The organism is Sanguibacter antarcticus (assembly GCF_002564005.1).
GTDB lineage: Bacteria > Actinomycetota > Actinomycetes > Actinomycetales > Cellulomonadaceae > Sanguibacter > Sanguibacter antarcticus.
In genome coordinates, this window is sequence record NZ_PDJG01000001.1 from 3,374,370 (window position 1) to 3,432,040 (window position 57,671).

A 57,671-nucleotide genomic window follows, 5' to 3' on the forward strand; every position below is an offset into this window, starting at 1 on the left:
GCCGACACGAACCTCGGCGAGGATGCGGCCGGCGTGCGCATCCACGCGACCTATGAGGCGCTCGTCGCCGACCCGGAGATCGACGCGGTCTACGTCGCGACGCCGCACTCGCACCACCACGAGCACGCGCTCCTCGCTATCCGTGCGGGTAAGAACGTCCTCGTCGAGAAGGCGTTCACCCGCAACGAGGCGGAGGCCGAGGAGGTCTTCGCGGCGGCCCGCGAGCAGGGCGTCTTCGTCATGGAAGCGATGTGGACGCGGTTCTTGCCGCACGTGGCTGCGCTGCGCGCCGTGATCGCCCGCGGTGACATCGGTGACGTCGTCTCGCTCGCTGCCGACCACGGTCAGTTCTTCGACGTCCCGGTCGAGCACCGGCTCGTCAACCGTGACCTCGCGGGCGGGGCGCTCCTGGACCTCGGCGTCTACCCGGTCTCGTTCGCTCACGACATCCTCGGTGTGCCGGCGTCGATCACGGCTGTCGGCCAGCTGACGGAGACCGGCGTCGACGGCCAGATCTCGATGATCTTCGACTACCCGGGCAACGTCCAGGCGCTCTTGCACACCACGCTGTGGGCCAAGACTCCGACGACAGCGACGATCTCCGGCACGCGCGGGCGCATCGAGGTCGACGGGAACTTCTACGTACCGACCTCCTTCCGGGTCATCGGGCTCGACGGCTCGACGCTCACGTACGAGCGTCCCTCGATCACGGGGCTCGAGTTCGAAGCCGCGGAGGTCGCCCGCCGGATCACGGCAGGTCAGACGGAGTCGGAGCGCATGTCGTGGCAGGGCACGCTCGAGGTGCTGCGGTCGATGGACGAGATCCGCCGGCAGATCGGTCTGGTCTACCCGGGGGAGAGCACGCCGCGATGACCGCACAGGCTGGCGCGACGACGATGCTCACCGGCGCGGTCGCTGACCCGATGGAGGCGCCCGCGCTGCGGTGGGGTGTGCTCGGAGCCGGATACATCGGCGGCTCGTTCGCCGACGCCGTCACGCGCTACACGGCGGGGACCGTCATCGCGGCAGGCTCGCGCGACGTCGCGAAGGCCGTGCGGTTCGCCGCCGAGCACGGTATCGAGCGGGCGTACGGCTCGTACGAGGAGCTCGTGACGGACCCGGACGTCGACGTCGTCTACGTCGCGACCCCGCACTCGCACCACCGCCAGCACGCACGGCTCGCCATCGGTGCAGGCAAGCACGTCCTCGTCGAGAAGGCGTTCACGCGCAACGCGAGCGAAGCGCGCCAGGTCGTCGACGCGGCGCGCGGTGCCGGGGTCTTCTGCATGGAGGCGATGATGACGCGGCACCTGCCGCACGTCGCGGCGCTGCGCGACGTCGTCGCCCGCGGTGACATCGGCGAGGTGCGCGAGCTGCGTGCGGGCTTCGACATCTCCGGACCGTTCGACGCCGAGCACCGGATGTACCGTCCGGAGCTTGCCGGCGGCGTGCTGCTCGACCTGGGGATCTATCCGCTGTCGTTCGCGGTGGATCTGCTCGGGCTCCCGGACGAGGTGCGCGCGACGGGCCTCCTCGCCCCGACGGGCGTCGACGTCCACGACGCGATCGTCCTGCGGTACGGCAACGAGGCGCTCGCCTCGCTGTCGACGACGGTCCGGGCAGCGTCCCCCTCCGTGGCCACGATCATCGGCTCCGAAGGACGGATCGACGTCGTGGAGAGGTACTTCGAGCCGACGACCTTCACCGTGACGAGCGCGTCCGGCACGGTCGAAGAGTACGACGGTCGTCCTCGTGACGCCGACGGGCAGCTCGTCGGCGAGGGCAAGCAGTTCGAGGCAGCCGAGGTCGCTCGGTGCATCGCGGAAGGGCTCACCGAGAGCCCGCGGATGACGCTCGACGAGACGGTCGCGCTCATGGAGATCATGGACGACGTCCGCGCGCAGATCGGTGTCGTCTACCCCGACGAGTGACGCCCGGGACGGTGGTTCAGGCGCTGGCCGGCGGCACCGCGGGGGTGTCGTCTGTGGTGCTGACTGTGCTGTCGTCGACGGGCACCGCGACGACGTAGCTGTGCCCGTCGGGTCCGACGACGCGGGTGAGCTCGGTCCGCAGGGTGCTGTCACGCTGCTGCTCGGCCGCGTTCGCGGGGCGCACGGGTGTCGTCGAGTCGCCGATCTGGGCTGGTCCGAAGATCGGCAGGAGGCCTTCGGTCAGACGCATCCCGCGGGACGTGCGGCTCGTGCTCTTGGGCTTGCGACCGAGCATGGGGGCCTCCTACGTAGGTTGTGTGCGGCTCGCGGCGGTGCGAGGAGCATGGTCCACCCAGCATACGGAGCCTTGCGTGCGTCAGGACGGGACGACCAGCCTGCCAAGTGACCGGCCGCCTGCGCAGGATCCGCTAGACGTCGAGGATCGTCAGCGTGCCGTCGTCGGCGACGCGGACCGTGAAGGACGCGACGCTCGAGGCGTGCGCGTCGGCGTCCAGCGTCTCGAGCGTGTGCGTCCCGCTGACGGCGAGCGTCGCGCAGCCTGCGGCGCGACCAGAGGCGAGGCCGGCGGGCGCGTCCTCGACGACGAGGCAGCGAGAAGGATCGAGACCGAGCCGGGCTGCACCGAGCGCGAAGGGCTCGGGGTCGGGCTTGCCGTTCTGGACGTCGTCGGCGGTGACGACGACGTCGGGGACAGCGAGACCGGTGGCCGTGATGCGGGCGTGGGCCAGGTCGCGTGTGCAGGACGTGACGATCGCGACGCCGGCGGCAGGGAGCAGGTCGAGCAGCTCGGCGGCGCCCGGCAGGAGGAGCACGCCGTCGACGTCGCTGACCTCGATCTCGGTGATCCGGGCGAGCGCAGCGTCGACGGCGTCGGCGGGCAGGAGCCGCTCGATGAGCGTGCGTGCTGGTGTGCCGTGGGAGATGCGGAACGTCATCGCGTCGAACCCGTGCTCGCCGGCCCACCGCGACCAGCTCCGGTCGACGGCTGCGATGGAGCTGATGAGCGTCCCGTCCATGTCGAAGAGGATCGCGTCGAAGGTGCGTCCGGCGAACGCGGTTCCTGGGGTGAGCATGAGGCAACCCTATGTCGCCGCCCGCACGTAGGCTGAGCGCGTGAACCCACTCGATCCCGCCGGCATCTTCATCTCCTTCGAGGGCGGCGACGGTGTCGGCAAGTCGACCCAGTCCCGGCTGCTCGGCGAGTGGCTCCGCGAGGTGACAGGGCGCGTGGTGGTGTGGACCCGTGAGCCGGGGGGCACCGACCTCGGTCGCGTCCTGCGCCAGGAGGTCCTGCACGGTGACGACATGGACCCGCGCACCGAGGCGCTCCTCTACGCGGCCGACCGTGCGCACCATGTCGCGACGGTCGTCCGCCCGGCGCTGGAGCGTGGCGACGTGGTCATCACGGACCGCTATCTCGACTCGTCCGTGGCGTACCAGGCGGGTGGTCGCTCCCTGGCCGCCGACGAGGTCGAGCGGCTCTCGCTCTGGGCGGTCGAGGACCTGCTGCCCCACCTGACGATCTTGCTCGACCTCGATCCGACGGTCGGGGCCGCACGGCTGACGGACGCACCGGACCGTCTCGAGCGTGCGGGGGACGAGTTCCACCTGCGCACCCGCCAGGCGTTCCTCGACCGGTCGGCGCAGGACCCGGCGCGATGGCTCGTCCTCGATGCCTCGGGCACCCAGGAGGACATCCACGACGCGATCCGGGCAGCGGTCGTCACACGGCTCGGAGACGCCCTGGGTGTCGCCGACGGCGCGTCGCTCGGCGAGCGAGAGGTGGGCTGAGTGAGCGTCTGGGACGACGTCGTCGGGCAAGATGCTGCGATCGCGACGCTGCGCGGCGCGATCGACGACCCGGGTGCGATGACCCACGCGTGGCTGCTCACGGGGCCGCCCGGGTCTGGGCGGTCGAACGCCGCACGAGCCTTCGCGGCGGCGCTCCAGTGCGAGCGTGGCGGCTGCGGCGAGTGCCACGCGTGCACGACGACGCTCTCCGGGACGCACGCTGACCTCACGGTGGTCGCGACGGAGAAGGTGACCATCACGATCGACGAGGTGCGTTCGCTCATCGGTCTTGCGTCCCGGACGCCGTCGCAGGGCCGGTGGCGTGTGATCCTGATCGAGGACGCCGACCGCATGGCGGAGCGCACGTCGAACGTGCTCCTCAAGGCGATCGAGGAGCCGCCGCCCCGAACCGTGTGGCTGTTGTGCGCCCCGAGCCCGCAGGACGTCATGGTGACCATCCGGTCCCGGTGCCGTGGCGTGTCGCTGCGGGTGCCGCCGGTCGAGGCGGTCGCGGCGCTGCTCGAGTCTCGTGACGGCATCGCGCCCGAGGTGGCCGTCGCGGCGGCGCGTGCCGCACAGTCGCACATCGGTCTTGCCCGGCGTCTCGCCCGCGACGCAGGCGCGCGCGAACGCCGCACGTCGGTTCTCGCGATCGCCCGGAGCATCCGTGGTGTGCCCGACGCGGTGATCGCCGCGGGCGAGCTCGTCGAGGTGGCGCAGGCGGAGGCGAAGGCCGCGACCGAGGAGCGGGACGGGGACGAGAAGGCGGCGCTCTTGCGTGCGCTCGGCGCGGAGCCGGGCAAGAGCCTGGCGCCGGCGCTCCGGTCGCAGGTGAAGCAGCTCGAAGACGACCAGAAGCGCCGGGCGACCCGACGGCAGCGTGACGTGCTCGACCGCGCGATGATCGACCTGCTCTCGCTCTACCGGGACGTCCTCGTCGTCCAGCTCGGCGCGACGGTCGACCTCGTCAACGTCGAGCTGACCGAGACGGTGCAGACGCTCGCGGAGGAGTCGAGCCCCGAGGTGACGGTCCGGCGCATGGACGCGATCGGCGTCGCACGCACCCGACTCGCGGGCAACGTCTCGCCGGTCTTGGCGCTCGAGGCGATGGCGATCGCGCTCCGTCCGCAGGGGTGATCCCCGGGCTGAGGACACCATGGATCGAGGTATCCATGGTGTCGGGTGTCGATCACCAGGTTCATTGACTAGTTTTAGTCCCGTGATCTCCGCCTCGAACGACCTGCCTGTGCGCGCTGCACTCTTTTCTCGTCGCCGGACGGCCGGCCCGCAGGGCTGGGTACGGTTCGCGACGGTGCTCGCGGGGGCCTCGCTCGTGCTCGCCGGGTGCTCGTCTCCTGGTTCCAAGACGCAGTCGACCGTGGACGGCCCGTCGGCGTCCGGCTCGACGAGCGCTCCGGAGGAGGACGTGGCTGCGGACCTCGTCGAGTTCTACGACCAGGACGTGGACTGGGCGGAGTGCGGCTCGACCTTCGAGTGCGCGGACGTCTCCGTGCCGCTCGACTGGGACGCCCCGAGCGACGGCGCGATCACCGTGGGGGTGCGGCGTCACCTCGCGGACGGCGTGAAGATGGGCACGGTCCTCATCAACCCGGGCGGACCGGGAGGGTCGGGTGTCAACTTCGTCGGGTACGCGCCGTTCATCTTCGGTGACGCGCTCTTGGAGAGCTACGACATCCTCGGTTTCGACCCGCGCGGTGTCGGCGAGTCGAGCCCGGTCACGTGCCTGACGGACGAGGAGAAGGACGTCTACAACGCGAAGTCCTACGTTCCGGACGACGCGGGGCTCGCTGCCATGGAGGCGGACTCGACCTACATCGCCGGGCGGTGCGCTGAGGAGACCGGGGACGTGCTCGGCGAGGTCGACACCCAGAGCTCGGCTCGTGACATGGACGTCATCCGTGCTGTCGTCGGTGACGCCCAGCTCAACTACCTGGGCTTCTCGTACGGGACCCAGCTCGGTGCGACGTACGCGGGGATCTATCCGGCGAAGGTGGGTCGCATGGTGCTCGACGGTGCGATCGACCTGCGGCTGAGCGTCCAGGAGCAGAGCCTCCAGCAGGCTGTCGGTTTCGAGAACGCGCTGACGGCGTACGTGGAGGACTGCCAGGCGGGGAGCGGCTGCCCTCTGACGGGGACGGCGACGGACGGCAAGGCGCAGGTGAAGACGCTGCTCGACGGGTTGCTGGCGAACCCGATGCCGACTGACGACTCGGAGCGCCCGCTGACCCAGACGCTCGCTTTCTACGGCATCGCGCAGCCGTTGTACGCGCAGTCGATGTGGCCGCTGCTGACGACCGCGCTCGAGGCGGCGATCGTGGCCGGTGACGGTTCGGAGCTCCTCGAGAGCGCGGACTCCTACAACTCTCGTGAGCCTGACGGGACGTACTCCGACAACCAGGGCGAGGCGTTCCGGGCGATCGGGTGTCTTGATGCGCGGGGCGAGACGGACCGCGCGACGATGGACGCGGAGTATGCGGCGATCGTCGCTGCGGCGCCCACGATGGGCACGTTCTTCGGCTATGGCGGTCTCGGGTGCAAGAACTGGCCCTACCCCGAGGTGGCACAGGACTTCGATCTCGCGGCGACGGGCGCGGCCCCGATCGTCGTCATCGGCACGACGAACGATCCGGCCACGCCGTACGTCTGGGCTCAGGGCCTCGCGGAGCAGCTGGAGTCCGGTGTCCTCGTGACGTACGAGGGTGAGGGGCACACGGCCTACGGCCGCTCGAACAGCTGCATCATCGATGCTGTGGACGGGTACTTCGTCGACGGGGCGGTGCCGGACGACGGCCTCATGTGCTGATCTTCCGTGCACGGAGAGCCCGGCGGTGAGCGCCTGACGTGGGCCGACCACGTCGGCGTGACGTGGTTCACGTGCTCTTCTGTCCCTTCGTTTTGCTGTGGAGGCCATCCGGTCGGTACAGTAGGCGCGGTTCTTCACTTGGGTCTGTGACTCGCTCCGCGCCCAGGAGAAGCCGGCCGCCTTAGCTCAGTCGGTAGAGCGTCTCACTCGTAATGAGAAGGTCAACAGTTCGATTCTGTTAGGCGGCTCAGCAGAACGCAGGCTCGTCCCCAGCACCACGTGGGGGACGGGCCTTCGTCGTTCGTGGACCGGGCCATCGCGCGGAGCCTTCGTGTCCTGTCCGTTGCCGTACCTCGACGACTCGTCGCGCGAAGATCAGGGGCGCCATCGGGGACATCCCCGATGTCATGGTCTGCCACGATCCGTAGCGTGGTCGGTATGGAAACGACGAAGCGAACCCTGTCCCGTCCCCGCCGCGGCGCGATGATCGCCGGTGTGTGCGCCGGTCTCGGCCGGCACTTCGACATGAGCCCGACGACGGTCCGGCTCCTCGCTGTCGCGTCGTGCCTGCTCCCGGGGCCTCAGGTCGTGGCCTATGTGATCTTGTGGATCGCGATCCCGCGCGACCGGACCTGAGCTCGCTGGCGCACCTGACCAGGTCGTGGCGGGATGCGGTTACCCGCCGGCCCTCGCTCGAACAGAGCGCGAGGTCGTCGGAGTGCATACCTGATCGGCCTGGATCTTGGCACATACATCACAAAATACCTGCTCGTCGGCGTGTCGTTGTGGAAAATTCCTGTGCTCTGGCGGTTCAGCAGTGTGATCCACGGTAAGTTTGACACCATGCAATCGACAGTGAGCCTCCATATTCCAACCACCGAGGACGATGCGCAACGCGTCCTCAACCGCCTCAAGCTCAAGGCCAACACGGGCCTCGGCCCGGACATCCGCTACGTCGACGCCAACCGCAAGGGGACGAACGACGAGACCGCCGTCGTCGTCCGCATGAACGTCGAGGCGCTGGATCCGAGCAAGGACGAGCTCGAAGGGTTCGTCAGCGCCCTCGAGGCCGTCATGAAGAACGGCAGCGGCGTGAAGTTCGGGAAGATCACCGTCCTGGGCGTCAACCCGCTCTGAGCAGTACCGACCGACCGACCGGTCGCGAGCCTCTGAACGGCTCGTGAGGCGCGCGGCGCCGCTGACGGCCGTGGCTCAAGAAGCCGGGCCACCGTCGACAGTCCTGGCAGCGCTGCCAGGCGAGCGTGCGTCGCGCTGAGAGGCCTCGCTGAGGGCTACCGCACAGAGCGGATCGATGCGGAGAGCAGCCCGGCGACCGTCATCACGCCCAGGGCTCCGAGCACCATGAAGAGCGGCACCGTCCAGCCTCCCACGGCGGAGTGGACGGCACCGAGGGCAAAAGGTCCTACGGCCGCGGCGGCGTAGCCGACGGCCTGCACCATCGCTGACATCCGGCGGGCGTCGCCCTGGTTCGCGGAGTGGTGGACCACGAGCGTGAAGATCACGGTGAAGTTCCCGCCTTGCGCGACCCCGGCGCACAGCGCCCACAGCGGCCACAGCGTCGGGGCGAGGAGCAGGCCGGCCGGGAGCGCCAGCCACAGGACGCTCATCCCGGCGAACACGGTGCGCAGAGACGCCTTTCGCGCAACGAGGAGGGGGACGCCGATGCCTCCGACGATCCCTGCGAGCTGGAAGAGCGACGCGCCGCCGCCTGCTCCTTCGATGCTCAGGCCCTTGAGGTCTCCCAGGATGGTGGGCAGCCAGGTCGTCACGGCGTAGTACGAGAACGCCTGGCCGGCGAACGTGAGGGTGAGGAACCAGGCGATCGGGCGCCGCCAGACCTTCCCGCCGGTGGACTCGGACACGAGGACGACGGGTGCGGACGTCTGCCCGGCGGTCGCCCTGCGCCACAGCACCCCGGCCGCGACCATGAGCAGCGACCACGCGACGAGCGCCCAGCGCCACCCGAACGCTGAGGCCAGCGGGGCCGTGAGCAGGGTGGTGAGCACGGATCCGAGGTTGAGCGCGGCCGTGTACATCCCGGTGACGGCGCCTGCGCGGTGGGCGAAGTCGCGGGCGATGATGACGGGCACCGCGACGTTGCCCACGGTGATGCCCAGCCCGATGAGGACCGTGCCGGCGACGGCGGTCTCGATCCCGCCCGCCGAGCGGAGCGCCGTCCCGGAGAACACGACGAGCAGCGAGAGCGCCACCGCCCTCTCGAGCCCTGCGCGAGCGATGAGGAGCGATGCGAACGGTGCCGCGAGCGCGAAGCACAGGACCGGTATCCCGGTGAGCAGCCCGACGGTCTCGGGGCGGACGCCGAGCGCGGCGGCGACCGTGTCGACGACGGGGGCGAGCGCCACGATCGGGCCGCGGAGGTTGAGCGCGTAGAGGAGGACTGCTGCGAGCAGGAGGCCTGCGGCGCTGGCCGAGCGTGCGTGGGTGGTGATGTGGTGGCCTTCCTTGGGAACGGACTCCCTGAGGCTAGCCAACCCATAGCGGTCCGTCGTCGTGGACGCGCACACCGAGACGACGCGTCGTGATCAGATCGTCACCTGGCTCGCTGCAAGGCGGCGCGGGTCCGCGACACAGTGGGGGTAGGACGAACAGGCCCACGACCTCTGGAGATCGACGTGACACAGCCCGCCGCGACAGGGCCGGACCGGGGAGAGCCGTGGTTCGAGGACCTCTTCCGTGCGCACGCGACGACCGTCTTTCGATATGTCTCTCGTCGTGCTGGACGCGACGAGGCGGAGGATCTCGCTGCTGAGACGTTCGCGGTCGCGTGGCGCAGGCGTGCGGACGTCCCGGAGGGGCACGAGCTGCCGTGGCTGTACCGGACGGCGGGCTTTCTCGTGGCCAACCATCACCGCAAGGGCCGTCCGACACCGGTCGAGACGCTCCCGGACGAGGCCGACCGGAGCTCCGTCGAGCATGTCGTCGTCTCGGACCTCGAGGTCAGAGCGGTGTTCGCGACCCTGAGCCTCCGGGACCGGCAGGTGCTGCTCCTGGCAGCATGGGAGGGGTTGCGGGGTGACGGTCTCGCCGAGGCGCTCGGGATCTCTCGGGGCGGTGCCGATGCCGCGCTCTCTCGGGCGCGTGCACGCTTGCGCGACGCCTGGCAGGACGCTGACCGTGACCCGGGCTCTGGCACCGTCCCGGGGACGGGGGCCTTGCCGGACGCAAGGTCGCAGGGGTCCGCGACACAGACGGGGTAGCGGGTCCGGACGAGGATCCCTCACTCTGACCCTCAGCAGGAGGACATGATGAAGACCACCGATGGCGCAGACGCCCGTGACGAGCACCTCTCTGACGCGGCGTTCGAGCGCTTGCGTGCGGCGGACCCGGGTCTGGGGGCGGAGCCTGACCTCGTCGGGCTCCGGGCGAAGGTCGCGGCAGCGGTCGACGCGCAGCCGTCTGGTGAGGTCGCGCCGGACCCGCAGGCTCTCCCTGTCGTGGACCGTCCTGCTGTGGTCGACCTGGCTGCTGTGCGCCGCCGGCGCAGCGCGCGCTGGTTCCAGCTCGCGGCCGTCTCGGCTGGTGTGCTCGCTGTCGGCCTCGCGGGCTATGCGATCGGAGATCGCGGCGGCGCGGCGGTGCCGCTCGCCGAGGCGACCGTGGAGGCGACGCCCGCCCCCGGCCAGGCGCTCGGCGCGACCGGTTCGGCGCAGGAGCGTGCCGCGGGGCCCGAGGGCGCGTCGGTCGCGGCCGACAGGATGATCGCGCCCGGGTGGGGCACGCGGACGACCTTCGACTCGGTCGGTCTCGACGACGTCCCGACGACGCGTCACGCCTGGGCCTTCGACCCGGCGGCGGTCTTCTCGGACGCGACCCTCGCCCGGCTCGCGGCTGCGCTGGGCGTCTCGGGGGATCCCGAGCTGAGCTACGGGTCGTGGCGTGCGGGCCCGGCAGACTGGACGGCGCCTGTCGTCGAGCTGTCGTCGGACAGCCAGTCGTCCTTCTACTACTCCGACCCTGCGCTGGACCCGTGGTCCGAGGACAGGGCTGCGGCGGACGCGCCGACGACCGAGGCTGCGACGACGCTCCTCACCGACCTCATGACGAGCCTGGACGTGGACGTCGCCGGTTTCGAGATCGAGTCGCTCGACGAGATGCAGGCGTCCGGTACGCGGTCGGTGACCGCTCACCAGATGCTCGACGGCGAGCGGACGGGTGTGCGCTGGGACCTGACGGCGACGACCGAGGGCATCTACTCGGTCAGCGGTCAGCTCGCACCGCTCGTCGACCTGGGGGCGTATGACGTCGTGGGGGCGCAGACGGGGGTCGCACGCCTCGAGGATCCTCGCTTCGGTGCGTCGGGCGGCGACGTCATCGCCTATGCGCGTGGAGGCGAGGAGCTGCTGCTCGACGACCCTGCGGCCAGCGACCCTGCGGCCAGCGTGGAGATCGGTCCTGCGGACCCGGACGACCCTGCTGCGGTCCCTGCTCTCCCGGTGGCTCCGCAGCCGGGCGCCGCGCTCGCGTGGCCCGTGACGCACGTGACGATCACCGGGGCGTCGTTGGCGACGAGCGTCTTCTACCAGCCGGACGGGTCTGCGGTGCTCGTGCCGTCGTACACGTTCACGGACGGCAGCGGCGCTCAGTGGTCCACGGTCGGGATCGCTGACGCAGAGCTCGACTTCAGCCCGCTGGGCTGACCAGCCGGTCAGGTGTCGCGCTGCACTCCGCGGGAGAGGGCCTCGTGGAGTGCGACGCGGGTGGCGTCGATGAACGCTGACATCCAGCCGAGCTCGCACGCGATCCAGCGTCGGGCGACCGCGTCGACCGGGAAGATGGTCCCGCGGTAGAGGTCGTTGCGGACCGCGACGCTCGTGATCCGCGGGTCGACGGCGAGCATCCAGTGCGAGCCGGGAGACTGCGCGACGAGGATGTCGCCGAGGCAGATGCCCAGCGCGGTGATGACGTGGTTGGGGTTCCAGCGTGCGCCCTCGGGGGCGTCGTGCCAGGACTGGCAGTACGTGTCGAACAGGGTGGAGACGGACTCCAGGGAGGTGACGTCGGTGCCTGGTGACCGGAGGTGGAGCCGCAGCTCCTCCATCCAGACGAGGTCGACGGGCGTCGGTTCGCGGAGCTCCACACGGCCCTCCTGGGACGCTGCGATGCGGGCCTTCGTGGCGGCGCGATCAAGCTGATCGGCCTCTGGATCCCTCACCGGTTGCTTCATGTGGTGCTTATCGACCGCTGCGGCGCGTCCTATGAGGGGTCGTGGGCGAGTTCACCCTGTGAGGAGTCTGGGAGGTCGCCTGAGACAAGCGGGCGCGGCGCGGCTACGGTCGAGGGTGTCATCTCCGATCGACGAAGCGAGGATTCACATGGCTATCCGCACTGCGCGCACTGCATGGAACGGCACTCTCACCGAGGGGGGCGGTCAGGTCGAGCTCACGAGCTCGAAGGTCGGCACGTACGACGTCTCGTTCCCCAAGCGTGCAGCAGACGACGCCGGTGGCACGACGAGCCCTGAAGAGCTCATCGCCGCCGCGCACTCGTCCTGCTACGCGATGCAGCTGTCGGCGCTCGTGGGCGAGGCGGGCGGCACGCCGGTCGCGCTCGACGTCACAGCAGACGTGACGCTGGCACCGGACCCTGCGGGCGGGTTCCAGATCTCGGGCATCGCGCTGAGGGTCCGTGGTGAGGTCGAGGGTCTCGACGAGGCAGGCTTCCTCAAGGCGGCGCAGGACGCGAAGGCGACCTGCCCGGTGTCGAAGGCTCTGACGGGCACGACGATCACTCTGGACGCCGCGCTCGAGAGCTGAGGACTGCGCCGCCGCCGACGGCGCCGCCGACCGCACCGACAGGTGCGGGACGGACCGTCGGCGCACGAGAGGCCGGGCCGCAGGACGGGCCCGGCCTCTCGTGCGCCGGGGCGAGGTCAGGCCGTCGTGGTCGTCCGGGGGGCGGCGCTCGTGGCGGGGTCCGAGCCGAGGATCGCGGTGAGAGAGCCGATGAGGAGGTCGAGGAGCTCGTCTTGGGTGAGGGTGCCGCCGGCGAGCCAGGCCGCGGTGATGTTCTCGGCGAGGGCGACCCATCCGAGGGACAGCAGGGCGATGTGTCCGGACGTGTCGCCGAGCGATCGGCGGGCGACGCCGCTCGCCATCCGGTCGACGAGCACCGCCCGGGCGCGGGCGAGGATCACCTGGGTCTCGGGGTCGGCGCGCAGCGCTCCGCCCCAGATGTCGGTCCAGACCTCGCGCCGGGCGGTGACGGCGGTGATGAAGGCGTCGAGGATCGCGCGGGTCCGGTCGGCGGGCGGGAGGTCGTCGTGGGGCTGGGTCGCGGTGAGCAGGTCGTGGACGGCTGACGCGGCGACGGCTCGTTGGAGACCGACGACGGACCCGAAGTAGTGGAAGATCAGCGCCTTGGAGGCCCGTGCGTGGTGGGCGACGCCGCGTGCTGTCAGACCGTCGATCCCGTCGGCGTGCGCGAGGGTCTCGGCGACCTCGAGCAGGTCGCGACGGCGGTCGGCTGGCTCGAGCCTGGTGCGGGGTGTGTCGTGGCTCATGCCCTTAGTTGTACCAACCGTGTTGACCATCGGTCAACAGAGTCGTAGGTTACGTATTGACCCACAGTCAACACGAGGACCGATGACACCTACAGAACACGCGACCCCGGCTCGTCCGGACAGGATCGACCTGCGCGGGGTCCACGCCCGCGGACGACGAGACCAGATGCTCGACGACGTCAGCCTCCGCCTCGAAGCAGGCACCCGGATGCTCGCCGTCGGAGAACCGGGCCACGGACACACAGCGCTCGCCCTCGTCGTCGGTGGACGCCTCGTCCCCGACTCGGGCGACGTCCTCGTCAACGGGATGCCGGACCCCGCGCGCCTGCGTGCGTGCAGCGCCGTCGTCGACGTGCCCGGCGTCACCGAGCCCGACGAAGCGCTGACCGTCGCAGGCACCGCCGCGGAGACGCTCGCGCTCGCAGGCTGCCGCGCCACGCCACGGGCCGTCACCACCTGGCTCGCCGTGCACGGGCTCGCTCACGTCCGGACCGCACGCATCGACCAGATCGACGCGATCACCCGCACGTCCCTGCTCACCGCGCTCGCTGTGCAAGACCCGGCCGTGCGCTTCCTCGTCATCACGCTCCCCGAACGGCACGGAGGTGCTCCGAGCGAGTGGTGGGCTCTCGCCGCCGAGTACGCAGCGCTCGGCTACGGCGTGCTCGTCCAGTGCACCTCCGCCTCCGCGCACGTCCTGCGCGCAGCAGGCCTCCTCGACGACGCAACGGAGATCTTCTTGTGACCGCCCTCCGCCTCAGCCTCTCCGAGCTCCGACGCCTGAGCGCAGGCTTCCTGCCGCGCCTCGCGATCGTCGCGCTCGCGTTCATCCCCACGCTCTACGCGGGGCTCTACCTCTATGTCAACGCCGATCCCTACTCACGGCTCGGCGAGGTGCCGGCCGCACTCGTCGTCCAGGACGAGGGAGACAAGGGGGACGCCGTCGCGCAGACTCTCCTCGACGACGGCGGGTTCGGCTGGATCGAGACCGACGAGGCGGATGCCGAGGCAGGGGTACGGTCTGGCGCCTACGATGCCGCGCTCGTCATCGGGCCGACGTTCAGCTCCGACCTCGAGTCGTCGGGGGAGTTCACCCCGAGGCAGGCCAGCCTCACGCTCATCACCGACGACGCGAACAACTACCTGGCCCGCACCATCGCCGACCAGATCGTCGGCAAGGTGCGCGACTCGATCGCGAGCGAGGTCGGCACCGAGGCCGCAGCGCAGTTCCTCGACGGCTTCGGGGAGATCCGCTCGAACCTCTCGGACGCCGCCTCGGGTGCGACGACGCTCGCCACCGGGGCGTCCGACGCAGCGACGGGAGCCAGCACCCTCGCGACCGGTGCGACGAGCCTTGCGACGGGTGCGGGGACTGCAGCGACGGGTGCCTCCAGCCTCGCGACGGGTGCGGGGACTGCAGCGACGGGTGCCTCCAGCCTCGCGACGGGTGCGGGGACCGCAGCGACGGGTGCCTCCAGCCTCGCGACGGGTGCGGGGACCGCAGCGACCGGCGCTACCAGCCTCGCGACCGGGGCCAGCACCCTCGAGACAGGCGCGACAGCGCTCGCCACAGGCGCGACGACGCTCGAGACCGGGGCGACGAGCCTGAGCACAGGACTCGCGACCCTCACGACGTCCACCACCACGCTCCCCGCACAGGCGCAGACCCTCGCCGACGGTGCCTCGCAGGTGGCCGACGGCGTCGCGACGATCGCGACCTACGGGACGACCGCCGCCACGGAGGCCCAGACCGTCGTGGACAACCTCGACACGATCCGTGCAGACATCGCCGGCCGGCTCACCGCAGCAGGCCTCACCGAGGACCAGGTCACGACGGTCCTCACCGAGCTCGACACCGCCCGGCAGCCCGTCACCGACGCGGCGACCGCGCTGGACACCGCGTCGGACTCTCTCACCACGCTCTCCGCCGGTGCCGCACAGGTGAGCGACGGCGCCGCCTCCTTGGCCCTCGCCGCACCGCTTCTCGCACAAGGGATCGCCGACGCCTCGACGGGGGCCAGCCAGGTGGCCACGGGGGCGACCTCGCTCTCCGACGGTGCCGACTCGCTCGCGGCGGGGGCGACCTCGCTCTCCGACGGTGCCGACAGCCTCGCGACCGGGACGACCTCGCTCTCTGACGGTGCGGACTCGCTCGCGACCGGGACGCAGTCGCTCTCCGACGGTGCCGACTCCCTCGCGACCGGGACGCAGTCGCTCTCCGACGGCGCGGACTCCCTCGCGACCGGCACCCAGTCGCTCTCCGACGGCGCAACAGTGCTCGACGCCGGGGCCGCCAGCCTCGCCACCGGGACCTCGGAGCTGAGCGACGGCAGCGCAGACCTCCGCGACGCGCTCGCGAGCGGGGTCGAGGCGATCCCGCTGCTCGACTCGGCGACCCAGGCAGCGACAGCCAGCACCCTCGGCAACCCCGTCGTCGTCGAGAGCGAGGCGCTCTCTGCTGCTGGCACGTACGGTGCGGGGCTCGCTCCGTTCTTCCTGTCGCTCGCATCGTGGATCGGTGCGTACGTCGTGTTCCTCCTCGTACGGCCGCTGTCCCGCCGGGCGCTCGCGGCGAGCCGGCGGTCGTGGTGGACGAGCTGGGCGACGGCCCTCGGCGGATGGCTCACACCAGCCGTCATCGGGGTCGTGCAGATGGCGCTCATGTTCACGGTGGCGAAGTTCGCGCTCGACATCGACCCGGCCTACCCGTGGCTCACGGCGCTGTACCTGGTGCTCGTCTCGGCGACGTTCGTCGCGATCCTCCAGATGCTCAACGTCTGGCTCGGCGCGGTAGGGCAGTTCCTCGGGCTGGTCCTCATGCTCACCCAGCTCGTGACCGCCGGCGGCACGTTCCCGTGGCAGACGATCCCGGAGCCGTTGCGCTCGCTCCACCGGTTCTTGCCGATGAGCTACGGCGTCGACGGGCTGCGGCACCTTCTCTACGGAGGCGACCTCGGCCAGGTCGTCGGGGACGCGACGGTGCTGGCGGTCGTGCTCGTCGCGGCGCTGGCGCTGACGTCCGCGGCGGCCCGTCGCCAGCAGGTCTTCACCGCACGCGGCCTCCAGCCAGAGCTCGTGCTCTAGCGGGAGGCCGCGGGGTCGGGCTCGGTCCGGCTGGCGGGCGAGGCGTCAGTCGACGGTCACCGCCTCGAGCACGGGCAGCCGTGCGGCGCGGATCGCCGGCCACACCGCGGCGAAGATACCGACCACGACGGCGATGACGAGCATCGTCAGGAGCTCGCGCCACGGGATGGCGAGCTCGGTGAGGCCGGAGCCGGCGAACACGGTCGGCAGGCCGGCAGCGAGCGCGACGCCGACCGCAAGACCGACGACCGTCCCGAACAGCGCGGTGAGGATCGACTCGATCGTGATCGTCCCCGCGAGCTGGGCCCGGCCGAGACCGACGGCACGCATGAGGCCGATCTCCCGGGTCCGCTCGATGACGGACAGCGCGAGCGTGTTGACGATCCCGAGGATCGCGATGATGATCGACAGCCCCAGCAGCGCATAGAGGATGTTGAGGATCATCGTCACCTGGCCCGCGAGCTGGGTGATGAACTGCTCGTCGTCGAGGACGGACAGCACCACGTAGGGCTTGGCGGTCGCGGTGACCGCCGCCCGCAGGTCCGCTTCGTCGACCCCGTCGGCGCGCTTGAGGAGCAGGGTCTGGACCTGCTCTGCCACCTGCGGCTGGATCGTCTCGAAGAGGTCGAGCGGGACGACGACCGGTGCGTCCAGGGCCGTCGAGTCGATGATTGCACCGACGGGTGCCGTGAGCGTCCCGGACGAGGTGGTGAGCGTGAGCTCGTCGCCGACGGTCCACCCGGCGTCGGTGGCCGAGTCCTTGTTCACCGCGAGGGCACCGTCGAGCATCGAGCCGATGTCGCCCGAGACCTCCTCGGTGGTCCAGGACCGGCCGAAGGTGTCGGCAGGCATGCCGATGAGCGAGACGGTCTCGCCGCCGCCGCCGCCGTCGGGCGTCGTGCCGTCAGAGACGGCGGCCGTGCCGATCGCGAGCGCGTCCGCGGACGCGACCTCGGGGAGCGCGCTGATCTCGTCGACGGCGGCTGCGGGGAGGAAGAACGTCGCGGACTGGACCATGAGGTCGGCCTTCCACTCGTTCTCGACGACCGTTCGCACGGATGCTTGCGTCGAGGTGGCGAGCACCGACGCGGCACCGACGAGCGCCATCCCGATCATGAGCGCGCTCGCTGTGCTGGCGGTGCGTCGCGGGTTGCGCGTGACGTTGCCGCGGGCAAGCTTGCCGAGCGGGCGGACCAGCACGACGAACGGTGCTGCGAGGACTCCGAGCACGGCACGAGCCATGACGGGGGCGAGGAGCAGGACTCCGATGACGACCCCGACGGCGCCGATGCCGAGGAGCCTCCCGGTCCCGGCGTCTTCGTCGGCAGCAGCCTGGACGACTGCCATGACGACAGCGGCCGCACCGGCGACAGCGATGACGAGGCCGACGAGCCCGCGGACGACAAGCGACTTGCCCTGGCCGGGCGACTCGTCCCGCATGGCCTCGACGGGTGGCACGAGAGCCGCACGACGGGCGGGCAGCGCCGCCGAGGCGACGCTGACCACGAGCCCGACGAGGAGCGAGAGCACCACCATGGTGGTCGTCAGGGGGATCTCGCCGGAGAGGTCCATCCCCATGCGGGCGAAGAGCGCCTTGATGCCGGTGACGAGCCCGAGCCCACCGGCGATCCCGAGCACCCCTCCGAGGAGACCGACGACGGCGGCCTGGATGAGGATCGACGCGAAGACCTGGAACGGCGACGCTCCCACCGCGCGCAGGAGCGCGAACTCGCGCTGCCGCTGCCTCACGGTCATCGCAAAGGTGTTCGCGATGATGAACCCGCCGACGAACAGCGAGATCCCGGCGAAGATGAGGAGGAACGTCTCGACGAACCCGAGGATCCCGTCGATGTCGTCACGGGCTTCGTCGCGGACGACGTCTCCGGTGACGGTCTGGACCGAGCCTGCTGTCGCGACGCCGCTGATCGCGGTGTCGATGTCGGTGACGAGGTCGTCGGGGTCTACCCCGTCGGCGGCGAACACCGAGATGGTCGCTACGCGGCCGTCCGGGGCGTAGACGGACTCGGCGGTGCCTGCGTCGAGGAAGACGACGGTCGCACCGGCGAGCGACGTCTCGAGGTCGACGACCCCGGTGAGCGTCGCCTGGGTGAGCTCGCCTCCGACGATGAGCGTCGTGGTGTCACCGATAGACAGCCCGGACGCCTCGGCGCTCGTCACCTCGAGAGCGAACTCGGTCGCGTCGGTCGGCCCGGAGCCTTCGGCGAGGGTGATCGAGGGATCGTCGCTGTGGAATCCGACGGCGAAGCTCGGTGCGCCGGCCCCGGACGTGACGGCCGTTCCGTCCGCGCCGACGAGCGTGATCGGACCGGTGAAGTCGGCGAAGGCCTGCGCGACCCCGTCGACGCCGGTCACCGTGCTCACGAGGTCTGCGGGGACGAGGTTGCGGACCGTCCGGGTCCCGGCGCTGCTCTGGCTCGCCTGGTCAGGGTCGTCGGGGCCACGGAGGTAGACGTCGGCGCTGTAGCCGGCTTCGACGATCCCGTTGAACGTCGACGAGAGCATGTCCCGCAGCGCGAAGGTCCCGGCGACGAACGAGACGCCGAGCACGACCGCGAGGATGGAGAGACCGAGCCGGACGAGGTGCGCGCGGACGTTGCGGAGTGCGACGCGCAGCATCAGGCGGCCGCCTTGCGGTTGAGCGAGCCGAGGACCTCGAGGATCGCGTCAGGGGTGGGGTCGGTGATCTCGGCGACGATGGCACCGTCGGCGAGGAACAGCACCCGGTGGGCGTACGAGGCCGAGACGGGGTCGTGCGTGACCATGACGACGCTCTGGCCGAGGTCGTCGACCGAGGCGCGCAAGAACGAGAGGACCTCGCGCGACGAGACTGAGTCGAGGTTCCCGGTGGGTTCGTCGGCGAAGACGATGGACGGCTTGGACACGAGAGCCCGTGCGCACGCGACGCGCTGCTGCTGCCCGCCGGAGAGCTCGGACGGCCGGTGCTTGAGCCGGTCGGCGAGCCCGACGGCCGCGACGACAGCATCGAAGTGCGCCGTGTCGACTGGTTTGCGAGCGATGTCGAGCGGCAGGGTGATGTTCTCCGCTGCGGTGAGCGTCGGCACGAGGTTGAACGACTGGAAGATGAAGCCGAGCTGGGTGCGGCGCAGCTTGGTGAGGTTGCGCTGATTCATGCTGCTCACCGTCAGCCCGTCGACGACGACGGTGCCGGCGGTCGGGGTGTCGAGCCCCGCCATGCAGTGCATGAGGGTCGACTTCCCGGAACCGGAGGGGCCCATGATCGCTGTGAACTCGCCACGCGCGAAGTCGACGTCGACGCCCGCGAGGGCATGGACGGCGGTGGTGCCCTTGCCGTAGGTCTTGACGAGCCCGCGCGCGGTGGCGATGGCCCCGCCGACGTCGGGCTGGGAAGGGCTGGGGGCTGTAGGCACGGAGGCTCCGGTGGTGTGAGGACGGTGACGGGTGCTGGGCGCGACGTCGTCGTGCCCAGTCCATCATGACTACCGTGACCTCCGCCGGTCGATCGGGGACAACCCTGACATTCCCCTGATCCTTCGGGTGCGGTGCATCCTGCCGTGGGAGGATCGCGGCGTGAACGAGAGCACCGAGGTCCCGCCGCAGGTGAGCAGCTCGCCCCTGGGGCACGTGTCGGACGCACCGACGCTGGCGCACCCTCGTGGCGGGGCACCGGAGCCCGGGAGCCACGGCAGACCACAGGATGGGACGGGATCACCCGGTGCCTTCGACCTCGACGTCGCGGACCTGTTCGGCGGCCCGGGCACGGGGACCGAGGGCGAGGGCCAGGCCGAGGACCTCTCGGAGAAGCTCCGGCAGGCGTACTTCTGGGTGGTCAACCACGCGATCATCTCGCCGCACTACGACGTGGAGTTCTCTGCCGGCCCGGCGACGCCAGAGACGAGCTACGTCCTCGGCGACTCGCGAGCGAGGCTGACCCTGCCGTCCGACCAGTCGTACTCGAGCTTCGTGCTGCTGCCGTTGCTGACGTTCGCGGTGCGCGGCCGCTGCCTGCTCGTCGGCGGTCCGGGCCGGGGCAAGACGGCGAGCGCGCTCCTCATGGGTGTGCTCGCGGGCTATCCGGTGCGAGACGTCCGCCGGGCGATGCAGCACGGCCACCCGCAGCTGACGGTCTCGGACCTCTTCGGCACCCCGCTGCCGAAGGACCTCGTGCAGGCGGACTCCCTCGCGGACGTCGGTGTCGCATGGCGGTCGTGGCTGGGCATGCGCGTGAAGATCATCGACGAGTACAACCGCATCCCGACGAGGACCCAGTCGGCACTGCTCACGGTGCTGGCCGACGGCTACGTCGAGGTGTTCGACCAGTTCTTCGAGACGGGCGAGTCGGCGTGGTACCTCACGGCGAACGACGACGCGGGCGGCGGGACGTACCAGGTGGTGGAGGCGCTGCGGGACCGTATCGACGTCGTGGTGCACGCTCTGCCCTTCAACAACCGCTTCCTCGGCGATCTCATCACCCGGGCCGAGCAGGGCATCCGTCCGGAGCAGGCGGTCCCTGAGCGGATCGTGTTCGACGACGCCGAGCACGGGCGCCTGCACCGGGAGGTGCTCGAGGTACGCATCGAGACCCCGGTGCGCCGACGCCTGGAGTTCTTCGCGAGCCAGCTCGAGCTCCTCGAGGGCTCGGCGTGGCAGTTCGAGTACCGGACGAAGGACACGGCGCGCCTGGCGGGGATCGACCCGCACGCGCTCGCGGCGGCGGACTCGGGCCGTGACCGGCTGAGCGACATCGGGTCGCAGACGCTCAACGGCTTGTCGGTGCGTGCCCTGCAGTCGCTCGTCGCGTACGCGAAGGCGATGGCGTACTTCCGTGGTCGTCCGACGGTGGGACTTGACGACCTGCGCGCGGTCCTGCCTTTCGTCTTGCACGACAAGCTGGTCCCGGACCAGCAGTCGCCGGTGTTCGACGACCCGGCCCGTGAGCCGTTGCGCTCCGACCGCGTCTCGTGGATCCGAGACATGTTCGACCAGGCGTGCCAGCAGTACGACGCGTACGGGCTCGACGCCTCGGACCCGGTCGGGGCGGTCCTCGATCAGGTCTCTGCGGGCCTGGACGGCCTGAGCGAGCCGGAGGTTCTCGCACGGATGGCGGAGATCGAACGGATCCTCAGCGGCTGGGCGGACGGTCGCAAGCTCCACGGCCACGTGTACGACGACGCGCTCGTGCTCAAGTACGCGCACCAGCGGTACACGAACTATCTCTCGTGGTTGCGATGGCAGCGGTGACGGCGTCTGCCCCGCCTGCTCTTCCGGCGTGGGAGGAGCGGCTCGCTGCCCAGCGGGGCACGCTCAACGGCATCGTGTCGGCTGCGCGCTCCGCGGGGGCACCGGTCGACGTGCTGTGGACAGCGATGCGCGAGGTGGGCTCGGCCCTGGAGCCGCTCCTTCGTGTCGTCTCGCCGGCGCAGGGCGATGTCGTGTGCCGGGTCGTGACCGAGCTCGTCGGCGACCTCGTGGTGCGCAGAGCGTGGCACGGACGTTCGGCGGAGAGGTGGGCGGTGCTGTCTCTGCTCCCGCATCTGCCGTGCGCGATGGGTCGCTCCCCGCGGACGGCGATCGAGGTCGTCGTGCAGGGCGCGGGCCGGATCAGCCGGGAGACGGATCTCGTGGCGTGGGGCGCACGCCTGGCTGCCGCTGACGCGTTCTTGGCCGACGACGACGCGCTGCGTGCGGGTGCTGCCGTCGCGGCGTGGCGCTCGGGGCTCGTGCGGGTCCGCAGCTCCGCGCTGACTGCGGCCCGGGGTCTCGACCCGGCACCTGGTGGCCTACCGGACGGCCGTGCCACGAGCGCGCTGCGTGCGCTGCTCGACCTTCCCACGGACGTCGACCCACGTGCCGTGCTCGCGGCGAACGTCGCGGCCCCGTTCGCGTGGCCTGGCGTCCCTCGGCAGGGGGCGTTCGCCACGTACGGCGGCTACCGTGCGTTCGGTGGACCGTGGACGGGACTCCCGGTCGTGGTCGGCGCGCTCGGCTCGCCGACACCGACATGGCGCGTGCTCGCCGACGGGATCGCCTGGGTGGTGATCGCTGACGTGCACGGGCACGTCGTTCTCCGCGAGCACACGGGGCCGGGGGAGCCGCCGCCGGTTCCCGCGGACAGCAGTGGCGTCGTCGGCGACACCGTTCGAGACATCGCCGGCGAGATCGCGCAGGCTGTCGCGTGGGAGGACGTGGTCACGGGTGCGGTCCCCGCAGCGCACCAGCCGGGACCTGCTGCCCCCACGACGAGCGCTGCACGGCAGCACGCTGCACGCCCGGTCCTCGTCTCGCGGGCGACGTCCTGCCGGCTCGACCTCGTCCTCGTCCCGTCTGTCGGCGAGCGGACGGGGCACGAGCTCTCGTGAACCGTCGCTGGGGTAAGAGTGCGCAGGCCAGAGCCGCCACGAGCGAAGAGATCGTCGAGCTCCGCGCCCGGTGGCAGGCGCGGTGGCCGGACGCCCTGCACGCGTGGGGCGCCTCCACCCGGCTGCACGCCCCGTCCTTGCGCGGACCGGAGAGCGGACCGTCCGACGTCGGCAGCTTTGCGTGGTTCAGCCTCGGTGACGTCGAGGTGAGCATCGACCTCGGCCAGGTGCTCGAGCGCGGTCTCGGGGAGCACGCGGTCGCGGTCCTCGCTCACGAGATCGGGCACCACGTCTGCTCGCCCGGGGACCTCCTCACCGCGGGCAGGCTCGCAGCGCAGGTCCGACTGGGGCTCGTCGACCTCGACGAGCACGTCGCTCTCGTCTCGAACCTCTGGAGCGACCTGCTCGTCAACGACCGGCTCCAGGTCCGGGCAGGCGTCGACCTGGCAGCTGTGTGGCGCACCCTCGGCCCTCCGCTCCCGACCGACCACGTGATGCGGCTCGTGCTGCGGACCGACGAGATCCTCTGGGCGCTCCCGGCCGGCTCGCTCGCGGGACCAGGCCCGCACCACGAGGCCGAGGCTGGCCTGCTCGCGCGCGTCGCGCGGGCGTACGCGGATGATCCCGTGGGCGGGGCCGGTGGCTTCGCCATGGTGCTCCGCCCTCTTCTCGTGCGCGACGAGCCGACGGGCGGCGGCAGCCGCTGGTGCGACCAGCACGAGCAGCCGGGAACCGCGGTCCCGGGGCTGGCCGACGACCAGAGCGCGGTCGAGGCGCCGGTCCACCCCGCGCTCGACCGCCGCGTGGTCGGCGCGATGGCCGACCTGCCACCGACCGCAGACGACGCGACGCCCGACAGCTCGCTGGACAGCTCGGACGCCGACGCGTCCACCTCCTCCCGCCCGTCCGCGGGCAGCACGCTCTCGCCAGCCGACTACGCGGCAGTCCTGCGCTCCCTCGGCACGACGACAGACCCGCGCGAAGCCGCCGCACAGTGGTACCGCGAGCACGCGCGCAAGCACCTCGTGCCGTTTCCTGTCCGTACCGTGCGGCGCTCGCAGGAGCCGCTCCTGGCGGGCTACGACGTGTGGGACGTGGGGGACGACCTCGCGGACCTCGACTGGACCGCGACGATGCTCGCCTCTCCGATCGTGCTCCCGGGCCTCACGACGGTCCAGCGCCGCTACGACACCGACGACGGCGGCGATCCTCAGCGCGTTCCCGTCGACCTCGACCTCTATCTGGACTCCTCGGGGTCAATGCCGGACCCCGCGGCGTCGGGCGCCCCGATCGCGCTCGCGGGCGCGATCCTCGCGCTCTCTGCGCTGCGCTCGGGGGCGCGGGTGCAGGCGACGACGTGGAGCGGCCCGCAGCAGGTCGCAGGCACGGGCGGCTTCACGCGGGACGCCGATGCTGTCTTGCGGGCGATCGTGGCGCACTTCGGCGGCGGGACGTCGTTCCCTGTCCAGGTCCTCGCCCAGACCCATCTGGGCGACGGGCGGCGCCCGGTCGGTGGCGGGCTGGGTGCCGCCCGTCGTGCGCGGCACATCGCGGTGATCTCGGACGACGGGGTGACGACGATGTTCACGGACGGGCAGTGGTTCCTTCCGGAGGGCTTCGACCCGCGCACGACGGTAGCGGCACGCGCTGTCGAGGCGGCGGGTGGTGGCGGGACGCTCGTCCTCAACACGAGCTCCGTCGAGCGCTACGTCGCGATGGCGCCCGGCTACGACGTCCACGGGGTGACGGACGCGCAGAGCCTGGTGACTTTCGCGCGGGACTTCGCCCGTCGGCTCTGGGGCCAGGACCGTCGCTCAGGACAGGAGACGCACGGATGAGCGCCCCCGCACCGGACGGCCTGCTGGACCGAGGCCGCGCGACGGTCGTGGGCCCGACGCTCGCGTCCGTCATGCAGCGCATCGCGCAGGCGCCACCAGACTGCGTCCTCGTTCCCGGGAGCACGGTGCCGTCCCGTGCGGCGCCTGTCCCCGCAGCCTCGGCCGACGCTGCGACAGGCGGCCGAGCACCTGAGCGCGGGAGGGTCGACGCGGCTGCGGTCGTGGCGGACGCGCTCGCTGTCGTCGCGCCGTCGACCCGGCAGAGCGCCTCCTTCCTCGCGGCGGTCCGCTCGCTGGTGACGGGAGCCGACCTGGTGTCTGCCGATCAGCGGGCACGGGCCGCGGTGCTCACCGTCTGGGTGCTGCTGGATCCTGGCGTGCACGCCACCGCGAACCTTGCGCACCTCGATGCGACCCTGGACGGACGCGCGGGCTGGGCCCTGTCGACGCTGTACACCGTCGGGGTCGCTCTCGCCCCGGCGCTCGACCCCGTCCAGTGGCCGACGACGAGCGCGACGCGCGAGGAGTCGGCGCGCGCGATCCTCCGGGCGAGCGGCCTCCATCCGGCGTACGAGACCGCGCAGAGCGCGGACGCACGCTGGCAGACGGTGAGCACGGCCATCCAGCGGCACGTGCTGGCGGAGCTCGCGGAAGAGGCCCGACGCGCTGAGGTCTTGGCACGCGAGCTGGCGCGCAAGCGTGCGCGCGAGGCAGCCGCACAGGTGAGCAATGTCTGAGCCCACGCCGGCCGGGGTCGCTTCCTCTGTCACGTCGGACGTGCTCCCGCAGGGCACCCTCGACGCTGCGCTGGGGGACTACGCCGCGGGTCAGGCGCTCGCGCTCACCGACGCCGAGCGCTGGCCCACGCTCTCGCACGAGGGCTTCGCGCGGCTCGCATCGGTGCGGGGGCACGGCGCAGCCCCGCTCTGGGTCCACGAGTGCGGCGACCGCCTCGACGGTGCAGACCACGAGCACCTGAGGCTCGTCGCAGGGGATCTCACCTCGAGAGCGTCCTTGCCTCAAGCCCCTGCGACGAGCGCGCCGCCCTGGCTCGCGTCGTTCCTCGCGCGCGTCCAGCGCACGGTCCCGCGCTACCGAGCGATCGCCAGGCACGACGGCCACCGAGAGAGGTCTCTCGCGGACTTCGCACCGGTGTCGCGCGAGGACCTCCGGCGCTCGATCGCGGACTTCGTCCCGGTGGACGTCCCGCTGGACCGCGTCCTCGAGGGCTCGAGCTCGGGGAGCACGGGGGCGGCGGTGGTCGTCCCGCTCCACCCGGTCTCGACCGCTGCCGAGGTCGTGATGTTCAGGCATCTCGCGGCGCGGGTCGGCGTCGAGTGGCGACCGGCCCCGGGGCGCCTGGCTCTCGCGAACGTCGTGGACCAACGGGCTGCGTTCACCTACGCCTCGATGCTCACGGCCCTGACTGCGGTCACAGGTCAGGCCGGCGCAGCGATGGCGAGGGTCAACCTGCACCCGTCTGCGTGGCGGGACGTCGCTGATCGGGCGGCGTTCTTGTCTGCGATGGACCCGCAGGTCATCAGCTCGTCACCGCTGGCGCTCCTCGCGCTGGTCGACCTCGGCCTGGACCTCTCGCCGATCGTGGTGTTCTCGGGTGCCACGCATCTGACGCCCGCGGCTCGCCTGCGCGTGGAGCGCGCGTGGGGCGCCCCGGTCGTGGACGTCTACGGAGCGCGGGAGGCGGGGCTCGTCGCGGTGGATCTCCGAGGCGGACGCGCTGTGTCTGAGCACGTCGTCCTCCCTCGTCGGGTCTACGTCGAGATCCTCGACGCGGCGGGCTGTCCCGTCCCGGACGGCGACCGCGGAGAGGTGACGGTCACGGTCGACGACAACCCGTACCTCCCGCTCGTCCGCTACCGGACAGGCGACATGGCTGCCGTGCGCCGAGCACCCGAGCCAGACGGGACCGTCAGCACGACGCTCCTCGGGCTCGAGGGGCGAGAGCCGCTCAGGCTCCTCACCGCAGCAGGGACGTGGGTGCCGTCGGTCGACGCGACGCAGGTGATCCAGGCCTATGGGGTCGCAGCCTGGCACCTCCACCAGACCTCGGACGGGTCGGTGCTCTTCGCTGCTCTCGTTCCCAGAGACGACGTGGGCAGAGAGTCGGCCCGAGACGCGGGACTGGCTGTGGAACGTCTCCTCGGAAGGCCCGTGGAGACGACGCCGGTGTACTGCGCGGAGGACCTCGAAGGAGGCGCGAAGCGACGGTTCTCCACGGATCTCGACACCGGTGGGGGAACGTGACCGCGGTCACGGGATGGTGGTTTGTGTTGTGGGTTGGTGGGGGGTAATGTTCTCGAAGTCAGCCCGGCAGGGAGGCACAGACACCACGGCGAAGTTCTTCGGAACTGGCGCGAAGTGGCTGGTCCCGGGGCTGAATCCTTTGTTCGAAGCGTGGTTCGGGTTCTGCTCGGGTTCGTGTAGGCTGGGAATCAATCCTCGTAAGTTGTTTGTTTCGCTCGATGAGAGCGGGGTTGACATCGTGTGGGGGTTGGGATAAGTTAGACAGGTTGCCCCGAGTACAGGCTGGAAGGTCTGGAATGGTGAGCGTCCGTTCTTTGAGAACTCAACAGTGTGCTTAATAGTCAATGCCAAGACCCTTCGCTTGGGTGTGGTTGGCTGCCTCGTTGTGGGGTGGTTGGTCATGTCTGGCGGAGTAAATTTGGTATGAATTGAAAACGCAAGTTTTCGGTTTGTAGCCTTGATTAATGGAGTGCCTCTTTGCAGGGGTGTTCCGCTTCGTATGGTTGTTGACCGGTCCTTTGGGGTTGGTTGATGTTAATACATTTACGGAGAGTTTGATCCTGGCTCAGGACGAACGCTGGCGGCGTGCTTAACACATGCAAGTCGAACGGTGATAGGGGAGCTTGCTTCTCTTGATCAGTGGCGAACGGGTGAGTAACACGTGAGTAACCTGCCCTTGACTCTGGGATAACTCCGGGAAACCGGGGCTAATACTGGATATGAAGCGCCCCGGCATCGGGTGTGCTTGGAAAGTTTTTCGGTCAAGGATGGACTCGCGGCCTATCAGCTTGTTGGCGGGGTAACGGCCCACCAAGGCGTCGACGGGTAGCCGGCCTGAGAGGGCGACCGGCCACACTGGGACTGAGACACGGCCCAGACTCCTACGGGAGGCAGCAGTGGGGAATATTGCACAATGGGCGAAAGCCTGATGCAGCGACGCCGCGTGAGGGATGAAGGCCTTCGGGTTGTAAACCTCTTTCAGTAGGGAAGAAGCGAAAGTGACGGTACCTGCAGAAGAAGCGCCGGCTAACTACGTGCCAGCAGCCGCGGTAATACGTAGGGCGCAAGCGTTGTCCGGAATTATTGGGCGTAAAGAGCTCGTAGGCGGTTTGTCGCGTCTGGTGTGAAAACTCAAGGCTCAACCTTGAGCTTGCATCGGGTACGGGCAGACTAGAGTGCGGTAGGGGTGACTGGAATTCCTGGTGTAGCGGTGGAATGCGCAGATATCAGGAGGAACACCGATGGCGAAGGCAGGTCACTGGGCCGCAACTGACGCTGAGGAGCGAAAGCATGGGGAGCGAACAGGATTAGATACCCTGGTAGTCCATGCCGTAAACGTTGGGCACTAGGTGTGGGGCTCATTCCACGAGTTCCGTGCCGCAGCAAACGCATTAAGTGCCCCGCCTGGGGAGTACGGCCGCAAGGCTAAAACTCAAAGGAATTGACGGGGGCCCGCACAAGCGGCGGAGCATGCGGATTAATTCGATGCAACGCGAAGAACCTTACCAAGGCTTGACATACACCGGAATCGGCCAGAGATGGTCGCGTCTTCGGACTGGTGTACAGGTGGTGCATGGTTGTCGTCAGCTCGTGTCGTGAGATGTTGGGTTAAGTCCCGCAACGAGCGCAACCCTCGTCCTATGTTGCCAGCACGTTATGGTGGGGACTCATAGGAGACTGCCGGGGTCAACTCGGAGGAAGGTGGGGATGACGTCAAATCATCATGCCCCTTATGTCTTGGGCTTCACGCATGCTACAATGGCCGGTACAAAGGGCTGCGATACCGCGAGGTGGAGCGAATCCCAAAAAGCCGGTCTCAGTTCGGATTGGGGTCTGCAACTCGACCCCATGAAGTCGGAGTCGCTAGTAATCGCAGATCAGCAACGCTGCGGTGAATACGTTCCCGGGCCTTGTACACACCGCCCGTCAAGTCACGAAAGTCGGTAACACCCGAAGCCGGTGGCCTAACCCCTTGTGGGACGGAGCCGTCGAAGGTGGGATTGGCGATTGGGACTAAGTCGTAACAAGGTAGCCGTACCGGAAGGTGCGGCTGGATCACCTCCTTTCTAAGGAGCTACACACTGGCATGCCCTGTATGCGTACCGGGTGTGTTCAGGTGGCCGCTTCCACACTCCGAATGAGGGTGTGGGCGGTTGCTCACGGGTGGAACATTGACTATGGATGCCGGCTTCGTTGCGGGTGGGAGTACGTTCGGGCCTTTGGGTTCGGATCGGAAACTGCTGGTGGTGGGGTGGGTGGACGCAAGCACACTGTTGGGTCCTGAGGGCACGGGCGCCGTATGGCGCTGGTGATCTTCGGGCCGTCGGACCTGCTGGTCGGTTTCCTGGTAACGGGGGATCGGGTGGTGATGAGGTCTGGTAGCTGACACGGGTCACCCTGAACCGGTCGAACCACGTGCATGCCTTCGGGTGTGTGGGTAGGCGTCGGTGTTGGGTGGGATCGTCCGTAGCTTGAGAACTGCACAGTGGACGCGAGCATCTTTGTAAGATCAAAGATTTATCTTTGTTCTCTGCAATTTTATTGTTGTCAAGTTTTTAAGGGCACAGGGTGGATGCCTTGGCACTAGGAGCCGATGAAGGACGTAGTAGCCTGCGATAAGCCTCGGGGAGTTGGCAAACGAACCGTGATCCGAGGATTTCCGAATGGGGAAACCCAGCTGGAGTCATGTCCAGTTACCCACACTTGAATATATAGGGTGTGTGGAGGGAACGTCGGGAAGTGAAACATCTCAGTACCGACAGGAAGAGATATTCCGTGAGTAGTGGCGAGCGAAAGCGGATGAGGCCAAACCGTTCATGTGTGATACCCGGCAGGGGTTGCATGGGCGGGGTTGTGGGACCTTTCAGATTGTTCTGCCGAACTTTCAGGGAGTCAGAAAGCCGCGTTATAGTCGAAGGGCATTGAAAGGCCCGGCGTAGAGGGTGTGACCCCCGTAGACGAAATGACGCGGCCTCCCGAAGGGGATCCCAAGTAGCACGGGGCCCGAGAAATCCCGTGTGAATCCGTGAAGACCACTTCATAAGCCTAAATACTACCTAGTGACCGATAGCGGACAAGTACCGTGAGGGAAAGGTGAAAAGTACCCCGGGAGGGGAGTGAAATAGTACCTGAAACCGTGTGCCTACAATCCGTTGGAGCCTCCCTAGCAGGGGTGACAGCGTGCCTTTTGAAGAATGAGCCTGCGAGTTAGTGCTCAGTGGCGAGGTTAACCCGTGTGGGGAAGCCGTAGCGAAAGCGAGTCTTAATAGGGCGAACATAGTCGCTGGGTCTAGACCCGAAGCGAAGTGATCTACCCATGGGCAGGTTGAAGCGCGGGTAAGACCGCGTGGAGGACCGAACCCACCAGGGTTGAAAACCTGGGGGATGACCTGTGGGTAGGGGTGAAAGGCCAATCAAACTTCGTGATAGCTGGTTCTCCCCGAAATGCATTTAGGTGCAGCGTCACGTGTTTCTTACCGGAGGTAGAGCTACTGGATGGCTAATGGGCCCTACAAGGTTACTGACGTCAGCCAAACTCCGAATGCCGGTAAGTGAGAGCGTGGCAGTGAGACCGTGGGGGATAAGCTCCATGGTCGAGAGGGAAACAGCCCAGACCACCAGCTAAGGCCCCTAAGCGTGTGCTAAGTGGGAAAGGATGTGGAGTTGCACAGACAACCAGGAGGTTGGCTTAGAAGCAGCCACCCTTGAAAGAGTGCGTAATAGCTCACTGGTCAAGTGATTCCGCGCCGACAATGTAGCGGGGCTCAAGTACACCGCCGAAGCTGTGGCATTCACATAATAACCAGGCCTTCGTGGTCCAGGTGTGTGGATGGGTAGGGGAGCGTCGTGTGGGCAGTGAAGTCGCGGAGTGATCCAGCGGTGGAGCCTACACGAGTGAGAATGCAGGCATGAGTAGCGAATGACGGGTGAGAAACCCGTCCGCCGAATGATCAAGGGTTCCAGGGCCAGGCTAATCCGCCCTGGGTAAGTCGGGACCTAAGGCGAGGCCGACAGGCGTAGTCGATGGACAAGGAGTTGATATTCTCCTACCGGCGAAGAACCGCCAATACCGACCCCGGTGATGCTAACCGCCCAAGCCTGGTCCACAGGCCCTTCGGGGCTGAGGACTCAGGGGAGCGCGGGACCCGAACCGGCATTAGGTAAGCGTATTAACAGGGGTGACGCAGGAAGGTAGCCCAGCGTGGCGATGGTTGTCCACGTCCAAGGTTGTAGGGAGAACAGTAGGCAAATCCGCTGTTCACATATCCTGAGAACTGATGGTGAGTCCGTATGGACGATGATTGGGTGATCCTATGCTGCCAAGAAAAGCCTCGGCGCGAGGTTCTAGCCGCCCGTACCCTAAACCGACTCAGGTGATCAGGTAGAGAATACTAAGGCGATCGAGAGAATCATGGTTAAGGAACTCGGCAAAATGCCCCCGTAACTTCGGGAGAAGGGGGGCCCGGAGCGTGAACCCACTAGCTGGGGGAGCGTGCAAGGGTCGCAGAGACCAGGGAGAAGCGACTGTTTACTAAAAACACAGGTCCGTGCGAAGTCGCAAGACGATGTATACGGACTGACGCCTGCCCGGTGCTGGAAGGTTAAGAGGACGGGTCAGCCGCAAGGCGAAGCTCAGAATTTAAGCCCCAGTAAACGGCGGTGGTAACTATAACCATCCTAAGGTAGCGAAATTCCTTGTCGGGTAAGTTCCGACCTGCACGAATGGCGTAACGACTTCTCCGCTGTCTCAACCGTGAACTCGGCGAAATTGCACTACGAGTAAAGATGCTCGTTACGCGCAGCAGGACGGAAAGACCCCGGGACCTTTACTATAGTTTGGTATTGGTGTTCGGTGCGGCTTGTGTAGGATAGGTGGGAGACTGTGAAGCATGCACGCCAGTGTGTGTGGAGTCAACGTTGAAATACCACTCTGGTCGCTCTGGATATCTAACCTCGGTCCGTAATCCGGATCAGGGACAGTGCCTGATGGGTAGTTTAACTGGGGCGGTTGCCTCCTAAAATGTAACGGAGGCGCTCAAAGGTTCCCTCAGCCTGGTTGGCAATCAGGTGTCGAGTGCAAGTGCACAAGGGAGCTTGACTGTGAGACTGACAAGTCGAGCAGGGACGAAAGTCGGAACTAGTGATCCGGCGGTGGCTTGTGGAAGCGCCGTCGCTCAACGGATAAAAGGTACCCCGGGGATAACAGGCTGATCTTGCCCAAGAGTCCATATCGACGGCATGGTTTGGCACCTCGATGTCGGCTCGTCGCATCCTGGGGCTGGAGTAGGTCCCAAGGGTTGGGCTGTTCGCCCATTAAAGCGGTACGCGAGCTGGGTTTAGAACGTCGTGAGACAGTTCGGTCCCTATCCGCTGCGCGCGCAGGAAACTTGAGAAGGGCTGTCCCTAGTACGAGAGGACCGGGACGGACGAACCTCTGGTGTGCCAGTTGTTCCGCCAGGAGCACGGCTGGTTGGCTACGTTCGGAAGGGATAACCGCTGAAAGCATCTAAGCGGGAAGCCTGCTTCGAGATGAGGTTTCCACGGGATTCGTCCCGAGAGGCTCCCAGTAGACCACTGGGTAGATAGGCCGGATGTGGAAGAGGGGACGAAAGACCCTCGGAGCTGACCGGTACTAATAAGCCGATAACTTGATAACACACAATAAAACTTGTGCTACGCGTCCACTGTGCGGTTCTCGGGAGACGGCCGAGAACCCGGCTTGAAAACCCAAAAGAGTTACGGCGGTCATAGCGTAGGGGAAACGCCCGGTCCCATTCCGAACCCGGAAGCTAAGCCCTCCAGCGCCGATGGTACTGCACGGGAGACTGTGTGGGAGAGTAGGACGCCGCCGGAACACCATTCACAAAGACCCACCCCCCCGGGGGTGGGTCTTTGTCGTACCCCCAGACAACACCACGGATATTCCGCGATCAAGGGACGACGACTCAAACAACGTGTCGTCCGTTCTCAGAGTGCGCGAGCCGAGACCGTCGGCTGGGACGGGTAGCTTCTGGTCAGGACCGTACGCCCGCCTGTGGCATCGGGGCTGTGATCGCTCGGGGCAGAGCGCAGACCTCGTCGATGAGGTCGACAGCGGCTGCAAGGCGCGCGTCCCTGTTGCCGCGCAGCTCGACCCACTGTGCACCTCCGCTCTCGGCCTGTGCGTTCAGCGCCGAACGGAACGCGACCTGCATCGACCGACGGATGTGCTCACCGTCGCGCATTCCGTCTTGAACGAACGGGATCTCGTCACCCGTCAGGAGATACAGGTCAGGGACCCTGGATGCCGCCAGCGCTTGGACCGACGGGGAAGGCCGGCCGACATACCGCTCGTGCCACAACGTCGTGGCCAGCACATCCGTGTCACAGACGACGAGAGGCAGCGAGCTCGTACGAGCGGCTTCGTCCTCGAGGCGGGCTTGTTCCCTCGCCACCAGGTCGAACTCCGCCGTGTGCCACGGTGCAGCAAGGCCCCCGGGACGAGTCTCCGACCACTCGCGGCCGAACTCGGGGACGAGCGGCAGACCATAGTGCGCCTGCAGGTCCTCGGCCAAGGTGGTGGTGCCTGTCGACTCGGCGCCGAGGATCACCACACGTCGAGCGAACCACGAGCGGACCGCGGCAGGCAGAGCCCACCAGTAGGCCTTCGGGTCGGCACGTACTGCTGTGCCTGAGACGTTCACTGCCTGCCGCTGCGGGTCGACCTGGACCCAGGTTGCGCGGACATGGCGGGCGAGCTCCTCCCCGTACCCGTCCGAGGTGAAGACCGCGTCGACCGGAGCGACGACCCCTTTCTCTCTGGAGTCGGCGGCGGTCAAGAGGTCCTTCATGATCGCGACGTGCGCGTCCCACGCACGGTCGCTCCTGTAGTCGACGGGTTCGTCATCGAGCCCGACGAGGACCCGCGCCTGCGGGACCTCTTCTCGTATCCATCGCGCGCGGAGATCCCCAGGGATGGATTCCTGGGACGAGACGAGGACCTGGACGGTGACGCGCTCGGAGCGCGACAGAGCAGTACGGACGAGATTGAGGTGGCCCGCATGAGGTGGGTAGAACTTTCCGACGACGAGCCCGTGCCTGAAACGCGAAGGATGCTCGGCCTGGCGGGAACCTGGGGCTGCGAGTGATGTCACACGCAGATTCTCCCGCAGTCCCCGACCGTCTGTGCGCTCCACCCAGTGAGCACGGTGGACGACACACCGTGCGCGTCCCCTACGGTGTGCATGTGTCCTATGTCGAAACGTCTGAAGATGACCGTCGCGGTCGAGCGCACCACGAGGTGCCCGACCCGCTGAGGAACGATGTCCGCCTGCTCGGAGGTCTGCTCGGAACCGTCCTGCGCGAGGCGGGCGGCGATGAGCTCCTCGCCGATGTCGAGCGCCTGCGTGAGCTGACCATCCGTGCCCACGACGACGAGGAGGAGGACGCGTCGTTCGCCGAGGCGCAGGCACTCGTCGAGACGTTCTCTCCCGAGCGTGCTGAGCAGGTCGCGCGAGCCTTCACCTGCTACTTCCACCTCGCCAACCTGGCGGAGGAGTACCACCGCGTCCGGGTCCTGCGGGAACGCGAGTCCACGCGTGACCCCGACGAGGTCGCGGGGGACGACTCGTTCGCCGCCGCGGTCACCGAGCTGACAGAGGAGATCGGTCGCGAAGCCACGCTCGAGCGGCTTCGGGCGCTCGAGTTCCGACCTGTCGTCACCGCTCACCCGACCGAAGCCCGACGTCGTGCGGTCTCCAGCGCGATCCGACGCATCTCGGCACTCGTCGCAGAGCGGGACGGCGCGCACGTCGGCGGCACCTCGCTCGCCGAGAACGAGCGCCGGCTCCTTGCGGAGATCGACGTGCTCTGGCGCACCTCGCCGCTGCGGGCAGCGAAACCGACGGTGGTCGACGAGATCCGCACCGTCATGGGCGTCTTCGACTCGACGTTCTTCGAGACGTTCCCCGAGGTCTACCGGCGCTTCGACGACTGGCTTCAGGGTGACCAGGCCGGCGCTCGAGCCCCGATCGTCCGTCCGTTCGTCCGGCTCGGCACATGGATCGGTGGCGACCGGGACGGGAACCCCAACGTCACCGCCGAGGTGACGCGTTCCGCAGCGCTCATCGCGTCCGAACACGTCCTGACCGCCCTCGAAGAGGCCGCGCGACGCACCGGCAACGCCTTGACGCTCGATGGCTCCGCGACCCCGGCCTCTGCCGACCTCGTGTCGTTGTGGCGCCGTCAGCGCGTCCTCTCGGAGCCGCTCACAGCCCGCATCGCGGGAGAGTCGCCCAACGAGCCGCACCGTCAGGTGCTGCTCGTCGTCGCCGAGCGGATCGCGGCGACCCGGCTCCGTGACGCGGACCTGGCGTATGCCGACGCAGCAGAGGCCGAAGCGGACCTGGTCGTCGTCCAGGAGTCGCTCGTGCAGGCTCGCGCTTCTCGGGCTGGGTACGGCGACCTCCAGAGGCTCATCTGGCAGGTGCAGACCTTCGGGTTCCACCTTGCGGAGCTCGAGGTCCGTCAGCACTCGATCGTTCACGAGCAGGCACTGGCGGACATCGCCGCGAACGGAATCGACGGTCCGCTGGCCGAGAAGACCACCGAGGTCCTTGACACCTTCCGTGCGCTGGGCGCCGTGCAGCACCGACACGGAACAGACGCAGCACGCCGGTACATCGTCTCGTTCACACAGAAGGCGGAGCACCTCGAGGCTGTGTACCAGCTCGCAGCCCTCGTCTTCGACGACCCCGAGCATGCTCCCGTCATCGATGCGATCCCCCTGTTCGAGACGTTCGCCGACCTCGAGGCGAGCGTCGAGATCCTCGAAGGGATGCTCCTCGTCCCGGCCGTCCAGGCGCGGCTCGCCGCCAACGGGCGTCGCGTCGAGGTCATGCTCGGCTACTCGGACTCGTCGAAGGACGTCGGTCCGGTCGCAGCGACGCTCGCGCTCGACGTCGCCCAGAGCAAGATCACGCAGTGGGCGAAGCGCAACGACATCACGTTGACGCTCTTCCACGGTCGCGGCGGCGCCCTCGGTCGCGGGGGCGGCCCGGCGAACCGTGCGCTCCTCGCACAACCTGCGGGGTCGGTCGACGGTCGGTTCAAGCTCACGGAGCAGGGCGAGGTCATCTTCGCCCGCTACGGGGACCCGGTCATCGCTGCGCGGCACATCGAGCAGGTCGCCGCAGCGACGCTCCTCGCCAGTGCTCCGTCGATCGAGCGTCGTAACGAGGCCGCGACACAGCGGTTCTCAGACCTCGCGTCGACGCTGGACGCCTCGTCCCGGGCACGCTTCTTCGAGCTTGTCCGCGCTGAGGGTTTCCCCCAGTGGTTCGGCGAGGTCACGCCGCTCGAAGAGGTCGGGCTGCTGCCGCTGGGCTCGCGTCCCGCACGTCGTGGGCTCTCGATCGAGTCGCTCGACGACCTGCGCGCTATCCCGTGGGTGTTCTCCTGGTCACAGGCACGCATCAACCTGGCAGGCTGGTTCGGTCTGGGTACCGCGCTCAAGACGGCCGGCGACCTCGGCGAGCTGCGCGCCGCCTACCGTGAGTGGCCGTTGTTCGGGACGCTCATCGACAACGTCGAGATGTCGTTGGCCAAGACCGATGCGCGCATCGCCAGCCGCTACCTCGCGCTCGGCGACCGTCAGGACCTGGCGGACCTCGTGCTCGAGGAGATGGCGCTCACCCGCGAGTGGGTCCTGGCCATCACGGGCAGCGACAGCGCGCTGTCCAACCGCAGGGTGCTCGGCCGTGCTGTTCGTCTCCGGAGCCCGTACGTCGATGCGCTGTCGCTCCTGCAGCTCCGCGCACTGACACGCCTGCGCAAGGGAGCCGAGCCCGACGAGATCGACCAGCTACGGCACCTGCTGCTGCTCAGCGTCAACGGCGTCGCCGCCGGTCTGCAGAACACCGGCTGAGCACGACCTGCCGAGTATCTGCGTGACGAGTGCGGCGGGAGCGACCAGCTCCCGCCGCCAGTCGCGCAGGCCGAGGACGCACAGCACGATGAACCCGGCGTACAGCGCCGCCGTGAGGTAGAGCGCGGACGAGATGTACAGCCACACGTAGATCACGTCGGCGACGATCCACACCCACCAGCTGCCGATCCACTTGCGGCCGAGCATGAGCTGGGCGACGAGACTCAGCGAGGTGGTCACGGCGTCGAGCCGAGGCACCTCGGAGTCGGTATAGGTGCTCAGCACCCACACGAGCAGCATCGCGATGACGGCGGCGGCGACGGCTGCGGCCAACCACGCCCAGCGCGGTGTCCGTCGGACCGTGAGCGCTTCTCCCGCGGGCCCGCCTCGGACCCACCACACCCAGCCCAGCACGCCGAGGACGATGTAGACGACCTGGAGCCCGGCGCCGGCATAGAGCCCGGACGACGCGAAGAGCACGACGTACACGCTGTTGTTCGCGAGGCCGACCGGGAAGGTCCACACGTTCTGCCGGACGGCGAGCCACACGCACACGGCGCCGGTGGTGAACCCGATGATCTCCTCGACTGACATCCGGACACGATGGCACGTACGCGTGGCTGAGGCCGTCCGTGTCCGGGTCCTGGTAGTCCCACGAGGGCATCGGTGTCCCGGTGCGAGAATGAGCCCGTGGCTAGCCCAGTCGATGTCGAGATGACCGGTTTGAACAGTGCGCCGACGAGCGCCCAGCAGGCGCGAGCGGAGGCCTCTGCCCGCGCAGAGCTCGTCGCGTCTCTGCGGTCCGTCGTGGACGGTGAGGTCTCTGACTCCACGCTGCGTCGGGCTGAGTACACGACCGACGCGTCGAACTATCGGGTCGTGCCCCAGGTGGTGGTCATACCGCTGAACGTCGACGACGCGCTGGCGGCCGTCGAGGCGACCCGCGCAGCAGGAGTACCGCTGACGGCTCGCGGCGGAGGAACGTCCTGCGCCGGGAACGCTGTCGGCCCCGGCGTCGTCATCGACTTCTCGCGGCACGTCAACGAGATCCACGAGATCGACCCTGAGGCGCGCACCGCACGCGTCGACCCGGGCGTCATCATGTCCTCCCTGCAGAAGGCGGCCGCGCCCCACGGGCTGCGGTTCGGTCCTGACCCGTCCACGCAGAACCGTGCGACCCTCGGCGGGATGATCGGCAACAACGCGTGCGGCCCGCACGCAGTGGCCTACGGGCGGACCGCCGACAACGTGTTCGAGCTCGACGTGGTCGACGGGGCCGGCCGCCGCTTCGTCGCTGGCCCCGACGGGGTCGGCCTGGCGAGGGTCCCTGGCCTCGGCGAGCTCGTCTCGGCGAACCTCGAGACGCTGCGCACCGAGCTCGGCCGTTTCAGCCGCCAGGTGTCTGGGTACTCGCTCGAGCACCTTCTGCCGGAGAACGGCGCCCACCTCGGGAAGGCGCTCGTCGGGACGGAGGGAACCGTCGTGACGGTCCTCGGTGCGACCGTCGACCTCGTACCGATCGCCGGAGCGCCCACGCTCGTCGTCCTCGGGTATCCCGACATGCCGAGCGCGGCGGACGCGGTGCCCGCGCTCCTCACCCACTCGCCGCTCGCAGTCGAAGGGCTCGACGCGCGTCTCGTCGACGTCGTGCGCGTCGCCAAAGGCGCCGGGGCCGTGCCGGAGCTCCCGGCAGGGGCTGGCTGGCTCATGGTCGAGGTCGGCGGCTCGACAGCGGCCGAGGCGATGGACCGCGCCCGAGCGATCGTGCGGGACTCCGGCACCACGGCTTCGCGCATCCTGCAGGCCGGTCCGGAGGCCACCGCGATGTGGAAGATCCGGGCGGACGGTGCGGGCCTCGCCGGACGCACCCAGTCCGGGGCTCAGGCCTGGCCCGGCTGGGAAGACTCCGCCGTGCCGCCAGAAAAGCTCGGCGCGTACCTGCGAGACCTCGACGCTCTCATGGCGCAGTACGGCGTCGACGGCATGCCCTACGGCCACTTCGGCGACGGCTGCGTGCACCTGCGGATCGACATCCCGCTCGAGACGTCAGGCTCGGTCCTCCGGACGTTCATGACCGACGCCGCGATGCTCGTCGGCAAGTACGGCGGCTCGCTGTCCGGCGAGCACGGCGACGGTCGCGCACGGTCCGAGCTCTTGCCCGCCATGTACTCCGCGACGGCCATCGGCGTCTTCGAGCAGTTCAAGGCGCTGCTCGACCCGCACGACCTGCTCAACCCCGGCGTCCTCGTGCGGCCCAACGCGATCGACGCAGACCTTCGCCGCCCGCAGGCGAAGCCGCTCCTCGCGAAGAACGGCTTCAGCTTCGCCCACGACGACGGTGACTTCACGCAGGCCATCCACCGGTGCGTGGGCGTCGGCAAGTGCCGTGCGGACACGACTGACGCGGGCGGCTTCATGTGCCCGTCCTACCTGGCGACGAAGGACGAGAAGGACTCGACCCGCGGTCGCGGCAGAGTCCTGCAGGAGATGGCGAACGGCACGCTCGTCACCGGCGGGTGGCGCTCGCCCGAGGTCCACGCGGCGCTCGACCTGTGCTTGAGCTGCAAGGCGTGCTCGAGCGACTGCCCTGCCGGTGTGGACATGGCCCAGTACAAGGCCGAGGTGCTGCACAACGCCTACAAGGGCCGTCTCCGGCCGATGAACCACTACGCGCTCGGCTGGTTGCCTCGCTGGGCCCGTCTCGCGAGCTACGTCCCGAAGCTCGCGAACGGGGCGCTCTCGATCAAGCCACTGGCGAAGCTCGTCCTGCGGCTCGGCGGCATGGACACCCGGCGCTCCATCCCGGCGTTCGCCGACGTCCCGTTCCGGACATGGTGGAAGCGTGAGGGCGCGGCGCTCGTCGCGGGAGCCGCTACCAGCGACGACAGCGCCCAGGGCACGGTCCGCAAGCCCAAGGTGGTCCTGTGGACCGACTCTTTCAGCGACACCCTCGCGCCGGGTGTCCCCGAGGCGGCGGTCACGGTCCTCCTCGCGGCGGGCTACGACGTGGTCGTCCCCGAGGACGAGGCCTGCTGCGGCCTCACCTGGATCAGCACGGGGCAGCTCGACGGGGCGAAGAAACGGCTCTCGCAGCTCCTCGCGGTCCTCGGACCGTTCGCCGTCAACGGCATACCGATCGTCGGCCTCGAGCCGTCGTGCACCGCGGTGCTCCGGTCGGACCTCACCGACCTCTTCCCCGACGACCCTCGGGCGCAGGCGGTGTCGACCGCGACCCACACGCTCGCCGAGCTGCTCACGCGCCCGGAGACCGCGCCCGGCCCCGACTCTGGCTGGGTCATGCCCGACCTCTCGGACGTCACCGCTGTGGTGCAGCCGCACTGCCACCACTACTCCGTCATGGGCTTCGCGCCAGACGAGAAGCTGTTGCGGGACGCAGGAGCGACGCTCAAGACGCTCGCCGGGTGCTGCGGGCTCGCGGGCAACTTCGGGATGGAGAAGGGGCACTACGAGGTCTCCGTCGCCGTCGCTGAGAATGCGCTCTTGCCTGCTCTGCGAGAGGCTGGCGAAGGCGACATCTTCCTGGCGGACGGATTCTCGTGCCGTACCCAGGCGGACGACCTCGCAGGGGTCGCCGGGATGTCGCTCGCCGAGCTGCTCGCGAGCCGGCTGACAGAGCGTTAGCGCGGACCGTCCGCGCACGCGGACGACAAGGGGTATCACGTGACACGTATCGCCATCATCGGAGGGCACGGCAAGGTCGCGCTGTACCTCGCGCGCATCCTGGGCGCCGAAGGGCACGACGTGACGTCGTTGTTCCGCAACCCCGAGCACGAGGCCGACGTCGTCGCGACAGGGGCTGCTCCGGTGGTCGCGGACGTCGAGCACCAGAGCGTCGAGGAGATCGCAGCGGCGATCGTCGGCCACGACGTGGTCGTCTGGACCGCCGGAGCCGGAGGCGGGAGCGCCGAGCGCACGTACGCGGTGGACCGTGACGCAGCGATCCGCGCGATCGACGCGGCGGTCGCCGCCGACGTGCCGCGGTTCGTCATGGTCTCCTACAAGGGAGCGGGCCCCAACCACGGCGTCCCGCCAGAGAACAGCTTCTTCGCCTACGCCGAGTCGAAGGCCGCCGCGGACGCGCACCTGCGCCAGAGCGACCTCGACTGGACCGTCCTCGGTCCGAGCGCGCTCACAGACGATCCTGGGACCGGGCGCATCGAGGTCGGAGCACGGCTCGAGAGCACCCATGTCTCTCGCGAGGACGTCGCCCGCGTGGCGGCCGCGGTGCTGGAAGCACCGTGGACGACCAAGACCACCATCGACTTCAACGTCGGAGACGTCCCGATCGCCGAGGCCGTCCGGAGCGCCTGACCACGCGTCTGACCACGCGCCTGCGCGGTGTCCGGTTCGTGGCACGATGGGGAGATGCTCATCGCCTTCTCTGTCGCCCCGCTCGGTACGGGAGACTCCGTCACTGACGCGGTGGCGGACGCCGTCCGCATCGTCCGTGAGTCTGGCCTCCCCAACCGCACCGACTCGATGTTCACCACCATCGAGGGGGAGTGGGACGAGTGCATGGACGTGGTGCGACGAGCCACGGAGGCCGTAGGCCGGGGAGGCCATCGCGTCTCGCTGGTCCTCAAGGCTGATGTCCGGCCAGGCCACACCGGCGAGCTCGAGGGCAAGGTGCGACGCGTCGAGGAGCGGCTCTCCGCGACCGCTGGTGAGCCCTCCGTCTGACCAGCCACGTGTGACGGCTCGTCCTCTCAGGGCTACCCTGTCCGCATGCCTTTGTTCGACGTCGGGTCGGAGCGTTCGCCGCTCGTCGTCTTGGCGAGCCCCGAGATCCTGGCGTTCGAAGCCGACGCCCGCACTGTCGTGCAGGAGCACCTTGCTGCGCTCCTGGGCGAGAAGACCTTCACGGTGACCGGCAGGATCGCGGACTATCGACCCTCCGAGAGCGCCGGAGCGACCGAGAATACGGCGGTGCCGGAGACTGCACTGGCGCTGGACTCCTCAGGGAGGTCGGTCGTCGTGGTGGTCGCCGCCACTGTCGACGAGCACGAGCTGAGCGCAGCCCTCGGGGCCGCAGGCCGTGCGTCGCGCCTCACCCGGACCGAGCTCGCCGGGCTGTATCCGGAGGGCGCGGACAGGTTCCACAAGGATGTCACCGACTTCTACGACTCGCTTCCGACAGGCCGTCCGGCGCAGGCGAGAGGCGGAGCGGTCCGACTGGTCGTCGTGTGCGCCGACGTGACCCCCGCGGTCCGTGACGCTCTTGCTTTTCTCCGTGCTGTCGGACCGACCGTCGAGGTCTTCCGTGTCGGTGTCCTGCCCACGGCGCCAGGGCGACGCATGCTCGACGTCTCGCCGCTCGTCGTGACGGCGGCGTCGTCCACGATCTCCGTCACGCAGCGGTCCTCGTCGGCTGTGCCGGCAGATACCCCGTCGCCGCACGTGGTCTCGTCGCTCGGACGCGTCAGCGTCACGTCGCGCAGGGTCTCCGAGGGGGCGATCACCGGTCCCGTCGTCGCGGTCCCCGTCGGACGGGTCTCGTCGCCTGAGCTGACCGGTCCCGTGCGGACGTCGGCGTTCGGCACGGCAGGGATCATGTCGGCGGCAGCAGCTGCCGACAGGACGACGATCCTCCCCCCTGTCCGCCCGGCGGACTATCCGGTGTACTCGTTGCCGCCTGTCGAACCGGTACCGCCCGTCGAGCAGGCCCCCTTCTCGGAGGAGTGGAGCTCACCGTCGCCGGACTGGGCTGTGCCCCTGCAGGAGATCGGCATGCCGTCGGACGAGTGGGTACCTCCGGCACCGGAGGCGTCGGACGAGTGGCTACCTCCTGTACCTGAGTCGTCAGGCTCGTCGGACGACTGGGTGTCGTCGTCGCGCCGCTGGTCGGGGCACTCTCCGCTGTCGGGACCGTTGCCCACCGTCGACCTGCCGCCGCCGGGGACCCCGTACACACCGATCTTCCTCTCGGTCCCCGAGGTGCTCTCGGACCTTCCTGCGCGCCCGTCCGGGGGCGCAGTCCTCGACGCAGGGCCGCGGACTGCGCTGAACCTCGCTGTCGCGCCTGCCAGCGACAGCGGGTACGTCGCCGGCCGCGGGGAGGCCGCAGCGTGGGACGACGCGAGCGGCAGCGTCCCGAGCCGGAGCGCCTACCGCGCGAGCGCGTTCATCGCCGCGAAGAAGTACATCCCTGAGAAGCTCGACCCGGACCTGCAGGACGAGCCCTCGTTCGTCCTCGACCGGGAGCCGGAGAGAGCCCATGCTGCGCGGGTGCCGGTCGAGCGAGCGCGTGACCTGCCAGCACGTGATCTGCCGGCGCGTGACCTCCCTGCACGTGACCTGCCAGCACGAGACCTGCCTCAGCGCGCCTCCGCCGTCGATGTCGTCGATCCCCAGGCTTTCGATGCGCCGAACTCTCTCGACGACGCGCCGTCGCTCGACGGACCGTCGACGTTCTCGTTCGACGGGCCGTCGTCCCTCTCGTTCGACGGATCCAGCTCACCGTTCTGGGTAGACCTCTCGGCCCAGTTCTCCGAGCCCGTGCGTTTTGATCCTCCGGACCCACCCGAGCTTCCGGACTTCTCCGACTCCGCCCCCCCGCCCGCGGAGGCCTGGACAGACGAGGAGGGTGTGGAGCACGACGGCTCACCGCACGGTCCCAGAGACGACGCCCTCGTCGAGCTGGCGTCTGCCCTGCACGAGGCGCTCCCGCTCATCTGGGTGCGCCACCGCCGGAACGAACGTTTTGAGGCGCTGCTGCATCCCGACGGGACCATCGAGACGGCCGACGGCGAGGTCTACGCGGACCCGAGCTGGGCGGCCAACGCGGTCTCCGGAGGCACGGCGTCGGACGGCTGGCGCGTGTGGCGCGCGGGCGACGGCGGCCCGACGCTGCTGGAGCTGCTCGGCTAGACCGGTCGGGCTACGCCTGCGACCAGCCGTACACCGAGCTCCACCGGGCGATCTCTCCGTAGTAGCGCTCACGCGCGGGAGTCCTCGAGAGCGCGAGGTCGTGCAGCCCACCGGCGATGCGGCTGATCGTGACGGTCGGGCCGAGCTGGACCGCACGTCGTGCGAGGAGCTCGACGTCGAGGACCACGTCGCTCTCGCGCATCTGGTCGTGCCATCGTGCAGAGATCATCGTGCGGGTCGAGGCGAGCATGAGGATCGGCTGGGCGATCGTGAGCCCTCGGGCGACCTCCGCGTGGCCCGCGATGATCGCGTTGAGCCAGCCCGCTCGGACGGGGAACGCGGGCATGGGCCGCCAGCGGTCGTCGAAGTCCCACTCTCCGCCTTCCCGTCGCCGGATGGTCCGGGCGTAGAAGCCGGGGTCGATGTTCGGCAGGGGTGTCTTGGGCTGGAACCGGGCAAGCTGGCTGATCGCGGGAGCAGAGACCGTCCGGACGACGGACGAGCCCTGGAGCTCCAGCCAGGGGCTGTTGAGCACCAGCCCCGTCGTCGCTCCTGGGTTCCGGTGCGCCCAGAGCACAGCGACGAGACCACCGGTCGAGTGGCCCATGAGCATGATCGAGGCGTGCGGCCCGAGGTCTGCGTGGATCGCGTCGAGCGCCGCCGCGAGGTCTTCGTCGTAGGTCCTCAGGGTCGAGACGTACCCAGGTGTCTGTCCGGGCCGCAGGCTGCGTCCGTACTTGCGCAGGTCGAGGGCGTAGAACGAGGACCCCAAAGAGTGCCACACCTCGGCCGTCTGGGTCTGGAAGAAGTAGTCAGACCATCCGTGGAGGTACAAGACGGCGCGCACCGACGGAACAGCACCGTGGGGGCGATAGCGCACGAGGGTCGCGGCGACGTCACCCTCGTCGTCCGGGGCGAGGTCCAAGGATCTCGACTCGTAGCCGGGCCCGAGGATGTCCGGCCCCCAGGACGCCGTCGACGCGGTGGAGCGTCCGTGCGCACCGTGGCTCCCCGTGCGTGAGCGACCAGGCTCTGCACCCTGGTGGGGCGCCGTGCCGTGGTTCTCGAGGAACCGGGGCGGCGGCACGGTCCCTGCCATCAGACGAGGACGATCTTGCCGACCTGCGCTCCCGATGCGAGGCGAGCGAACGCGTCCTGGGCCTGACCGATCGGGAAGGTGCCGTCGATCGTCGGCCGGACGTCCGCCTGGACGAGGAACGCAAGGAGCGAGACGAGCTCGTCCCGGGTCCCCATCGTGGTCCCGCGCACAGTGATCTCGTTGAAGAAGATCCGGGTGAGCTCGGCGGGCGACGGGTCGCCAGACGTCGCACCTGCGACGGCGATGATGCCGCCTGGACGGACGGACCGGACCGAGTGCGACCAGGTCGCTGCACCGACGGTCTCGAGGACGGCATCGACACGGTGCGGGACGCGTGCACCTGGCTCGAGCGCGTGGCTCGCGCCGAGGGCCAGCGCTGCCGAGCGCTTCGTCTCGGAGCGGCTCGTGACGATGACCTCGAGGCCTGCCGCGGCGCCGAGGGCGATCGCCGCTGTCGCGAGCCCTCCGCCTGCGCCCTGGACGAGAACGCTCTGACCCGGAGTGAGCTCAGCTGACCGGAAGAGCATCCTGTAGGCGGTCAGCCACGCGGTCGGGAGGCACGCAGCCTCCTCGAACGACAGTGCAGCCGGTTTGTCGACGAGGTTGTGGGTCGGCACGCTGACACGCTCGGCGAACGTCCCCGGGTACTTCTCGGAGAGGAGTGTCCGTGTCTCGTCCGGACCGACTCCGTGGCCGTCGGCGCCGATCACCCCGTGGAGGACGACCTCGCGGCCGTCGTCGGTGACGCCGGCCGCGTCGGTGCCGAGGATCATCGGGAGCTGCTCGGCGCGCAGCCCGACGCCGCGCAACGACCAGAGGTCGTGATGGTTGAGGCTGGTGGCACGGACGGTGACGGTGGTCCACCCCTCGCGCTCGACCGGATCGGGACGCTCTCCCGTGGCGAGCCCTGCGAGCGGGTCGGTGGCGTCGAAGTGGTCTGCATAGACGGCGAGCATGGCCCCAACATATGCCCTCGGCGACGATGTCGCCGTGTCTCACCGGCCGGAGCGCGTCCGCGTCACGACCTCTGCGTCGTCAGAAGAGGGGGAGCGTCCTCCCGAGGTCGGGGACGCTGCCTGCGGTGAACGTGGGGCTGACGGCGCGGGCCAGGTCGTCGACGTTGTACGGCGTGCGCCCTGTCGCCAGCCGGATCCACAGGGTCGGGTCGGTCACCTCGAGAGACCATCCGCCTCGCCTGACGACGATGTCGAGGAGCTCGTCGGCGACGAGAGCGGTCGCCGCGCGCTCGAGCGGGTTGTTCGGACCGGTCGCGTCAGCCGTCCCCTCGAGCGAGGTCACCAGGTCGTGTGCGTGCACGACGAGCTCGATGAGGCGTGACATAGCCATGTCACGGAGCGTGACGGGCCCTCGGCGCGCCTGGACGACGAGGTCGCCGTCGGGGCCGAGGTCGGCCAGCCGGGCCAGAGCCTGCTCGGCCAGCGACGTCACCGCGTCGAGCGGCGCAGCAGCGATCGTCTGTGCGAGCTCGCGGGTCGTCGCCGAGATGTCGTGGGCTCGCTCGGGGTAGCTCCCGAGGTACTCGGCGAGCGTGAGCGGCACGGTCCCCTCCGGCGCAGGCGTGCAGACGGTCAGCGCTTCCATCGCGCGTCCGAGGTGGGCGACCAGCTCGCCGGTGGTCCAACCGTCGAGAGAGCTCGGTGCATCGCGTGCGCCGAGGAGGTCGTCACCCAGCGGGACCATCCACGACCGGAGGCGCGACCACTGAGAGGTGAGGGCGGAGGAGATCTGATCAAGGCCTGCTGTCATCGTGCCATCCTGCACCATCGGTGCGGCGGCCGGGCCGGGAGAGCCGTCACAACCAGGTGTAGACGCGGACGACCGTGCCGCTGTCCGTCGAGCGGATCTGCATGAGGTCGCAGAGCTGGTTGACGAGCCAGAGGCCGCGTCCGCGCGCCTGGTCGCGGCGTGGGACGGTCCGGCCGGCGAGCAGGTTCGTCATCGTCCCTCCGTCGCGCACCTCGAAGACGAGGGCTCCGGGCTCGTGCCACGCCCGCATGAGACCGTGGCCGCCGCCGTGGTCGAGGCTGTTCGCGGCCACCTCCGTGAGCGCGAGCCGCAGGTCGTCGACCTGGTTCGGGCTCAGACCGGCGCTGTGCCCGTGCCGGGAGACCAGTGCTCGTACGGCGCCGAGATCGCCCCGGCCGACGTGCATCTCGTCCGGTCTGGCACCAGGCTCGGGCAGGTCGCCCCGGCTGAGGGCACGCGCGTGGGCTGACCCGCGGTAGTCCGGGTTCGTCGTTGTGCCACCGAGGTCGTCGTCGAGCGTCGGGTGGCTGTGACGGGCTTCGTCGAGGACGTTCTCCGGGAGCGAGTCCACGTCGTACGGGCACAGCAACCACAGCGGTGCCGTGCTCGGGATGGCGACGTTGAGCATCGCCTCGTGGATCTGGCACTCCGTGAGCTCTGTGTCGCGGCGACCGGCCCAGATCGGTTCACCGATGCCGCGCAGCGGCACGTCGACGTCGCGGTTCGCGGCGACGAAGCCCACCCATGCGGGGATGATGCGGGCGGGGTTGTGGCCGAGGGCGTTCATGGTGCGGAACGTCGCCGCCTCCGCATCGGTGCCCAGCGCGTCCCGCAGCGCGGTCTCTCGCGACGCTGTCACGGCGACGAGCACGGGGAACCCTGACCGGGTGGCGTCGAGGACGAAGGGGACGGTCCGGGCGAGGAAGGCGTCGAGGCCGGACCACAGGAACGCCTCGTGGTGATAGGTCGAGCGGCTCGCTGTGGACGGCGACGGGTGGGTCATCACTCTGCTCCTCGCGGTGCGATCGACTCGGACAGGGCACCCCCGTGCCCCCCGACGCCGGTGCCCGTCCCTGATCCGTGCGCACACGGACTGGCTCAGGGTAGTCGCACGCGGACCCGCTCCGGACGAGGGCGGGCCGAGTCCAGGGCTGTCCCCGAAGAGTGTCTCAGGCGCCTGAGCGTGTCGCCCGAGCGAGGAAGTCGACGACGAGAGGACCGAGCTGGTCGAACTCGATGAGGAAGCCGTCGTGACCGAGGTCGGAGCGCAGGACGTGCGCCGGCTCTGCACCGGGGACGAGGTCGGCGATCCGTCGGGACTCTGCAGGGAGGAACAACCGGTCTGTCTCCACCGCGACGACGAGCGTGCGGGCGGTGATGGACCGCAGCGCGGTCATCACTCCGCCGCGGTCACGTCCCAGGTCGTGCGTGAGCATCGACTCGGTGAGGACCACGTAGCTGTTGGCGTCGAAACGTCGGGCGAGCTTGCTCGCGTGGTGATCGAGGTACGACTGGACCGCGAACCGTCCGCCACGCATCGGGTCTTCGCCGCCCTGCGGGATGCGGCCGAAGCGCTCGTCGAGCTCGACCGCGCTGCGGTAGGTCGTGTGAGCGATCTGCCGGGCGATGCCGAGGCCGACGTGCGGCCCGTCGCCCGGGGCCGCCTCGTAGTAGTCGCCGCCGCGGAACCGCGGGTCTGCGTGGATCGCGGTGAGCTGCGGGTGGGCCCACGCGATCTGGTCTCCCGAGGTCTGGGCGGCAGAGGCGATGACACCGATGGACTCGACCGCGATCCCCGCCTCGGGGCCGAGGATGGCCCACTCGAGCACGCGAAGACCGCCCATCGAGGCGCCGACGACGAACTGCCACGCGTCGATGCCGAGCATCCGGGACAGCTCGATCTCGGCAGCGACCTGGTCCCTGACGGTCACGACGGGGAACTGGCTGCCCCAGGGACGACCGTCGGGCGCGATGCTCGACGGGCCGGTGGTGCCCTGGCATCCTCCGACGACGTTGGGGGCGACGACGAAGTACCTGTCGGTGTCGATCGGGGCACCCGGGCCGACCATGTCGTTCCACCAGCCGGCCGTCTGGTGGCCTGGACCGGCTGCACCGCGGACGTGGCTGTCGCCGGTGAGGGCGTGCAGGATGAGCACCGCGTTGTCGCCGGCGGCGTTGAGCGTCCCCCAGGTCTCGTAGGCGACGCGCACGGCGGGGATGATGCCGCCCGCCTCGAGCTCGAGGGCACCGATGTCGGCGAACCGACGATCACCCTGAGGATCACCCTCGCGCCATGCCCCGCTCACGGGGAACGCAGGGGCGTGCGCACGGCGCGACTGTGCGCGTGGCGGCACTCCGCCTCGCGTCCAGCCGGGGAGCGAGCGCTGGGGGTCGTGGTTCATCACTGACCAATGTACGGAGGATCCGGCGTCGCGCGCGGGCACGTCCCAGCCTGCGGGCTGGGTGAGCGGCCCGCGGGGGCGGTCGTCGTGCTCGTCGGGCGACGCCGGACCGGTGCGCACGTCAGATCACGCGCTCTGCTCGGCGACGGCGCCCTCGGCGGACGCGAATCCGAGGGCGAGGTCGGCGAGGATGTCGTCGATGTGCTCGAGGCCGACGCTCAGACGTACGAGCCCGGGGGTGATCCCGGACTTCAGCTGGTCCTCGGGCGCCAGCTGGCTGTGCGTCGTCGACGCGGGGTGGATGACGAGGGACCGGACGTCTCCGATGTTGGCGACGTGCGAGTGGAGCTCGAGCGCGGACACGAACGCCTTGCCGGCGTCCGAGCCGCCTGCCAGCTCGAACGAGACGATGGCGCCGGCGCCGCGGGGCGTGTACTTCTGGGCCCGGGCGTGCCACGGGCTCGACTCCAGCCCGGCGTAGTGGACCGTCAGGACGTCGTCCCGGGCCTCGAGCCACGCGGCGACCTTCTCCGCGTTCGCGACGTGGCGCTCCACGCGCAGGGAGAGCGTCTCGATGCCCTGGGCGATGAGGAACGCGTTGAAGGGCGAGACGGCTGGTCCGAGGTCGCGCAAGAGCTGGACGCGCGCCTTGAGGATGTAGGCGAGGTTGGCGCCGAGGACCCCGTCGACGCCGAGGTCGCGGGCGTAGACGAGACCGTTGTAGCTCGGGTCGGGGGTGTTGTAGTTCGGGAAGCGTTCTGGGTACCGCGCGTAGTCGAAGGTGCCGGCGTCGACGATGGCGCCGCCGATGGCGGAGCCGTGGCCCCCGAGGTACTTCGTGGCCGAGTGGATGACGACGTCGGCGCCGAACTCGATCGGGCGCAGGAGGTAGGGGGTGGCGACGGTGTTGTCGACGAGGAGCGGCACGCCGACCTCGTGGGCGACGGCTGCGACGGCCTCGATGTCGAGGATGTCTGCCTGCGGGTTGGGGATCGTCTCCCCGAAGAAGAGCTTGGTCGTGGGGCGGACGGCGTCGCGCCAGGACTGCGGGTCGTGCGGGTCCGTGACGAACGTCGTCTCGACGCCGAGCTTTGCCAGGGAGTAACGCAGGAGGTTGTACGTGCCTCCGTAGAGGCTGGGGCTCGCGACGACGTGGTCGCCGGCTTCAGCGATGTTGAGGATGGCGAGCGTCGTCGCGGCCTGGCCGGAGGCGACGAGGAGCGCGCCGACCCCGCCTTCGAGGCTGGCGATCCGCGCCTCGACCACGTCCTGGGTCGGGTTGCCGATGCGTGTGTAGATCGGTCCGAGGTCCTGGAGCGCGAACCGGTCGGCGGCGACCCCTGCGTCGGGGAAGACGAAGGACGTCGTCTGGTAGATGGGGAGGGCGCGGGCGCCGGTGGTCGGGTCGGGGACCTGGCCTGCGTGGATCTGACGGGTCTCGAAGGACCAGCTGGGTGTGCTCATCGGATGCTCCTGGGAAGTGGGGGTGGGCCAGCGTGCGTCGCCGGGCACGTCGTCTCTCGCGCTTCCGTGGCTCGGGCGGAGCCACGCACGGCCGCAGGTCGTTCTGACGGGGCGAGGGAAGCGGTGGAGCGACGGGACGGGACGCGGTGCGTGCTGGGGGGAGGGTGTGCGGTCAGCAACACATTCGCGTCGTCATGAGAAGCAGCCTAGGCACGAAGTGCTCGTCCGGAGGAGTCTTCGACCGGAAGTTCTCACATGGCGGACACAGTGTGGACGTTTTCTGTCCGAGATGCGGGATGACGGGTGGTTGGGGCTCCTGTGACCGGGTGATACTGCTGCGAATGATGTGACAGGAGTTCACACAGTGACCAGCCGTAGGTACTGTTCGAGCAGATCACACCTGCATCGAGAGGAACCTCATGGCGCTGCCCACGAGCCACCGGCGCGCCACGACCCCGCTCCGGATCGTCGTCGCCTCCGCTACCGTCTCCGTGCTCTTCCTCGGCGGCGCAGCTCTCCCCGCCTCGGCAGACCCCGTGCCGTCCGCCGACGAGCTCTCTGCTGCGCAGCAGCAGACTGTCGCAGCAGCGTCCAGCGTCGCCGCCATGGACGTCCGGCTCGCTCAGCTGACGACCGCCCAGGACGCGGCGTTCAACGCAGTCTCTGCTGCCGGAGAGGCCTACAACCAGGCCGTCGTCGACCACCAGACAGCCGTCACCACCGCGAGCGAGGCCACAGTCCGCAGCGACGCGGCGAACGTCCGCGCCGAGGCGTCTCGGGTTCTCCTCGTCGCCCTCGCCCGCGACTCCTCGCGCAGCGGCGGCGGGATCGACCAGCTGGCGATGTACCTCAGCTCGACCGGCGTCGAGGACGCCGTCACCACGTCCGACGCGATGGCGCTCGTCGGCTCGAAGGCGGACGGAGCCGCGCAGCAGTACCAGGCCGACTCTGTCGTCGCCGACACCCTGCAGAGCTTCGCCGATGACTCTGTCGCCGACGCCGAGGCCACGGAACAGGCTGCCGACGACGCGCTCCTCGCAGCCCAGGACGCCCAGTCCGAGGCCGAGCAGGCTGTCGCGGCGGCCACCACCGAACGGCAGTCGCTCCTCGTCCAGCTGGCAGAGGCCCGCAGCACGAGCGTCGAGGTCGAGGCTGACCGCCAGGCAGGTCTCGAGGCAGAGCGCTCCGCCCTCGCCGAAGAAGCCGCCCGGGCGCGCGTCGCCAGAGCGGCACCGGTCGATCCCGACCCGCAAGCACCCGTCGTGCCCGTCCCTTCGGAGTCGACCTCGCCCGTGGCCGCCCCCGTGCAGGCACCGGCGACCACCCCGTCGAGCCCCACGACCACGGCGCCCGTGGTCGTCACGCCGCCCGTCGTGGTGACACCGCCTGTGGTGACGGCGCCGGTGGTCGTCACGCCGCCAGTGGTGACCCCGCCCGTCGCGACGGTGCCGAGCGGCAGCCTGCTCGGAACCGGGACGTCGCGCGGGTCGGCGGCGCAAGGGCAGGCCGCGGTCGCGTGGGCCACCGGACGCCTGGGGCTGCCGTACCAGTACGGCGCGACAGGGCCGGGCTCCTACGACTGCTCCGGGCTCACCGGGGGAGCCTGGTCCAGCGCCGGCGTCGGTATCAACCGGACCTCCCGCGACCAGTACAAGCAGGTCCTCAAGGTCAGCCTCTCCAGCCTGCGCCCCGGCGATCTCGTGTTCTGGGGCGACGACCCCACCGACGCCAACAGCATCACGCACGTGGCGCTGTATGCAGGCGGGAACCAGATCATCGAGGCGTCGCGCCCAGGCGTGCCGGTGCGGCTGACCGCGATGCGCTGGGACTCCCGCCTCATGCCCTACGGCGGCCGGCCGTAGCAGACAGGTCCGCGCGCACGGCCCCCGCCTGTCGCGCGCTCACCCCAGACGCACAGACCGCCCCGCCCCTGGTCGGGGCGAGGCGGTCAGCCGTGCAGGCGGTGTGATGGCGAGAACGGCAGCGGGACAGCAGGTCGCCGCCGTCGACGGGATCAGTGGTTGTAGTAGCCCGCGTCCTTCGCCCGCTGGAACGAGCGCTCGATCTCGGCCTCGGCCTCGGCCTTGCCGGTCCAGTGCGCGCCCTCGACCGACTTGCCGGGCTCGAGGTCCTTGTACACCTCGAAGAAGTGCTGGACCTCGAGACGGTGGAAGTCGGAGACGTCGTCGATGTCCTGGCGCCAGGCCGCACGCTGGTCACCGGTCGGCACGCAGAGCACCTTGTCGTCGCCCCCGGCCTCGTCGCGCATGCGGAACATGCCCAGGGCACGGCAGCGGATGAGGCATCCGGGGAACGTCGGCTCCTCGAGGAGCACGAGGGCGTCGAGCGGGTCGCCGTCCTCGCCGAGCGTGCCCTCGATGAACCCGTAGTCGTCCGGGTAGCGGGTCGAGGTGAAGAGCATCCGGTCGAGACGGATCCGTCCCGAGGTGTGGTCTACCTCGTACTTGTTGCGTTGTCCCTTGGGGATCTCGATCGTGACGTCGAACTCCACTGTTCTTCCTCCCGTTGCGCCTCGGCGGCGAGCTCCGCTCCCTGGAGGCGATCGTTCTACGGCCTGTACCCGTAGTGCAGTCTTCCGCCAGACTAGACGACAACGTGTCGTATCGCGGTAGGTGCTCGCTGTGATCTCTGTCGTGACCTAGTGTGACGTGAGCGCGCGTCCGGGCGCGCCGTAGGTTTTTCTGAAGGAGTGTTGCAGGTGAGTGCGTCGTGGGTCTGATGTCCCGGGTCGTGGGCGGGACGGTCGCAGCCGCGCTCGTCGTCACAGGGGGGTACGCCTGGGCAGACGCTCACGACTACGTGCCGGGGATCCTCACCGTCGGGCCGGAGCCGGAGCCCCCCGCGCCGTTCCCCGTCGTCGCTGCCGCCGTCGACGGCCCTGCTCCGGCAGACATCCTCGCGCTGCTCGACCCTGCGGCACCCGAACCCTCTGCCGCGGTGATCCAGGCACAGGTCGACGCCCTCGTGGCCGATGCCCGGATGGGGTCCTCTGTCGGCGTCGTCGTCGCAGACGGGATCACGGGGGAGGTGCTCGGATCGGCGACTCCCGACACCCTGCGCACCCCGGCCTCGATCCAAAAGCTCTTCACCGCCGTCGCAGCGCTCTCCGGCCCTGGCTACGACCGCGTGCTGACGACCACGGTCACCCAGTCGAGCGCAGGGGCGATCACGCTGGTCGGCGGAGGAGACATGATGCTCGCGGCAGGGGCCGGGGACCCGTCCGAGACCAACGGTCACGCAGGACTGGACGATCTCGCGGCAGCCGTCGCGAAGGACCTCGGGCTCGCAGGCCAGACGGCGGTCTCGCTCACGCTCGACGACACCCTCTTCACCGGGAGCGCGCTCGGCCCCTGGTCGTCCGACCAGCCCACCCTCGGCTACGCCGCCCCGGTCGCGGCGATCGCCGTGGACACCGGGCGCATCGAACCCGGCAAGTACGCACAGCGACAGGCCGACCCGGCCATGTCGGCGGCCACCGCGTTCGTCTCCGCGCTCGAGGCGCACGGGATCACCGTGACCGGCGCCCCGGTGCGCGGGACGTCCGACGCGGACGCACGCATCGTCGCCTCGGTCGACTCCGCACCCCTGGGCGAGATCGTCGAGTACTACCTCAAGTCCTCGGACAACACGATCACCGAGGTCGTCGCACGGATCGTCGCGCTCGACGCCGGGCTCCCCGGCTCCTTCGACGGCTCGACGCGCGCCGTCCTCCTCGAGCTCGAGCGCCTCGGGCTCGACACCACCGGGGTCGTGCTCGTCGACGCCAGCGGGCTGGGCGACGGCAGCAGCGCACCCGCGTCCCTCTTCGCCGACGTCCTGCGGCTCGCCGCCGACCCCTCGCACCCCGAGCTGCGTCCGGTCGCGATCGACCTGCCGATCAGCGGGCTCGAAGGAACGCTCGACGAGCGGTTCCTCACCTCTGACGCACGGGGCCTCGTCCGGGCGAAGACCGGGAGCCTGCCGAACGTCACGTCGCTCGCGGGGACCGTCATGACGATCGACGGCAGACAGCTCGTCTTCGTCCTCATGGCCGACCAGACGCCTGACGACGGACAGTGGGGGCCCCGGCAGGCGATGGACGCGTTCGTCACCGGCCTCGCTGCGTGCGGGTGCCAGTGACCGCGGCGACATCGAGCCTCGTCGGCTGGGACGACGCGGCGGCCGTCGCAGGACGGCTCGCCCCGCCCGGGCCTGCCGTCTCGCGCTCCGAGGCAGAGCACCTCGTCGCCTCCTTGCACAGCGCGGCCCGACGAGCGGTGGAGCCCGTCCTCGAGATCACGGCGATGACCCCGGCCGACGGCCGAGACCTCGAGACCTCACCACTCTCCGAGATCCTGGTCGTCGACCGACCCGGATGGGCGAGAGCCGCCGCCCGCTCGATGCGCGACATGACCGAGGACGCGTTCGTCCTCCCTCCCGGCGCGGGCGCAGCTCTCGGGGCGCAGGTCGCGGCGAGCACCGAGATCGGGGCGACGCTCGCGTTCCTCTCCACGAAGATCCTCGGCCAGTTCGACCCTTACTCCGCGCGCGAGCCCGGCCGGCTGCTGCTCGTCGCACCGAACGTGCTGCACGTCGAGCGTGAGCTCGGCGTGCGCCCAGACGACTTCCGCCTCTGGGTCGCGCTGCACGAGCAGACGCACGCCCTCCAGTTCGCCGCCGCCCCGTGGCTCGCCTCGCACCTGCGCGACCGCACCACCGCGCTGCTCGGCGCGATGAGCACCACGAGCACCCTGCGCGAGGTCCCGCCACGGGTCGCGGCACTCCTGCGAGCGGTCTACCGCGCCGTGCGCGGTCGCGAGGGCGCGACGCTCGTCGACGGGATCCTCACCTGTGAGCAGCAGGTCGAGCTCGACGCCGTCACCGCCGTCATGTCGCTCCTCGAAGGGCACGCGGACGTCGCCATGGACACCGTGGGGCCGCGCGTCGTCCCCACCGTGCGGGCGATCCGCAGGAAGTTCGAGAAGCGTCGGGACACCTCGGGCGCCGCGGATACCGTCCTCAAGCGCCTCCTGGGAGTCGACGCCAAGATCGCCCAGTACCGCGACGGCGCCTCGTTCGTCCGCAGCGTCACGCGCGAGGTCGGCACCGCCGGGCTCAACGCCGTGTGGACCGACACGTCCACGCTCCCCACAGCCCTCGAGATCGCCGACCCCGCGTCCTGGGTCCGTCGCGTGCACGGCTGACCGTCCGTGACCGGACCACCGCCGGCAGTCGCTGCAGCGCGCCTCGCCCTGCGGCGAAGCATCAGCGACCTCGCGACGTCAGCAGGTGGGCCCATCGCGTCCACCGCGCCCCCTGAGCTCCCTGCACCCCCTGCGTCGCCCCGGACGCTCGTGCTCGTCGCGTGCTCCGGCGGGGCCGACTCGCTGGCGCTCGCGGCCACAGCGGCCTTCGTGGCCCCGCGGCTCGGGCTGCACGCAGGTGCCCTCGTCGTCGACCACGGGCTCCAGCCAGGGAGCGCCGCGGTCGCTGAGCGCGCAGCCGAGCAGTGCCGCGACCTCGGTCTCCGACCGGTCGAGGTGCTGCGCGCCACCGTGGCCTCCGGGCCCGGGACCGGAGGCCCCGAGGCCTCGGCGCGCGCTGCGCGCTACGCGCTGCTCCACGAGCGCTCCGAGCGCCTCGACACCGCCGCGCTGCTCGTCGGCCACACGCTGGACGACCAGGCGGAGACCGTCCTCCTGGGTCTGGCCCGCGGATCCGGGGCACGCTCGCTCGCCGGCATGCGGGAGCACGTCGGAGCCCTGCGACGCCCGTTCCTCTCGCTCCGGCGCAGCGAGACCGAGCAGGTCTGCACAGCGCTCGGCCTGGACTGGTGGGACGACCCCACCAACCTCGACGACAGCCCCGACGCGCCGCTGCGGTCCCAGGTGCGCGCCCGCGTCCTGCCGCTCCTCGACGACGTCCTCGGCCCGGGCGTCGCGCGGGCGCTCGCACGGACGGCCGAACAGCTCCGGGACGACGACGACGCGCTCGCGGCGCTGGCAGACGACCTCGTCGCGCGCGCTCTCGTCCCGACCGACGAGGCCGTGCCCGCGGCAGCGCCCGCGGACGTGCGCTGCGAGACGCGCCTCACGGTCGCTGCCCTCCTCGGCACCCCGGCGGCCGTCCGACGCCGTGCGCTGCGGGTCGCGGCGACGGGAGCAGGGTGCCCGGCCGGTGCGCTCACGCGGACGCACGTCCTCGAGCTCGACAGGTTGCTCACAGCATGGCGCGGACAGGGCCCGCTCCACCTCCCCGGCGGCATCGTCGCCCGGCGGGACTGTGGCACGCTTGTCCTTCGACCTTCGTAGCAACGAACCGTACCGACCTAGGAGCGAGTCCCGTGGGATCTGCCGACAATGGCGACATCCAGAGCGTCCTGCTGAGCGAGGCGCAGATCGCCAGCCGGCTCGACGAGATGGCGGCGCAGATCGACGCCGACTACGCCGGGAAGGACCTGCTGCTCGTCGGCGTCCTCAAGGGGGCCGTCATGGTCATGGCGGACCTCTCCCGGCGCATCCAGCACTCGGAGGCCGCGATGGACTGGATGGCGGTCTCGTCGTACGGGTCCGGGACCAAGTCCTCCGGGGTCGTCCGCATCCTCAAGGACCTCGACGCCGACCTCACCGGGCGCAACGTGCTCATCGTCGAGGACATCATCGACTCGGGGCTGACGCTCTCCTGGCTCATCTCCAACCTGCGCAGCCGCGGCCCGGCGTCCGTCGAGGTCGCAGCGCTGCTCCGCAAGCCGACCGCCGCAAAGGTCGAGGTCGACGTCCGGTACATCGGTTTCGACATCCCCAACGAGTTCGTCGTCGGCTTCGGCCTCGACTACGCCGAGAAGTTCCGGACGCTGCCGTTCGTCGGGACCCTGGCCCCCCACGTCTACTCGAGCTGATCTCACCAGCCACGCTCGACCCCGCTCACCCGGATCGTCCTGCCCTGGGCGAACATGGGTGCGCGGATCAGCCAAGCATCAGGTAGGACGTGTATTTTCAACGGCGTACCCAGTGCGCTAGCGGAAGGATGCGGGGCCTGCCCCGTCCTCGATGAATATGAAGCGTCTCTTTAGTGGCCCGTTCGTGTGGATCATCCTCGGCCTGGTGATCCTGGGCTTCGCCCTCACGTCTGTCTTCGGTGAGAAGGTGTCGTCGATCGACACCTCGCAGGGCCTCGACCTGCTCAAGGGCGGGACCGTCGAGCAGGCGCTGATCGTCGACGGCGACCAGAGGGTCCGGCTGACGCTCGACGAGAACTTCGTGGACGACGGCGAAGACCTCGGCCGGAGCGTCGAGTTCTTCTACGTCGAGCCGCAGGGCGAGCAGGTCGTCGAGGCGGTCACCGCCGCCGACCCCGCGAAGGGCTTCGACTCTGAGGTCGCCCGCGCCGGGTTCTTCACGTCGATGCTCTCCGTGATCATCCCCTTCCTCCTCATCGGGGTGATCTTCTACTTCATCCTCACGCGGATGCAGGGTGGCGGCTCGCGCATGATG

Annotated in this window: 44 protein-coding genes, 1 tRNA gene and 3 rRNA genes (2 of these 48 cut by a window edge); 32 read left to right on the forward strand and 16 right to left on the reverse strand. The window is 69.4% G+C overall.

Going from position 1 to position 57,671, the window contains the following annotated elements:
- Together ATL42_RS15440 and ATL42_RS15445 are read left to right on the forward strand one after the other, a co-directional pair.
- Positions 1-873, forward strand: partial view of a Gfo/Idh/MocA family protein gene (locus tag ATL42_RS15440; RefSeq protein ID WP_098456124.1) — the 3' portion only. The gene continues 195 nt to the left of window position 1, outside the view; only the last 873 of its 1,068 coding nucleotides appear in the window; the start codon falls outside the window, past its left edge; it ends in the stop codon at positions 871-873.
- Positions 870-1,931, forward strand: a complete 1,062-nt coding sequence (locus ATL42_RS15445) for a Gfo/Idh/MocA family protein (RefSeq protein ID WP_211281840.1) — start codon at positions 870-872, stop codon at positions 1,929-1,931. Before ATL42_RS15440 ends, ATL42_RS15445 begins: the two co-directional genes overlap by 4 nt.
- 16 nt (positions 1,932-1,947) lie before the next feature.
- Here ATL42_RS15445 and ATL42_RS15450 read toward each other — a convergent pair whose 3' ends face one another.
- Together ATL42_RS15450 and ATL42_RS15455 are read right to left on the reverse strand one after the other, a co-directional pair.
- Positions 1,948-2,226, reverse strand: coding sequence for a hypothetical protein (locus tag ATL42_RS15450; RefSeq protein WP_098456125.1), 279 nt, complete (start codon positions 2,224-2,226; stop codon positions 1,948-1,950).
- Between the two features lie 133 nt (positions 2,227-2,359).
- The gene (locus ATL42_RS15455; protein ID WP_098456126.1) at positions 2,360-3,025 is read right to left on the reverse strand and encodes an HAD-IA family hydrolase; all 666 of its coding nucleotides are present in this window, start codon (positions 3,023-3,025) and stop codon (positions 2,360-2,362) included.
- A 40-nt stretch (positions 3,026-3,065) separates the two neighbouring features.
- Between ATL42_RS15455 and tmk the strand changes: the two genes are divergently transcribed.
- The 6 genes from tmk to ATL42_RS15485 all read left to right on the forward strand — a co-directional run bounded on the left by tmk (position 3,066) and on the right by ATL42_RS15485 (position 7,704).
- Positions 3,066-3,743: a dTMP kinase gene (gene tmk, locus ATL42_RS15460; RefSeq protein WP_098456127.1), complete on the forward strand. Its 678-nt coding sequence runs from the start codon at positions 3,066-3,068 to the stop codon at positions 3,741-3,743.
- The gene (locus ATL42_RS15465) at positions 3,744-4,880 is read left to right on the forward strand and encodes a DNA polymerase III subunit delta' (protein WP_098456128.1); all 1,137 of its coding nucleotides are present in this window, start codon (positions 3,744-3,746) and stop codon (positions 4,878-4,880) included.
- An 82-nt stretch (positions 4,881-4,962) separates the two neighbouring features.
- Complete coding sequence (locus ATL42_RS15470; RefSeq protein ID WP_245862641.1) at positions 4,963-6,567, forward strand: alpha/beta fold hydrolase; 1,605 nt, start codon at positions 4,963-4,965, stop codon at positions 6,565-6,567.
- Positions 6,568-6,742: 175 nt separating this feature from the next.
- Positions 6,743-6,815: transfer RNA gene (locus tag ATL42_RS15475), tRNA-Thr, on the forward strand.
- A gap of 190 nt (positions 6,816-7,005) precedes the next feature.
- Complete coding sequence (locus ATL42_RS15480) at positions 7,006-7,203, forward strand: PspC domain-containing protein (protein WP_098456130.1); 198 nt, start codon at positions 7,006-7,008, stop codon at positions 7,201-7,203.
- A gap of 207 nt (positions 7,204-7,410) precedes the next feature.
- Complete coding sequence (locus ATL42_RS15485) at positions 7,411-7,704, forward strand: hypothetical protein (RefSeq protein WP_143556792.1); 294 nt, start codon at positions 7,411-7,413, stop codon at positions 7,702-7,704.
- Between the two features lie 155 nt (positions 7,705-7,859).
- Here ATL42_RS15485 and ATL42_RS15490 read toward each other — a convergent pair whose 3' ends face one another.
- The gene (locus ATL42_RS15490) at positions 7,860-9,080 is read right to left on the reverse strand and encodes an MFS transporter (protein WP_342748140.1); all 1,221 of its coding nucleotides are present in this window, start codon (positions 9,078-9,080) and stop codon (positions 7,860-7,862) included.
- Between the two features lie 141 nt (positions 9,081-9,221).
- Here ATL42_RS15490 and ATL42_RS15495 point away from each other — a divergent pair, with 141 nt between their 5' ends.
- The gene (locus tag ATL42_RS15495) at positions 9,222-9,806 is read left to right on the forward strand and encodes an RNA polymerase sigma factor (RefSeq protein ID WP_098456132.1); all 585 of its coding nucleotides are present in this window, start codon (positions 9,222-9,224) and stop codon (positions 9,804-9,806) included.
- A gap of 48 nt (positions 9,807-9,854) precedes the next feature.
- Positions 9,855-11,246 (forward strand): hypothetical protein, encoded by a 1,392-nt coding sequence (locus ATL42_RS15500; RefSeq protein ID WP_143556793.1) that lies wholly within the window; start codon positions 9,855-9,857, stop codon positions 11,244-11,246.
- Between the two features lie 8 nt (positions 11,247-11,254).
- On the opposite strand, the gene ATL42_RS15505 is transcribed toward ATL42_RS15500, so the two are convergent.
- On the reverse strand, positions 11,255-11,686 hold the full coding sequence (locus ATL42_RS15505; RefSeq protein WP_169925452.1) for a DUF3806 domain-containing protein: 432 nt from the start codon (positions 11,684-11,686) through the stop codon (positions 11,255-11,257).
- Between the two features lie 235 nt (positions 11,687-11,921).
- On the opposite strand from ATL42_RS15505, the gene ATL42_RS15510 reads away from it, so the two are divergent.
- Positions 11,922-12,362, forward strand: a complete 441-nt coding sequence (locus tag ATL42_RS15510; protein ID WP_098456135.1) for an OsmC family peroxiredoxin — start codon at positions 11,922-11,924, stop codon at positions 12,360-12,362.
- Positions 12,363-12,478: 116 nt separating this feature from the next.
- Here the strand turns inward: ATL42_RS15510 and ATL42_RS15515 are convergent, their stop codons facing one another.
- Positions 12,479-13,108 (reverse strand): TetR/AcrR family transcriptional regulator, encoded by a 630-nt coding sequence (locus ATL42_RS15515; RefSeq protein ID WP_169925453.1) that lies wholly within the window; start codon positions 13,106-13,108, stop codon positions 12,479-12,481.
- Between the two features lie 82 nt (positions 13,109-13,190).
- Here ATL42_RS15515 and ATL42_RS16520 point away from each other — a divergent pair, with 82 nt between their 5' ends.
- Positions 13,191-13,853: a P-loop NTPase family protein gene (locus tag ATL42_RS16520; protein ID WP_169925454.1), complete on the forward strand. Its 663-nt coding sequence runs from the start codon at positions 13,191-13,193 to the stop codon at positions 13,851-13,853.
- Positions 13,850-16,192 (forward strand): YhgE/Pip domain-containing protein, encoded by a 2,343-nt coding sequence (locus tag ATL42_RS15520; RefSeq protein WP_169925455.1) that lies wholly within the window; start codon positions 13,850-13,852, stop codon positions 16,190-16,192. The genes ATL42_RS16520 and ATL42_RS15520 overlap by 4 nt, the downstream gene beginning before the upstream one ends.
- A gap of 45 nt (positions 16,193-16,237) precedes the next feature.
- On the opposite strand, the gene ATL42_RS15525 is transcribed toward ATL42_RS15520, so the two are convergent.
- Positions 16,238-18,829, reverse strand: coding sequence for an ABC transporter permease (locus ATL42_RS15525; protein WP_098456138.1), 2,592 nt, complete (start codon positions 18,827-18,829; stop codon positions 16,238-16,240).
- Positions 18,829-19,602, reverse strand: a complete 774-nt coding sequence (locus tag ATL42_RS15530) for an ABC transporter ATP-binding protein (RefSeq protein WP_098456139.1) — start codon at positions 19,600-19,602, stop codon at positions 18,829-18,831. The genes ATL42_RS15525 and ATL42_RS15530 overlap by 1 nt, the downstream gene beginning before the upstream one ends.
- A 160-nt stretch (positions 19,603-19,762) precedes the next feature.
- On the opposite strand from ATL42_RS15530, the gene ATL42_RS15535 reads away from it, so the two are divergent.
- From ATL42_RS15535 to rrf, 8 genes are all read left to right on the forward strand, one after another.
- Positions 19,763-21,433, forward strand: coding sequence for a MoxR family ATPase (locus ATL42_RS15535; RefSeq protein WP_245862645.1), 1,671 nt, complete (start codon positions 19,763-19,765; stop codon positions 21,431-21,433).
- Positions 21,421-22,551, forward strand: a complete 1,131-nt coding sequence (locus ATL42_RS15540; protein WP_098456140.1) for a hypothetical protein — start codon at positions 21,421-21,423, stop codon at positions 22,549-22,551. Before ATL42_RS15535 ends, ATL42_RS15540 begins: the two co-directional genes overlap by 13 nt.
- The gene (locus ATL42_RS15545; protein WP_098456141.1) at positions 22,548-24,389 is read left to right on the forward strand and encodes a hypothetical protein; all 1,842 of its coding nucleotides are present in this window, start codon (positions 22,548-22,550) and stop codon (positions 24,387-24,389) included. The genes ATL42_RS15540 and ATL42_RS15545 overlap by 4 nt, the downstream gene beginning before the upstream one ends.
- Positions 24,386-25,126, forward strand: a complete 741-nt coding sequence (locus ATL42_RS15550) for a hypothetical protein (protein ID WP_098456142.1) — start codon at positions 24,386-24,388, stop codon at positions 25,124-25,126. Before ATL42_RS15545 ends, ATL42_RS15550 begins: the two co-directional genes overlap by 4 nt.
- On the forward strand, positions 25,119-26,654 hold the full coding sequence (locus ATL42_RS15555; RefSeq protein WP_098456143.1) for a phenylacetate--CoA ligase family protein: 1,536 nt from the start codon (positions 25,119-25,121) through the stop codon (positions 26,652-26,654). Before ATL42_RS15550 ends, ATL42_RS15555 begins: the two co-directional genes overlap by 8 nt.
- A 542-nt stretch (positions 26,655-27,196) precedes the next feature.
- Positions 27,197-28,720 (forward strand): 16S ribosomal RNA (locus ATL42_RS15560).
- 479 nt (positions 28,721-29,199) lie between these two features.
- Positions 29,200-32,310, forward strand: a 23S ribosomal RNA gene (locus tag ATL42_RS15565).
- Between the two features lie 81 nt (positions 32,311-32,391).
- Positions 32,392-32,508 (forward strand): 5S ribosomal RNA (gene rrf, locus ATL42_RS15570).
- Together the 16S, 23S and 5S rRNA genes form the textbook arrangement of a ribosomal RNA operon.
- 160 nt (positions 32,509-32,668) lie before the next feature.
- Here rrf and ATL42_RS15575 read toward each other — a convergent pair.
- Positions 32,669-33,787 carry an AAA family ATPase gene (locus tag ATL42_RS15575; RefSeq protein ID WP_098456144.1) on the reverse strand — a complete coding sequence of 373 codons (1,119 nt, stop codon included), beginning with the start codon at positions 33,785-33,787 and terminating at the stop codon, positions 32,669-32,671.
- Between the two features lie 92 nt (positions 33,788-33,879).
- On the opposite strand from ATL42_RS15575, the gene ATL42_RS15580 reads away from it, so the two are divergent.
- Positions 33,880-36,558, forward strand: a complete 2,679-nt coding sequence (locus ATL42_RS15580; protein ID WP_245862647.1) for a phosphoenolpyruvate carboxylase — start codon at positions 33,880-33,882, stop codon at positions 36,556-36,558.
- Here the strand turns inward: ATL42_RS15580 and pnuC are convergent.
- A complete protein-coding gene (gene pnuC / locus ATL42_RS15585) occupies positions 36,496-37,152 on the reverse strand; it encodes a nicotinamide riboside transporter PnuC (protein WP_098456146.1) in 657 nt (218 codons plus the stop codon). The two genes, ATL42_RS15580 and pnuC, sit on opposite strands and share 63 nt — an antisense overlap.
- Before the next feature lie 120 nt (positions 37,153-37,272).
- Here pnuC and ATL42_RS15590 point away from each other — a divergent pair, with 120 nt between their 5' ends.
- Genes ATL42_RS15590 through ATL42_RS15605 form a run of 4 tightly spaced genes read left to right on the forward strand, consistent with a single transcriptional unit; the run spans position 37,273 to position 43,446 of the window.
- Positions 37,273-40,200: an FAD-binding and (Fe-S)-binding domain-containing protein gene (locus ATL42_RS15590; protein WP_098456147.1), complete on the forward strand. Its 2,928-nt coding sequence runs from the start codon at positions 37,273-37,275 to the stop codon at positions 40,198-40,200.
- A gap of 39 nt (positions 40,201-40,239) precedes the next feature.
- Positions 40,240-40,890 (forward strand): NAD(P)H-binding protein, encoded by a 651-nt coding sequence (locus tag ATL42_RS15595; RefSeq protein WP_098456148.1) that lies wholly within the window; start codon positions 40,240-40,242, stop codon positions 40,888-40,890.
- 54 nt (positions 40,891-40,944) lie between these two features.
- Positions 40,945-41,259 carry an MTH1187 family thiamine-binding protein gene (locus ATL42_RS15600; RefSeq protein ID WP_098456149.1) on the forward strand — a complete coding sequence of 105 codons (315 nt, stop codon included), beginning with the start codon at positions 40,945-40,947 and terminating at the stop codon, positions 41,257-41,259.
- A gap of 45 nt (positions 41,260-41,304) precedes the next feature.
- The gene (locus ATL42_RS15605; RefSeq protein WP_143556794.1) at positions 41,305-43,446 is read left to right on the forward strand and encodes a restriction system modified-DNA reader domain-containing protein; all 2,142 of its coding nucleotides are present in this window, start codon (positions 41,305-41,307) and stop codon (positions 43,444-43,446) included.
- A 10-nt stretch (positions 43,447-43,456) separates the two neighbouring features.
- On the opposite strand, the gene ATL42_RS15610 is transcribed toward ATL42_RS15605, so the two are convergent.
- From ATL42_RS15610 to ATL42_RS15635, 6 genes are all read right to left on the reverse strand, one after another.
- Entirely contained in the window at positions 43,457-44,545 is a 1,089-nt protein-coding gene (locus ATL42_RS15610) for an alpha/beta hydrolase (RefSeq protein ID WP_098456151.1), read from the reverse strand.
- The gene (locus tag ATL42_RS15615) at positions 44,545-45,501 is read right to left on the reverse strand and encodes a zinc-binding dehydrogenase (protein ID WP_098456152.1); all 957 of its coding nucleotides are present in this window, start codon (positions 45,499-45,501) and stop codon (positions 44,545-44,547) included. The genes ATL42_RS15610 and ATL42_RS15615 overlap by 1 nt, the downstream gene beginning before the upstream one ends.
- A gap of 79 nt (positions 45,502-45,580) precedes the next feature.
- Positions 45,581-46,312 carry a maleylpyruvate isomerase N-terminal domain-containing protein gene (locus ATL42_RS15620; RefSeq protein WP_098456153.1) on the reverse strand — a complete coding sequence of 244 codons (732 nt, stop codon included), beginning with the start codon at positions 46,310-46,312 and terminating at the stop codon, positions 45,581-45,583.
- A 46-nt stretch (positions 46,313-46,358) separates the two neighbouring features.
- A complete protein-coding gene (locus ATL42_RS15625; protein WP_098456154.1) occupies positions 46,359-47,315 on the reverse strand; it encodes a sensor histidine kinase in 957 nt (318 codons plus the stop codon).
- 166 nt (positions 47,316-47,481) lie between these two features.
- Positions 47,482-48,834, reverse strand: a complete 1,353-nt coding sequence (metX, locus tag ATL42_RS15630) for a homoserine O-acetyltransferase MetX (protein ID WP_245862651.1) — start codon at positions 48,832-48,834, stop codon at positions 47,482-47,484.
- A 6-nt stretch (positions 48,835-48,840) separates the two neighbouring features.
- Positions 48,841-50,178 (reverse strand): bifunctional o-acetylhomoserine/o-acetylserine sulfhydrylase, encoded by a 1,338-nt coding sequence (locus ATL42_RS15635; protein WP_098456156.1) that lies wholly within the window; start codon positions 50,176-50,178, stop codon positions 48,841-48,843.
- A 419-nt stretch (positions 50,179-50,597) separates the two neighbouring features.
- Between ATL42_RS15635 and ATL42_RS15640 the strand changes: the two genes are divergently transcribed.
- Positions 50,598-52,040, forward strand: coding sequence for a C40 family peptidase (locus tag ATL42_RS15640; RefSeq protein ID WP_098456157.1), 1,443 nt, complete (start codon positions 50,598-50,600; stop codon positions 52,038-52,040).
- Between the two features lie 152 nt (positions 52,041-52,192).
- Here ATL42_RS15640 and ATL42_RS15645 read toward each other — a convergent pair whose 3' ends face one another.
- Positions 52,193-52,690, reverse strand: coding sequence for an inorganic diphosphatase (locus tag ATL42_RS15645; protein WP_098456158.1), 498 nt, complete (start codon positions 52,688-52,690; stop codon positions 52,193-52,195).
- Positions 52,691-52,917: 227 nt separating this feature from the next.
- Here ATL42_RS15645 and dacB point away from each other — a divergent pair, with 227 nt between their 5' ends.
- From dacB to ftsH, 5 genes are all read left to right on the forward strand, one after another.
- Positions 52,918-54,318 carry a D-alanyl-D-alanine carboxypeptidase/D-alanyl-D-alanine endopeptidase gene (gene dacB, locus ATL42_RS15650; protein WP_342748144.1) on the forward strand — a complete coding sequence of 467 codons (1,401 nt, stop codon included), beginning with the start codon at positions 52,918-52,920 and terminating at the stop codon, positions 54,316-54,318.
- Positions 54,315-55,382 carry a zinc-dependent metalloprotease gene (locus tag ATL42_RS15655; protein WP_245862654.1) on the forward strand — a complete coding sequence of 356 codons (1,068 nt, stop codon included), beginning with the start codon at positions 54,315-54,317 and terminating at the stop codon, positions 55,380-55,382. Before dacB ends, ATL42_RS15655 begins: the two co-directional genes overlap by 4 nt.
- Positions 55,383-55,388: 6 nt before the next feature.
- A complete protein-coding gene (gene tilS, locus ATL42_RS15660) occupies positions 55,389-56,489 on the forward strand; it encodes a tRNA lysidine(34) synthetase TilS (RefSeq protein ID WP_098456160.1) in 1,101 nt (366 codons plus the stop codon).
- 32 nt (positions 56,490-56,521) lie between these two features.
- Positions 56,522-57,076 carry a hypoxanthine phosphoribosyltransferase gene (gene hpt, locus ATL42_RS15665; protein ID WP_098456161.1) on the forward strand — a complete coding sequence of 185 codons (555 nt, stop codon included), beginning with the start codon at positions 56,522-56,524 and terminating at the stop codon, positions 57,074-57,076.
- A gap of 151 nt (positions 57,077-57,227) precedes the next feature.
- Positions 57,228-57,671 carry the beginning of an ATP-dependent zinc metalloprotease FtsH gene (ftsH, locus tag ATL42_RS15670; protein ID WP_098456162.1) on the forward strand. The gene runs 1,650 nt beyond the window's last position, so only the first 444 of its 2,094 coding nucleotides appear in the window; its start codon is at positions 57,228-57,230; its stop codon lies beyond the right edge, outside the window.

What these genes read in the sequence shown, in the direction of transcription:
- ATL42_RS15445 (WP_211281840.1), top strand. Translation starts at nt 870, where the DNA reads ATGACCGCACAGGCTGGCGCGACGACGATGCTCACCGGCGCGGTCGCT.
- ATL42_RS15450 (WP_098456125.1), bottom strand. Translation starts at nt 2,226, where the DNA reads ATGCTCGGTCGCAAGCCCAAGAGCACGAGCCGCACGTCCCGCGGGATG.
- ATL42_RS15455 (WP_098456126.1), bottom strand. Translation starts at nt 3,025, where the DNA reads ATGCTCACCCCAGGAACCGCGTTCGCCGGACGCACCTTCGACGCGATC.
- ATL42_RS15480 (WP_098456130.1), top strand. Translation starts at nt 7,006, where the DNA reads ATGGAAACGACGAAGCGAACCCTGTCCCGTCCCCGCCGCGGCGCGATG.
- ATL42_RS15485 (WP_143556792.1), top strand. Translation starts at nt 7,411, where the DNA reads ATGCAATCGACAGTGAGCCTCCATATTCCAACCACCGAGGACGATGCG.
- ATL42_RS15500 (WP_143556793.1), top strand. Translation starts at nt 9,855, where the DNA reads ATGAAGACCACCGATGGCGCAGACGCCCGTGACGAGCACCTCTCTGAC.
- ATL42_RS15510 (WP_098456135.1), top strand. Translation starts at nt 11,922, where the DNA reads ATGGCTATCCGCACTGCGCGCACTGCATGGAACGGCACTCTCACCGAG.
- ATL42_RS15515 (WP_169925453.1), bottom strand. Translation starts at nt 13,108, where the DNA reads ATGAGCCACGACACACCCCGCACCAGGCTCGAGCCAGCCGACCGCCGT.
- ATL42_RS16520 (WP_169925454.1), top strand. Translation starts at nt 13,191, where the DNA reads ATGACACCTACAGAACACGCGACCCCGGCTCGTCCGGACAGGATCGAC.
- ATL42_RS15525 (WP_098456138.1), bottom strand. Translation starts at nt 18,829, where the DNA reads ATGCTGCGCGTCGCACTCCGCAACGTCCGCGCGCACCTCGTCCGGCTC.
- ATL42_RS15540 (WP_098456140.1), top strand. Translation starts at nt 21,421, where the DNA reads ATGGCAGCGGTGACGGCGTCTGCCCCGCCTGCTCTTCCGGCGTGGGAG.
- ATL42_RS15550 (WP_098456142.1), top strand. Translation starts at nt 24,386, where the DNA reads ATGAGCGCCCCCGCACCGGACGGCCTGCTGGACCGAGGCCGCGCGACG.
- ATL42_RS15555 (WP_098456143.1), top strand. Translation starts at nt 25,119, where the DNA reads ATGTCTGAGCCCACGCCGGCCGGGGTCGCTTCCTCTGTCACGTCGGAC.
- pnuC (WP_098456146.1), bottom strand. Translation starts at nt 37,152, where the DNA reads ATGTCAGTCGAGGAGATCATCGGGTTCACCACCGGCGCCGTGTGCGTG.
- ATL42_RS15590 (WP_098456147.1), top strand. Translation starts at nt 37,273, where the DNA reads ATGACCGGTTTGAACAGTGCGCCGACGAGCGCCCAGCAGGCGCGAGCG.
- ATL42_RS15600 (WP_098456149.1), top strand. Translation starts at nt 40,945, where the DNA reads ATGCTCATCGCCTTCTCTGTCGCCCCGCTCGGTACGGGAGACTCCGTC.
- ATL42_RS15605 (WP_143556794.1), top strand. Translation starts at nt 41,305, where the DNA reads ATGCCTTTGTTCGACGTCGGGTCGGAGCGTTCGCCGCTCGTCGTCTTG.
- ATL42_RS15610 (WP_098456151.1), bottom strand. Translation starts at nt 44,545, where the DNA reads ATGGCAGGGACCGTGCCGCCGCCCCGGTTCCTCGAGAACCACGGCACG.
- ATL42_RS15615 (WP_098456152.1), bottom strand. Translation starts at nt 45,501, where the DNA reads ATGCTCGCCGTCTATGCAGACCACTTCGACGCCACCGACCCGCTCGCA.
- ATL42_RS15620 (WP_098456153.1), bottom strand. Translation starts at nt 46,312, where the DNA reads ATGACAGCAGGCCTTGATCAGATCTCCTCCGCCCTCACCTCTCAGTGG.
- ATL42_RS15625 (WP_098456154.1), bottom strand. Translation starts at nt 47,315, where the DNA reads ATGACCCACCCGTCGCCGTCCACAGCGAGCCGCTCGACCTATCACCAC.
- ATL42_RS15635 (WP_098456156.1), bottom strand. Translation starts at nt 50,178, where the DNA reads ATGAGCACACCCAGCTGGTCCTTCGAGACCCGTCAGATCCACGCAGGC.
- ATL42_RS15640 (WP_098456157.1), top strand. Translation starts at nt 50,598, where the DNA reads ATGGCGCTGCCCACGAGCCACCGGCGCGCCACGACCCCGCTCCGGATC.
- dacB (WP_342748144.1), top strand. Translation starts at nt 52,918, where the DNA reads ATGTCCCGGGTCGTGGGCGGGACGGTCGCAGCCGCGCTCGTCGTCACA.